Below are 57,671 nucleotides of genomic sequence, written 5' to 3'. Positions count from 1 at the left end.
TGCTAAAACCGCAGTCCCAGGTCGGAGTTTTAATGATATTTTTTCCTTTATAAACTAAGGTTCTAAATATCAGAATAAATATAAGTATGATGAAAAATAAAACTGCTATAAATGATATTCTTCCGGTAATACTCAAAAAGTCATTTATCTGAATATCTTCTGAAACAAGTTGCAGAGATTGCACTCCTTTAAAAGCCATGTTGACGAAAACTTCCGGAAAAACACCTATACCAATACAAATAATTGCCAAAATAACCATTGGAATAAGCATGCTAAAACCATTTTCAAGAGCTTTAGAAGCATTTTGACTCCTCGGTTCACCTAAAAAAACAATTCCCACAACTTTTGTAAAGCAAGCAGAAGCCAATCCACCTATTACAGCAAGAGAAATAATTGCAAGAATGGAAAAAATATAAGATATCCCATTATGACTTATACCTTTAAAACTGCCAATATATATAAGAAATTCACTAATAAACCCATTGAAAGGAGGCAAACCAGATATCGCAAGAGAACCTATCAAAAAGGTTATACCCGTAATTTTCATATTTTTTAAAAGACCACCTAACTGCTCAATAGATTTTGTTTTGGCTTTATGAAGAACAGATCCGGCCCCCATAAAAAGAAGTGACTTAAAAATTGAATGATTTAAAACGTGCAATAAACCTCCGGTAAAACCTAAAATTGACATTGCAGAATTACCAATTGACACACCTATCATACCAATCCCGATACCTGCGAGAATGATGCCAATATTCTCGACACTGTGATAGGCAAGGAGTTTTTTCAAATCGTGTTGACCCAAAGCATAAACAACACCCAGCACACCGGAAGTAACTCCAAATATAAGAACAATATATCCAAAAATAGCGGCACTTGTATCAAGCAATGAATACATCTTAACAATACCGTATATTCCCATTTTTATCATTACGCCTGACATAACAGCAGATATGTGACTTGGCGCCGCGGGATGAGCATATGGAAGCCATGTATGAAGCGGAAATATCCCTGCTTTAGAACCAAAACCTGCAAATGAAAGTAAAAATACTACAACCTTGGCGGTAAATGGAATAGAAGATATGTGTTCAAATCCTAATTCTCCAGTAAATGCATATATCACGCCAAAAGCAGCAAAAATAAGCATTGCCCCAATGTGGGTAAAAATAAGATATGTATATCCAGCTTTTCTCGTTTCTACATTTTGATAATCATAAATCACTAGAAAATATGAAGATAGTGACATAATTTCCCATGAAAACGCAAATGTAATGATGTTGTTTGCATTAACAACCAGAACCATAGAAATAATGAGCAAACTGTAGAAAAAATAATTAACAGCAGTTCTAAATGCCTTTTCCGGCTTGTCCATGTAATGAAAGCTATATATTACAGAAAGTACAGATACCGAATAAATAACTACCATGAAAAAAGCTGAAAGGCTATCTCCTTTAAATGAGATAGGAAAAATATCGAAATATTTATATAATAGAATATATTTGTCACCATGCATTAGCATTATTAAAGCACTAAGCACTCCCATAAAACTTCCAGCACCAATTAGCGCAATGCTCATGAGTTTCATTACGACAAATTTTCTATAAAGAAAAAGGGGCAAAACACCGCCAACAAAAATTATAAAAAGGGGTAGGAAGAAGACATTCATAGATTACCTTCCAAAAATTTTATTCTCAAAATCTCTTATAAAATCCAGCAATTCCTGTCTGGTAAACTGCTTTTTGATACCTGCAACAAAGTCTTCATCCATTGAAAGTCTCCTAAGCTTCATATCAATTATTGCCTGTTCAATTCTATTTGCAGGTAAAACAAGAAAAATAGCTTCAGCTTTAGTACCATCAAGCGCCTTAAAATCTTTAGGCTTTTCCAGGAAAGCAACGATTATCATTGTTTTTTCAAAAAAAATTGGTTTCTCAAAATCAGGCATCATATATGCTATTCCATTTAAAGTAGAAGAAACAATAGATTCCCTATAAAGAATAGATGCTTTCAACTGCTGAATATCAATTTCATATATTGAAGGAAGCATATTCAGAAGTTCGCTCAGGATTTCTTCCCTGTTTTTCCCATGTAGCCTGTAGAAAATACTACCCTGCATTATAGCTTCTATAACACTTATCTGATAATTGATTTTAAAATCAGATCCCTGTTGTTGAGACTCAATCCATTTCTCTATTTTATCAACGTTAAATCTCCACTGCCCACCTATTTTAATAGCAAAGGGAATACGGTTATCATTTACCATCCTATAGACAGTTTTCTCTGATATACCTAATTTATCTGCAAGTTCTTTTACAGTAATAAACGTTTTGTCCATTTGTTATCCTTATTGTCCAATTTTGTCCAAATGACAATAGCTCCAATTGCTTGTCTTGTCAATCTTAAATTTTACCTGACATCACCTTATTTTTACAAAAAACTATTCACAAATTGAAAAATGTATTTCCTCAATTCATAGAAAACTAAATGACTGATAAATATAAAATAGAACTGGCAACCCTAAATTGTGTTATCAACTTTTTGATAATTTACTATTAAAAAATAGGGTTATTGAAATTGATTACCCTGTTTGAAGGGACAACGATTAGGCTGAAGACAACAAGAATGAAGATCCAATTTTACATGAAATTTTGCAGATTTAGACTACAGAAAACACGATCTATCAATTTGGATCAGCATAACAGTTTAACTCATAGAATTTGACATACTTATCCAAATTATAAATTTCGGTAAGTTTACTATTCTAAATGAATTAATGACATTAACTATTTTTCCTGAACAATGTATGTACCATTAATAATCACCGATTTACCATTTTCATCAATAAAATAAAGACTGCTACCTTTTCTTTCTATATTGAATCTCCCTTCCCATCTTTTTATAACCTGGCCATTATCTGCATAAAGTATAATTTCCCTTTCAATTCCAATTGTCTCAGCTTTGAAATCTTTTAGTTTCTTTTTTTGAGTCTGTGTGCAACTAATTGTGAAAACTAATATCAATAACGCCAGTATTAATTTAATTCTATACATTTCAACCTCCTTTTTCTTAATTACATAAAAATTGCATTACCTGATAATCAATGCTCCACAATTTTATCTTTTTTTGTTTTGGCTGCAATAATAAATTATGACTAATCTAATATTTAGATTCATTTAATATTTTTTCGATTTCATTTAAATCAAAAGGTTTTGCAACGGCAAAATCAAAACCATACTCTTGATAATTAGTTAGAATTGGATCATCTGAATATCCACTTATAACGACTGTCTTTAGCTTTCTTGACAATTTATTTATCTCATCAATTACATCTTTCGCACCTTTTCCTCCAGGTATAGTAACATCTAAAAACACAGTGTCATAAAGATTGTTCAATTCTAAAGATTGTCTTAATAATTTTAATGCTTCATCACCATCCCTAACACAATCAACTGTAAAATTATAACATTCTAGTATCAGTTTGAAGGAATCTCTTATACTTTCTTCATCATCCATAATTAAAATCCTCTTACCTGCTCCATCAATATCATCAATATATTCTTCCTTACTTTGCATATTTTCTTTTTCTTCAGCTGCTGGTAAATATATATGAAAAGTTGTCCCTACACCTAATTCTGTCTCAACGCTCATATATCCTTTATGTTTCATAACTATTGAGTGACTTATAGCAAGTCCTAGTCCATTTCCAGTTTCCTTTGTCGTAAAAAAAGGATCAAATATCTTATCTAAAACTTCATTAGGTATGCCAGGGCCGCTGTCTTTAATAGATATTTTAACATATTTACCTTTTTTCACGGGATAAATATCATCATTAATTATAGTATTTTGACATGATATTTCAATTATTCCCCCATCTTTCATAACATCCAATGCATTGACTATGATATTTTGTAAAACCTGACTGATTTGATCTTTATCCATTTTTACGTAATATATACCATCATTGCATATGATTTTTAACTTAACCTTGCTCCCTCTTAAAAGAAATGTGGCTGTTTGCTCAATTAACTCTTTAATAGATTCAACTTTCAAAACAGGTTCTCCTCCTTTTGAAAAAGTTAAAAGCTGTTTTGTTAACCCCTTGGTATTATCCAATACCTTCTTAACACTACTAATTATATTATCAATTTCATTTATCTTTTTGTCTTTCAGATATATTTCCATAAGATGGATATTATTAATAATAGCAGCTAACAAGTTATTAAAATCATGAGCAATTCCAGCTGCCAAATATGACAAACTTTTCAATTTTTCTATTCTTAGCATCTCTTCTTCAATCATTTTCTCTTTTGTAATATCCTTAAAGATCAACATATAACCTGTCACATTACTGTTTTCATCCTGCATTTTTGTAATTACATATTCAATAGTAATCTCTTTCCCTTGTTTGTTCTTTAATCTAGTTTCTGAGTGGTATCTTCCATATTTTTCTACTTTATTAAAAAGCTCATCTAAAACTAACTCTGATTCTACAAATATTAAAAAATCATCAAGTTTCTTCCCTATTGCTTCTTCAGAATTCAAGAACGTAATATTTTCCGCCATCTTATTAAAAAGTATAATTTTTCTCTGTCTGTCTATCGCTATTACACCATCACCAATCGACTCAAGCATAATGTTAAATTTTGATTTTTCTAATATTAAATCATTTAAAAATTTTCTTTCATTAGTAATGTCCAATCCTGAACTCAAAATAGCCTCAATCTCACCTTTATGATTCTTTATCAATGAATTGTGCCATAAAATAAGTTTTTTTTCTCCATATCTATCAATTATGTAATTCTCGTAATACTCCATTAATACCAACTCTCCATTTATAATTTTATCAAAACTATCCCTAACCTTTTCCCTATCTTTGGGCAAAATAAAGTTGTTAAGCCAGTTTTTCCCATAAAGTTCATATATTTCATAACCTAATATCTCGGCACCTTTCTCATTGATAAAAATAATGTTACCATTAACATCCAATGCCAAAACAATTACCTGAACCAAATTTATATATTTTTGAAATCTACTACTCTCTTCTTCAATTTTCCTAAGTAATTTTTTTCGCTCACTAATATCTCTAACTGATGCCAAAATACATGTTTTACCAAAATAAGTCACTTTCGTTAAAAGAACCTCAACATCAAATAATGCATTATCTAACGGTCTCCTTGCTTCCCACTCAAATGGCTCCACATAACCTTTTTCAACAACTTCATTCCATATTTCCCTGGCTTTATTCATATTCATACGACCCGATGAAAAATCCTCTATTGTGCACTTTAAAGCATCTTCTTTATTTACTTTGTACATTCTTAACATACCTTCATTTACATCAAGCACTTTACCATCGGGATCATGTATAAATATAGCATCCTTAATACTGTTTAGAATGGTATTGACGCTATTATAAGCATTACTTAACTCAACAGTTTTATTATAAATTATTCTTTGCAAAATAAGATAAACACCAGAAAATACTGTAATCAATCCAATAATGATAATAATGAAAATCCAATAATTTTTTTCAGAGTTTATCTCATTAAAAAACAATTTATTGTATAATATGTAATATTTTGAAACCTCATCTGATTTACTATTTTTTATCCACTTATCAATAGATTTTAAAAAATCTTCATTTTTTCCTTTTGTAGAAGCAATTTTTATTTGAACAGGATTAAATATGATAGGTGTTGGAACAATATCTCTATCTTTTAGATAATAACCAACCAATTTATTAACAACGCCAGCATAAATTTTATAGTTTTTAATATTATTAATTATTTCATCATATTTATCAAAATACACAAATTTTACATCGGCACTAAAGTTCTTAATAATATCAATAACAGCTTTGCTATGAATATCGTTTTTCTGCACCCCCACTCTTTTACCTTGAAGATCCGATACGGTAAAAATAGCATTTTCTTTTCTTGCAAAAACCATTCCCCAGTTGGTAAAGATGGTTTCTTTATTAAAATCAAAAAACTCTAATCTTTCTCTGCCATATGCTACACATGGTAAAATATCTATTTCACCATTTTTCAACTTATTAAATAATATAGGCCATTTATCATTTATAAATTTCAATTGATAATTATTTTCTCTTGCAACTTCTTTTATTATATCAATAAAAAAACCATCAGGCTCACCCTTTGAATTAACAAATATTAATGGTTTATTAAAATACACTCCAACTTTGATTATGTTTTTTATCTCTGCATTGAGACATTGAATATAAGACCCAATTATTAAAAAAAGAAATATTGCTAATCTCATATAAAATTATACCACATTATAAAATTGTTATTAAATTAAATTTAAAAGATTTTGTTTATGTGTATGAGCACTTCAATTGAATTAATTGATAAAAGAAATAAAAATTTAACATGATCAAGAAAAAAGAATACTTGCAGATTACTCTATCTTGACTATTAGCCTAAATTTAACTCATCAACTTTTTATAAAATAAATGAATAGGTGTTGGATGGACAACTGTATATAAAAAAATCTTTATAAAATTACTCATATAATTATTGTTTTTTATAAATTAGCTTTTAAATACTCTATTGCTTCTTCAAATGTTAAAGGCTTAGAATAATAAAATCCTTGTGCAGTATCACATCCAGACACTTTTAAATAATCAATTTCCTCTTTAATTTCACATCCTTCAACTACAATAGAAAGTCCTAATTTCTCAGCTAATAATTTAGTAGAAAGTACTATGCTTTGATTTTTATTATTCTTATGAATATTTCTTATAAAAACTCTATCAATTTTCAGCTCTGTAAAAGGAATTGCTCTCAATTGAGCTAATGATGAATATCCGGTTCCAAAATCATCAATGGAAAGTTTAAATCCTTTTAACCTGAATCGCGCCAATGAACTTAAAACTTTATCCATATTAGTAGCCAAACCACTCTCTGTGATTTCTAGAACAAAATGACTAGGAGATATACCACTATTGTTCACTCTTTCAATCAGTTCATCATAAAACCTTTCATCTTCCAACAAATTGACAAATATATTCATCGATACATAAATATCTGGATTTATTTTTTGACACAATTTCATAAATTCAATTACTTTATCAAACATGAGCATTGTAAAAGAAAATTGTATTTCCATATCGGACTCTATGATAGGAATAAACTTAAAAGGTGATACAATACCATCCTCTTTATGAATCCATCTAGCTAAAGCTTCAAATCCATCTATTCTTTCATTTAATAAATTTATTTGTGGCTGGAAATAAGGTATAAACTCTTTATTCTTTATACCAAGTAAAATCTCTTCTTTACTATAAGACTTTTCGACTTTCCCATTTAAACAACTATCCGATTTTTGTCTCTTTAATGATCCATTTTTAAAATTTTCCATCAAATCATACCATGCAGAAGAACTAAACGGTTTTGAAACAATACCCAACACCGGTATTTTATAATGCGTTACAAGGTTTTCAACGCTCTCTAATATTGAACTATCCATACCACTTACTACAACAGCATTGTTTGCTAACTCATACTTATTTACTTCTTCTAAAAATTTTATACCATCCATACCAGGCATATTCAAATCAGTAATAATTATATCATATTTAATACCTTTAGATTTATGCTCTTTTAACTTTTTAATAGCATTATTACCGTTATAAGCACCATCAATAAAATTTACACCAGCATTCTCAACCACTTGTTTAATTATATCAAACTGCAAAGTATCATCTTCTAAAATAAATACTCTAATATCTTTATTCATTATTTACCTCGTTGTATCTCACTTTAACATATTCCATATTTAATAAATACTTTTTATCCATCAACAAGTTAATATATGTTTGTGTTAATAAAGTACCATTTTTTAATAGTAATTTGCCATTTCGATTAAAAATATCTTCAGCCAAAGTCATACCTGGTTTTACATCATCAATCACCATTTCTTTCACACCGTCTGATGATTTAACTTCAGATTGTTCTTCTACTATTTCCTCACTCCTAATTTCTAAATCAAATTCAAAATCTTTCTTTTCTCCACTTTTGAATTTTTTGTTTTCTATATCTACATATACATCTAACTCTTCATAGAATGAAGGAGATTGTACTTGCTTATGTTTTCCTATAGCATTTACTACTCTTTCAAATAATATTGTTGGTCGCGGAGGCTTGACAATAAAATCACTAACATCAAAAGCTATTACATTTTTCACTATATCCAAATCCGTAAAGCTTGTTATAACTATTATAGGTATATTTAAAACTACATCAGACTGTTCTGATCTAATTTTTTTTATCAACTCTACACCACTCATGCCTTCCATATTCAAATCAACTAATAATATATCAAATTTAGATGTTTTAAAAAGCTCAATTGCCTGCTCCCCACTTGATACAGTCATAACATTTTGAAAACCATAATTTCTCAACATATCAGCCATTATCTTTTGGCTCAAAACTTGATCATCAACTATTAATATCTTAGCTTTTTTTACTGCATTTGATAACTTCATGATAAAATCCACCTGGAATAATAATCAAAGATATAACATAAATAATTAACTTCAATACTTAGTTAAAAACTTTAAAATAGTATGTATCAACTCATCAGAATTAATTGGTTTTTGTAAAAATCCATTCATCCCTACTTGAAGTGCCCTTTCTCCTCCAAATTCTTTTGTACTAGCAGTTAATGCTAAGATAGGTAAATCTTTAAAACCATCCATTTCCCGAATCTTCATTGTAGTTTCATAACCATCCATTTTAGGCATTTGACAATCCATAATAATAAGATCAATATCTTTAGATAATTTTTTTAAAGCATCAAGACCATCTTCAGCTTCTATCACTTCTACTCCATACATATTCAGAATATCCTTTAAAACAATTCTATTTACAAAATTATCATCAACTATTAATATCTTACATCCATTTAAAATTTTATAGTTTTTTTTCTCAATATGTTCTTTAATACTTTTAATATTCATAACCATTTCTCATACATATATTTTCTGCAATGAAATCAAAGAGTTTCGACATTGTTAGCGGTTGCTTTGACCAATAACAAATGCGAAACTAATAATTTTTATCAATATTCTCATTTAATGTATATTATTACTTCAACTTATCGTATAAAATCTTTGCATAACTGAAAGGCTCACCAAAAGTCAAGTTATTTTTTCAATTGTACAGTGCCAACTTTGAACCGTCTTTTAAAAATCTTCCTATATCATCAGCTTTTCTATCCGATTATTTTTACCTTACGAAACCTAAATAATCTTTTTACTCTTAAAAATACTTTCTTTTTCTCATCGCTAAACCTATAATTTGGTGACCAACCTATCAATTAATTTATTTTATCAATATATGTTAGCTCATAAAATCTATACTCTGTTTCCCAATCTGCATATCCAAATTAATATATTTTTCACAAAAATACCTCACTAAATTTATTTAATCATTAAAGTACCACATTTTACCCTTAAAAACCAGCGCCTTATGCACTCTATAATAAACTTTGCCATGCAAAAATCTCATATATCTAAATTTATTTTAATTAATATTACATTTTAGTGACTAAGTGTTTAAAAAATATTAAATTTCTGCTATTATAAAAAATGGATGATAAAAATTTACCAACTCCCAAAAGTATAAAAAATATAATTTTATCAGTTGCAATAATATCTTTAATAATTGCTTCTTTTGGATTTTTTATACTAAATAAAAGTGATAAAGCCATAGTAAGAGCTCACAATCAAAGTAATTTAAACCGTAAGATATTATATCTATTAGCAAAAATTGAAAATAAATACGAATATTGCGCATTTAAACTCTTTAATAATCATAAAACAGAAACAAATATCTCAGAAAAACAGTTAAAACATTGTGATAAAATATTTAAATCAATTGAAAACAAATTGATTTAATTCATAATAAAATAGAATTAATAAGAAAGGATTATTTGTTAAAAGAAAAATCAATATCAAGTAAAATTAATAAACTACTTTATCATAGGAAACTTATAATAATTACTATAATTATAATTATTTTTATTTACGTAATCATCACTGATATTATTATAATTAAAAGAATTAATTATAATGATCAATTTTTAAAGAAAAAAATAGAAGAAAGCAAAATTGCTCTTGAAACAAAACAACAATTCTTATCTACAATGAGCCATGAAATACGAACTCCTTTAAATGGTATTATCGGAATTACAAATTTATTAAAAAATTTTAATTATCCTCCAGAACAAAAAGAATTAATTAATACACTTGAAAACGCTTCAAAATCACTTTTAATGATAATCAATGATATTCTTGATCTTTCTAAAATTGAAGACAATAAAATAAAAATAACAAAAGAAGAGTTCTGTTTGGAAAGAGAAATCATTGAACTCATTGACATGTTTGTTTTAGAGGCTACTAAAAAAAATATAGAACTTATCTTGAAGTATGACAGTTCAATTCCTAATGTATTAATAGGAGATTACGGTAAGCTTAAGCAAATTTTGTATAATCTGCTTAGTAATGCGATAAAATTTACAGAAAAAGGTCATGTCAAACTTTCAGTAGTTAAAAAAGCCGAAGCTAACAACAACGTAGTTCTAGATTTTTCCGTGGAAGACACTGGAATTGGTATAAAAAAAGAAAATATAGAAGAAATTTTTAATCCATTTTATCAAATTCAACAAACCAGAATCAGAAAATCTGGTGGTACAGGGTTAGGCCTTGCGATAACAAAAAATTTAATTAATATACTTGGCGGAGATATTAAAGTAAATAGTGTAGAAAATAAAGGGACATCTTTTAAATTTACATTAAGTTTTGAGAAAAGTGGTGATATAATTATCAATCAAAAAGATTTTCTAAAAGATTATCATATCTTTTTTATAATTCAAAAACATGAAATGATACCAATCTATGAAGACATTTTTAATTTTTACAATGTTAAAAATTTTACAATTTCTGATGATATGAGTGTTCTATTTAAAGAAGCCGAAAAATCTAGCAAAACCCTAAAGAAAATTATAATTATTGATGAAGATATTTTATTTGATAAAACTAAAAATAACGAAGCTATAAGATTCTTATACCAATATAAGAAATCTACAAATATTTATCTATATGCAAAAAGAATAAATGAACGTTTAATAAAAATTATAAAGCTATACAATCTCTATCTAATACAAAAACCTTTTACTCTATCGAAACTCTTTAATGTTCTTATAGGACATAATTATTTTGAGAAAAATTTGGTTAATTTCAAAATTAACAAAGGTAACAAAATAATAAATAAGCTCAAAAATAAGAAAATTTTAGTTGTAGATGATAATGAGTTAAACAGAGATATAATAAAATCTTTTTTAATACATTATGAAGTAAATGTTGAAACAAGTGATAACGGCTTTGATGCAATAAATAAATGTTTAACCAATGATTTCGATGCAATAATTATGGATTATCATATGCCAGTAATGGATGGGATAGAAGCAACAAAATGAAGTTATGGTTGGTAATGAAAATTTAATATCATTTCCTTTATTGGAAGAAATTTATAAGGATAAATCCAAGCTTATAAATATTCTTCAAAATTATATATCGCAAAATGAAAAAGATTTTATAGAGTTAAAAGATGCTATAGAACAAAGTAACTACACAAAGATAAAAGACACAGCTCATAAGATGAAAGGTTCTGCTAAATATCTAGAACTTCAAAAAATTGTAAATATATTACAAAAAATAGAAAATTATGCTTTAGAAAAGAATATAGATCAAATAAAAGAAAACTTAATAAAGTTATCTGAAGAATTAAAACATACCTACGACAAAATTAATGAATATATTATCAAAACTTAAATTACAATATGTTAAACAAAAACTCATCAAAAAATAACAATAATACATATTTTTTTATTTATTAAGAACAAGTTAGAGATTAAAACTTTTACCAAAAAAAATATTAAAATTAGATAAGATACTGTCAAACAAACATATATTAGAGATTGAGCATTAAAAGTAAAATACAAGCTTACTGAGTTCTGAAAACAACCTTGAAAAACTAGAGGAAAATATAAAATAGATTCTAAGTTATTTTACCCCAATAGCCAGTTAACCTGTTTCTGAACTATTTGAATTAAAAATAATTTTTAATATAAAAGCATTATCAGTCTCTTTAGATTCAATATGTGCATTTAAAAAATCAACTAATGATTCTATTACTGAAACCTTCAAAAAAAGTATTCTATTTTCTACTTTATCAATTTTATAATCAAAACATTCTTTTAAATAACTTATTTTATTAAAATAGAATGAAATTTTTACGTAATCTTTTAATTGCTCGACATGCACCTTCACTATACTACTATTATTAACAGCTAAAGAAAAAACTCTTTTTATCAATTCATTAAAAAATTTTTCATCATTATGTAAAATAATTTCATCTTCATTTTTTATAACTTCAATGTTGTTTGGAAATTCAGAAAAATGAGTATCTTTTACAAATCTCAATTCATCATAGACACAAATCTCGTTTACTTTTTTTTGAATTCTTCCTGATTCTATATTAGATAACAATGATATATCTTCTATTGATAATTGCAATTTTTCTAAAGAATCAAAAACATATCTCAAATATTCATTAGATGTGCTTAAATTATCTTTACTTTCAAGAAGTTGTAGCAAACCACTTATAGAACAAATATAATTTAATAACTCATGGCTAATAATAGAAACTGGTAAAAATTTATTTTTCATATAAGCTCCATATAATTTTGACTAAATTATCCATACATATGAATGTTTGTCAACTGCTTGTTATATTAAAGATGGATTTATATTAAAACATTTAAATCAACACAAGATTAAATATTGCAAATATACTAAACACCAGCAGTTGATAGCATAGTGTCAGCTGTTATGAAATTGTCAACCTCATAATGATAGATGAAGTAAGAATACTAAAAGGAGGTTGATAAGGTTTATAACAACTGACAGGCTCTAATAATTAAAAACCCACAGGTATATCTTTGTATGCTACTTTATTTTTTTCAACGAAAATCTTTTCTTTAGTGTCTTGATAAAAACCTCAATATTAATAGGCTTTGTTAAAAAATCATCAAAACCGAGTTGCTTAAGATTGTCTACTTCATCTTTAAACGCTTTAGCTGTTAGAGCAATAACACACAAATCATTAAAGTTAAAATCATTTTTAATTTTTTCAATAGTCTCATATCCATCCATAACTGGCATTTGAATATCAAGTAAAACCAAATCATACTCTTTGTTCTTTAATTTATTGATAGCTTCCAATCCATTTTCTGCTTCATCAATTTTTACATTATAATCTTTCAAAATTTCTTTTATTAAAAATCTATTAGCAAAATTATCTTCCACCAGCAAAATCTCATAAATATCCTTATCAATAATAGGTTTTGTATCCTCGAATCCACCCAAATTATCATTTAAATCTTTACCTTCTTTTTCGAAAACCTTTTTTTCATCATAATTGTTTAAAAACTTATTTAATAAATCTTTTAAATAATGCCTATTATCTTTACCTTTAATAAAGTATCCTTTAATCAAATTTTTATACCCAATAAATCTACTTTCATCTAAATCCATGGCTGTAACTATAATAACATTTATTTTTAGGTTATTTGTTAACATATAATCTAAAATTTCAAAACCACTCATCTTAGGCATATCCAAATCAAGTAAAATGATATCAGGAACTTCTTTTTCAATGAGATTTTTTGCTTCAAGGCCATCTACAGCAACCAGAATTTCTATATCTAAAGAAACTTCTTCCAATAGCTTCTTAACTTCATTTAAAACAAGCACATCATCATCAGCAACTAACACTTTTGCTTTTTTACTACCACTATCAGAATCCTTATAATAAAACTCCGAAAAAGCTAAGACGTCCTCTTTATTTGAAAAATCTTGAGATCCACCTCTATTAACAGTCTGTTTTTCAGGTAGGTATACAGTAAAAACACTACCCTCTCCTACTTTACTGCTCACTTCTATTTTACCATCCAAAATTTCAACCAGTTTTTTCGTCAGTGCCAAACCTAACCCAGTCCCTTGTATGTAAGCTTTCTTCCTAGCAGTAGTAAATGGTTCAAAAATATTGGCTAAAAATTCCTCTGGTATACCAGGGCCCGTATCTGCTACAGACATTGCAACATATTGATCTTGAGAAAAAACAGAAAATTCTACTTTCCCTTTCTCTGTATATTTCACAGCATTTGACAATAAGTTAATTAATATCTGTATCACCTTATATTTATCCGTTTCAATTAAATCATTTTCTATATTACAACTTACAATAAAATCTAAATTTTTCTCTGCACATAGAGGTTTTATTATCTTTGAAACATAATCTATTATCTCTCTTACATTAAATTCTTCTACATTTATGTCAATTTTTCCTGACTCAATCTTTGACATATCAAGAATATCATTAATTATATTTAATAACTGTTTTCCACTAATGTTTATAATTTCCAGCTTTTCCAACATATCTTCATCAATATTTTCAGTTTTTAAAAGTAACTCACTTAACCCTACAATAGAGTTTAATGGGGTTCTTAACTCATGTGACATATTAGCAATAAATTCTGATTTATATTTTTGGGCATTATCTAACTTTTTACTATATTCTTCCAATTCTTGTTTTTGAACCCTAAGCTCTTCTGTTTGTGCTTCTAGTTCTTCACTTTGAGCTTGTAATTCTTTGTATTGAGCTTCTAAAATTTTATTTTTTTCCTCAAGTTGGTTTCCCATATTTACCAGTGCTTCTGTATACTTCAACTGTTGAATTGCATACCCTACGTGCTTTATTACATCCTTTAAAATAACTACCATATCCTTATCCATTTTCTTAAAAGAAAGACACTCTAATACTGCAACAACCTCATCTTTAGAAAGTATTGGAAAATAGTTTACATAAAATGAATTTACTTTAATAAAGTTTGATATAAAGAGAGTGTTATTTTCAGGATTTTCTAAAAATAATGAATAGTGTTTTTTATTGTAAACACAGTAGCTACCAATAAATTGATCCAAATTAAATTCCATCTCAGGCTCAAATTCTGTTGAGCTACATTTTGCATATTTCAAAACTAACTTATTATCGTTCTTTTCGTATAAATATCCCGAACCACCGAATATAAAATTATTCTCTATTAATATGTTAAAAATCCCGGCAAATACTTCTTCAAATGAGGATGAATTATTGATATTTTCAAGAATTTTTATATTAATTTTACTTAAAAGCTCATACCGAACTAACCGTTTATCAATTTCTAAAGATTTTTTCCACTGCCTATAAACTATAACACTAATAACAATACCTAAAAATATAGCATTTGAGAAAAAAAGTAGTAAAAAAGTATGGGTTTTATTAAAATCTTTTACAAATAAAATAGGTAATAAGTACACTAATGGATATAAAAACAACAAATAAATTAAAAAAATATTCTTGGTTCTTAAAATAACATTTGTTTCTTTAATGCTCATTAATTAACACCTCTCACCTAAATACTTATATATTCTTACACCACTAGATATTTCTTTAAAATATTTACTATACTTTTTATTAATATATTCACTTTTGCCTTGTATAAAATAACCATTTGTGGCCAAAATCTCAGTAATCTTTTTAATCAATTCATTTTGCAGTTCTTTGTCCAAATATATTAATAAATTTCTACAAAATACAAAATCATACTTAAATGCACCAACAATTTTACGTGTTTTACCTTCTAATATATTTTCATCTATAAATGTTATACAATCCTTCGGAATTAATTCTTTATTAAAAATATAACTATCATTTTTTTTGATAAAATATTTTTCAACAAAACTATGAGGCACATTTTTTATTGAACTTTTAGAATATGTAGCTTTATTAGCCTGTATTATAGCATCCTCATCTAAATCAACTCCAACTATTTTGAATTCAAAATTTTTATTCTTCTCTCGATACTCATTAAGTATCATAAAAATTGTATAAACTTCTTCTCCCGTAGAACAGCCAATACTTAATACTTTAATGTAATTCTCACCTTTTTTTAACAACGTATTCACTAAATTATCAAAAATATAAAAATATAATGGGTCTCTAAAAAATTCAGAGGTATTTATCAAAAAAAGATTCACCAAAACATCAATTTCTTTATCCACATTTTTTATCAGATAATTATAATACATCAAAATATTTTTAAAACCTAACATTATTAATCTGTGATTAATCCTTCTAAAAATTGTATTAAATTTGTATTTTGTAAAATCGATATTTTTTTCATTTTGTATAATTTTAAGAATTTTTTCTACAATTTTTTGCTCATCGCTAATCATTTACTATTTCCTCTGCTATCGAAAAAAAATATCCTACCTGGTTTATAATAACTTCTAATGAGCTAAAATCAATTCCAAGATTATCCACAATCTCTGACGAATTTTTAAAAGGAAGTTTTGAAATATGTATGCTTGACCCTAAGATATAGTTTGATACAATAGCGTTAGAAAACGCTATAATAGAAACAAATTTTTTATACTCGTCAGATGCATAATGTGGCGTATGATGAGTATAAACAGCTTCACAAATAATCTTTGGAAAACCCAATCTTTTTAGAAAATCACCTCCCACTTTTGCATGTAAAGTTGTTTTAAAAGAATTTTCTACAAACCTCAAAATCTTTATTCTATGGGAAGTATCGTATTTTAAACTAGTATATTTATCCAAAATAATCTTACCAATATCATGAAAGAGACCTGCTATAAAAACATCTTCCGAATTTAAATCAGTATATTCAGCAATATAATCAGAAAATAGAGCAACAGTAAAAACATGAATTCTATAAGCTTTTAAATCAGTAGAGTAAAATTTTAATTCATCACTTGATAAAGACTTTAATAATTCAGAAGAGACAAATTTATAAAAATTTTTCATCCCTAAATACGATAAAGCGTATCTTACATTCGTAATTTTCACTCTTGGCGAATAATAGGCAGAATTAACATGTTTTAAGAGGCTTAATGTCAGCAAATCATCACTTTTTACTAATTGTTCAAGATAGTCAAAATCAATATTTTTGTTTCTCAACTTTATTAACTTAATCAGTTTATCAACACGTGGATGCACTTCAATTTTGACATTATCAATCTCTTTTAAAAACTCACTAAAGTTCACATCTGATAAATTAGATTTATCATAATATTCATTATCTCCAAGAGTAAAAACATTGAATTTGTAATCAGTTGTATCAAAAACTAAAACTCTTGGTTTCTCACCTAAACAATCTTCATGTATTATTTTAATATCAAATTCATTTAATATCTTTTTTACAGCTATATAATTTTGCATACCTATATCAAAATAATCTGCTCCACCTATACTAGCACCACCAGCCATAATAGCTTCCAAATTAGATTCGACACAACCATATTTTTTCATTAAGTTTATTAAATATTTTATCCCCTTATCAGCATAAGCTGTAACATTTTCATTTTCAAATTTATATTTTTTAGAATTAGGAAGTAAAATATGTATTCCTCCAACTACATTTCTGTTTCTGTCTATCAGTAAAACCCCAACACAGGAGCCTAATACAATCTTCACCCTGCACGGAATACTCTTTACAACTTCACACTTGCCTATTTCAATATAGACTTCGCTTAAATTATTGTTATAGTTAATCATTGTAGTTTCCATATATTTTATCAAACTCTTTATCTATTTTTAGTAATTTAAATGGAGAATTTTCTAAAATTTTATATCCAATTGATGTGTGAATCTTTATTATCTCAAACTCTCCTTCTGTTAATTTACTAGGTTTTTAACAAAATATTATCTAGTATTCCCTTTTTCACTACATCATGATGCATGGTGCTGACTGTGTAGCCTCAAGCCTGTGTCATCATCATTAAAACCAATTTGTTTACATATATATCTTGCATATTAACCTACCTTTTTAATATGAATAAAGGGTAACTTATAAAATCATTAGCACCAACTTCACGCATCTTCACCTTACTACCTCTGTCGTTTAAAGCTGTCAACATTATAATAAGTGTTCCATTTGTTGAAGAATTTTTTTTGGATAATTTTAGTAGCTTAAAAAGCATCTATATTTGGCATCACAATATCCATTAAAATCTAGTCTGGCAAAAAAAACTGATTTTTCTATAGTTTTTTACCATATTGAGCCATTTCACACACATAATCTTTTAATAAAGCTTATAATAACTTTATATTTAATATTTCATCATCAACTATCAGTACCTTTTCCACGTATCTCTCCATTTTCAGGAATTATAAATTTGAAACAACTACCCTCTCCAACTTTACTCTCTACCCATATTTTACCATCATGTAATTCTACTAGTTTTTTGCATAAAAAAAGTCCAATCCCAATACCTTCATATTTTCTCTTATAAGAAGCATCTACTTGAGAGAAAGCTTTGAATAGCTTTTTCTGATCTTCATCAGATATACCTATACCATTATCCCATACTTCAAAAAGAATAAAATCTTCATTATCTTCTTCATATTTTCTTATTTTTATCCCTATATCTTTTTCATTAGGTGTAAACTTTATTGCGTTATCAAGCAAATAAAACAGTATCTGTTTGAGCATTCTTTTATCAGCTCTAATTACTGAAACGTCCTCATCTATTTCTACTTTAATTTTATTTTCTCTTTTCATCTCTTTTTCTTTAAACAAATTAAGAACATTAAAAGTAATCTCCCTAATATCCACATCCTCAAAAAATGGCTTTTGATGCTCAGCATCTATTCTTGATACATCTAAAATATCATTTATAAGAGACAAAAGACGATCACCGCTTTTTTTGATATAATTAACATACTCTTTATAATCTTCTTTTAAATCATCAGCTACTGATAAAATATTTGAAAAGCCGATAATTGAATTTAGAGGTGTCTTGAGCTCATGAGACATCGTTGAAAGAAATTCTGATTTTGCTTTATTTGCTGCTTCAGCTTGCTCCTTTGCATAAACTAACTCTTTAGTCCTTTCCGCTACTAAATAATTTAAGTTTTCTAAAATCAGTTTATTTTCTATTGCTAATGTCACCTGATTTATAATTATTTCCAAATCTTTTATCAATTTTTCATCAAAAAATGAAGATTTACAACTATATAAATTTAATACTGCTACAACATTATTGTTTTCATTTAATAACGGAATCGCCATCAAAGATTTTAAATCGTAAATTTTAGCCTTATTTAACCAGGGATAAAATTCATCAGATAATTCCAGATTGTCTATTTTTACGATACGTTTCTCTTTTATAGACTTCCCAGTGGGGCTGTTTCTATACTCACTTTCATCATACTTTACAATCATATCTTTAATATATTCTTGAGCCTTGCCACTACTTGCAACTATTCTCACTGTTTTATCATTATCATTAGGAAAACCAAGCCATACAAGATCCAAATTGAAGTTTTTGCATAATATTTCACAAATTTTATTATAAAAATCATCACCTTTTATTTTTAATAACTCACTACTTATATCAATTATTTTATTTCTATTCTCTATATTTGCCTTAATTGATTCAGCCATTTCTACAATTGTTTCAGCCAACTCTCCAATTTCATTTTTCACCTTAAAGTCTATATCAACATTATAATTATCATTTTTTATCTTTTCCAACTCTCTAACAAGCTTTCTTATAGGAGTTAACAAATTTTTATTAATGTATATCAAAGACCATATAAAAATTAATAAAATAGTACCTAATACTAAAACACGAATTTTCATAAAATTTCTAATTTTATAATCATAATTTTTCTCTAATTTTGTCACAAACAAGTCAATTTTATTAAATAAAGATTCAACTTTACTGTTTAAATCGTATAATATTTCTTCCATATTTTTAAACGATGAATTATAATTAGATTTTGAGATTTGTATAAACAACGGTTTGAAGTCTTTTTCCCAAATTATGTCAATATTTTTTATATAATTAAATAATTCACTTTCCTCATTTAAATACTTAAATATTACGTTATGAACCAAGTACTCAAAATTTCTTAACTCATCTTGTAACTCTTTTTTAAGGTTTTGATTATTAATTACATCCTTATCTGTTTTTGAATTTTCCATATTTGTTTTAACTATCATATGTGACAACCACATCATTTTATAAAATTTATACCTAAGTTGCCCAGTTTTATTAATTATTGATGCATCATCTTTTATTTTATTGACAAACAAACGACTTTTGTAAGCCGCACCCATTATCAATATAAAAATTAATATAAAAATAAAATAAACTCTAAAAATAATTGAATTAAATTTCATTAATTAACCCCTTGATGTGTCAGTAAAATACATACACTATATTTTAAATATTTTTTATTTTCCTCTTTTAGCCTGTCTATAGGCTTCCTCAATTCTAAAGAGTCAAATACTTTTCTGATTTCCGATGTAGAAGGTAATAAATGAGAAATTTTAACTACCTGAGCCAAATCAGTTGGTAAAAAACAGAAAAAAACAAATAAGCCTAAATTCAAATTGCTTTTCATGCATTATTTTAGCACATTTTTTTTACTGTTCAAATTTCTTTTTTATTGAAACTTTTTCTAAAAAATGTCTTTACAGTAGTTAGCACTTTTTCAGTGCTAACTACATGATTACAAATGACTTATTTTAAGATTAGTCAGTTTCAAAAGTTGTATAATCCTTTGGTAAACTGCACTCCTCTTTTAAATCAAATGGTATTGGATATCTAATGCCCGCTTTATGTGTTGCTTCAAGCCCTTCAATAACTTCATCAATTTTAACATAAGGGATCCCCACTGCAAGCTCAAAATCTTGAGTCATAGCAAAACGTCTATCGCCAAGGCAAGGAATTTCTATCTTTGGTTCTTTGGTATTAAATGCTTCCACAACACATCTTGAACATACGCCTGCATCACCACTACTTTTAATAATAAATTCACCACCCCTATGATAAAGAAAAGCCTGAACAAACCTCATCGCTTGCGCTGTATTTACATAGACAACAATAACATCTGGCTCAATACCTTCCACAGGTCGAGTTAGAGGGTATGTTAAAAATCCCTGAAATCTCTCCTTAACTCTAGGCATTGAAGCCTGCATACTTTTTGCAGCATCCAAGTCTTTTTGATAAATAGAACAGTTTACATGCCCTTCCAACACTCTTTCAGGGGTCTTTATCAATCCACAATTACTTGCACCTAAAACACAGTAGCTGTAATGCCCCTCCACATATGTAGACCATCCATAATATCTTGAATAGGCAATCTGCTGACAAATGGCAATTTTTCTGTTTTTGAGTTTAATCTTTGCATCTGTAAGCAAGCTACCATCTTTTATAAACTTCGTGGCAACAGGAAGGGTAAGGGGTTTAACTGTTTTTTCTAAAGTTTTTAAAAATGTTTCAAACATAATTAACTCCTGTTTTTAATCACATTTATCATTTTCAATAAATGCTTTTAACACATCTCCTAATGAAATTATCCCTACAAGCGTATCATTTTCTATTACCGGTAATCTGTGTATAAATTTAGTTAAAAAAAGTTCTGCAGCTTTTTTCAATGAATCCTCAGGTCCTATTGTAATCGGAGGTTTCCCCATAATTGTCTTTACTGGTGCGTCTGTGAGTTCTTTCACATCAACAAGGGGTATTTGTTCAGCTTCATGTAAAATATCAGGAAGTTGTGAAAGCAAATCAGATTCGCAGAAAACTCCAACAAGTTTACCCTCATCGTTCAAAACAGGAACACCAGAAACATTCCTTTCCCTTAACCTCAAAACCACATCTCTAATTTTTTCATTTTCATTTGCTGTTATTACTTTTTTTGTCATAAAATCTTTAACTTTCATAATCAAACATACCTCCAACAATATTTTAAAGCATTTGTGTTGCTACTTCTTTTAATATATCTCTTTGAACTTCACCATTTGGTGTCTTTGGTATCACAGTGGTTATCTTATAAACATCGGGTAAAATAACTTCCCCTACAGAATCAATTATAAGCTCATTAGTTTCTCTAAAAATATCATCATATAAGCTCTCATCTATATTTTTATTTAACACACAAAAAGCTATTAATGTCTCACCACGCTTTTCATCAATGACATTTACCACAGCAGCATCTTTTATAAACTTATGTTTTTTAATCGCATCTTCAATCATAAACAGATTTATTCTCTTCCCACCCACATGAAGCACATCATCAAGACGACCAAGAAGATTTATATCGTTATTATCAGTATATTCTCCCCCATCACCAGTTCTAAAATACTTTATTTTATTATATTCCTTTATATAAATAGATTGCAGCATTTGTTTATTACCACATATTCCTGCAGTAAGGGAGGGAAATGGTGACGCAAAAACCAGTTCCCCTTTAGTGTGACACTTTTTCACTAGACTTCCTGTCTTACCATCAATAAGCTCAAGATTTATCCCTGGTAAAGACTTACCTACAGAATACAAATCACTTATCTCGCTAAAGCCAGGGATTTGAGCAGCTACAGCTCCCCCTGCCTCAGTAATAGTCAAGATATTAATAATAGGGTTAGATTTATTTAACAATTTTACAAATGCCCATTTCAGACTTTCTTCATCTCTTTTCTCACCACCTGTAGCAATAAGCTTTAGATGATTCTGCCTTCTAAAAACCCCCTTTTTTTCATCGGCTTTCATTAATCGGCTCAAGATTGTTGGAGTTGTATAGAATTTATTAATATTATATTTATCCAAAAACTCATAAAAGTTATGTGCATTATCAATATCAATAGTGTCTTCATAAATAAAAACTGTTTGGCCATTCAGTAATGGCCCATAAATTTTATAGACATGACCTGTAATCCAGGCAATATCAGCCGTATTCCACAACACATCATCATCAGATGGGTCAAACAAAAGAGAGTAAGAAAACTTTGCCCATAACAAAAATCCAGCAACTCTATATCTTAGCGCTTTTGGTTCTTTAAGGTGAGTTGAAGTAACTAATGTAAATAAAGTATCATTTGCATCATAAACAGCCTCTTCTATTGCAAAAGCTCTTGAATAATCCTCATCACTAATTAAATCGTGATACCATAAATCACGTAAAGGTTTCATATGAACACGCTGTCCTAATCTTTTAACAACTATACATAATTTAGGTTTATGTCTTGCGAGATTTATGGCTTCATCAACCTTTTTTTTCAAGTTAACTGTATTTTTAGAATAATATCCATCAGCAGTTATTATAACCTTATATTTACAATCATCAAATCTACTAGCTAAATTCTCAGGCGAGTAACTGGGATGATATACAGTATGTACTACACCGATTTTAACACATGCAAGTATAGCAATAATTAGCTCTGGAATATTTGGCATATAAATCAAAACATAATCATTTTTCTTTAAGTTTAATTTCTTTAAAGCCGATGCAAATTTGGAAACATCTGAATACAAAGACTGATAGGTAAGAATCCTTTCTGAATAATCAGCTCCTCGCCATATAATGGCAGATTTATTTCTTCTACCATTTTTTAAATGAACTTTTAATACATTTTTTATTGGGCTTATTTTACCATTTAAAAACCAGTTTGTTTCAAAGTTATTTTCATCATAACAGCAAGTAAAAAATTTCTCTTCCCATTCTAATAATTCATTGGCTAATTCTTCATAAAAATGCTTTAGGTTTTTGGATTTTTCGTAAAACCGTTTTATATCATCCGAAGAATAAATTTTACGTTTATATTCAATACATAACCTATTTAACTCATCAACCATCTTCTAGACCTTTAGAATTTATACACTATAAATAAAACATAATTTCATAAAAATCAACTAATTTGAATCAATAATCGCCCTTTTATACTTTTCTGCATAAATATGAGCATGCCTTGTAGGCTCAGGCAATCTATATTTATTTACAAATTGCATAACAATTCTCATGCTACTTTCGATATCTGTTAAATGCCCCGGTGATACATAAATTGGTTTTACCTTTGTTCTACTCCTTAAAACAACGCCTAATTTCTCATTTTTATAATACAGATAACTGAAACTCCCCTTTTCTAATTCCGGCTCAACATAATCACCCACAAGTTTTGATTTAGCACACCCAATCGAGGGTACTCCAAAAACAACTCCAAAATGAGTAGCTAGTCCAAATTTTCTAGGATGAGCTATCCCTTGAGAATCCAAAATAAAAATATCAGGCTTCACCCTTAATTTTTTATATGTATCATAAATAACCGGTAATTCCCTAAATGAAAGTAATCCTGGGATATAAGGCATATTTATTTTTTTATGAGAATTTTGCACCTCAACAATATTAAAATCCTTATCAACCACTACTATTGAACAAAATGCCAAATTATCCTTTTTAGAAAAAGAAACATCAATACCGGCAGCAAGATTAATATTTTTATCAAATTCTTTGATAACAGTTTTTTTAAATAACTTTTCTTGCAAAATTCTTAAGTGTTTATACATATAAAGGCTGTTAACTACTAATAAATTTTAAATAAACTTTTCTTCTACGAGGTCCATCAAACTCGCAGAAAAATACCCCTTGCCAAGTACCAAGCACCAATCTACCATTTTCAACAATTACATTTTCACTGCATCCAATAATTGACGATTTTAAATGCGCATCCGAATTCCCTTCCAAATGTTTAAAAGGGAAACTAGACGGTACCAGTTTTGATAAAAAATCTATTATATCTTCTTTTACGGTATAATCTGCATTTTCATTTATAGTAATAGCAGCAGTGGTATGAGGGGTGTAAATGTGTAATATTCCACTATTCCACCCCTTTTTTCCCACAATTTTTTCAATTTCAGATGTAATGTCTATCAACTCTTCTCGTCTTTTACTGCTAATAGATAATTCTATCATATCTCAACCACATTAGCCTCTATCATACCATCAATTTTCTTAATTTCATCAAGAACTTCTTCTGTTATCTTATTGTCAACTGATACAAAAGCAATAGCTTCACCACCATTTTGCCTAGCCAGCTCAAAACCTGCTATGTTTATATTGTTTGAACCAAGAATAGTTCCTACTTTCCCGATTACTCCAGGCCTGTCGAAATTTCTAAAATAGATAAAGGTTCCTTTAGGGATAATATCAAGTCTGAAATCATCAAACATCACAATACGTCCTTCATTATCATTGAAAACAGTTCCTGCAATAACTCTTTTCTCTTTATCCGTGATAACTTCAAAAACAAGAAGATCATTATATTTATCATAAATGTCTCTTTTAGACTCAATTACATTAATATTCCTATCTTTGGCAAAATATGGTGCATTTATGTAAGATACGGTTTCCTGCATACTTACTTCTAAAAATCCTTTTATAGCAGCAATGGTAAATGGTTGATAACTAAAAGGAGTATCAAAAGTCCTTTCACAAATATCTTCTTCAAACTTTTTACCTACCAAAGTAACTTTAATTTCATCAGGTCTTCCTTTAATAGTTTGAGCTGCTAACTTACCAATATTTTCAATTAACTCGAAATAAACCTGCAAATCTAAAGGCAATTGGGATTTCATAAAAGGTATATTGACAGCATTCATATATGATTTGCCGTGTAAAGCATTTACTATCTGCTCAGCAATAATAACAGCTACCCCTTTTTGCCCTTCTTCTGTATTTGCACCTATATGAGGAGTCACAAAAAGATTATCAAGCTCAAGTAGCTTATTATCTTTGGGAGGTTCTTTTTCAAAGACATCTATGGCAGCGGTAAATACCTTACCTGATTTCAGTGCATCGTATAAATCATTCTCATTTATAATTCCACCTCTTGCACAGTTTACAAGGATAACTCTATCCTTCATCATCTCAATTTCTTTTTTAGTAATCATATTCTTAGTTTCTTTTGTAAGAGGAGTATGGAATGTTATTATGTCTGAAATCTTCAGTAAATCTTCCAATTTCTCAAGCAAAGTTACACCCAAAGAATCTGCTTTACTTTTTTTAATATATGGATCATAAGCAACAACCTTCATTCCAAAACTTTTAGCTCTAATAGCCACATTACTACCGATTCTACCAAGTCCCACAATACCAAGTGTTTTATTGAAAAGCTGAATCCCCATAAACTTTTTTCTATTCCACTCACCATTCTTTAAAGAATTATTGGCAGCAGGAATTTTTCTTGCAGCTGCAAGCATCATACCCATTGTCAATTCAGTTGCTGCAAGGGTGTTTCCAGTAGGAGCATTCATTACAATTATCCCTTTTTTACTCGCTGCCTCTATATCCACATTGTCAAGCCCTACTCCAGCACGACCAATAATCTTTAGTTTCCCTGGATTTTCTAATAAATCAGCAGTCACAGTAGTCCCACTTCTTGTAATTATTGCATCATAATTGCCGATAATTTTTTTAAGCTCATCGTGGGAAATCCCAGGTTTTTCTTCTACTTCTATATCTCCACTATCAAGGAGGATTTTTACCCCTTCTTCTGCAATATGATCAGTAATTAAAACTTTAAACTTTTCCACAGATGACCTCCATAATTTTTATTTTTGGCTGATATTAACAAAACCTATAATATTTATCAAGAATAATTAAAAAATGTTTGAAAAAGATAAAATTTTTGATAAACTTTTCATATGAACAAAATAAAGTATTTACCACATTCTACTAAATGTTTTGTTTGTGGCAGAAAAAACCCTGTAAGCCTGAAACACCTTTTTTATGTTGAAGATGATTTTGTATGCTCTGACATTTTTATCCCTGATGGATATAACGGATTTAAAGGGATTGTTCATGGAGGAATAGCAACAGCACTATTAGATGAAACCATGGGATGGTGTGCCTATGTGTTCGGTAATGGCAAAAATCTTTATTTTACAAGAAAGTTACAGATAAAATTTAAAAAGTCACTTTATATTGAACATTCTTACAAAGTGGTGACTAATTTTACTGATGAAAAAAAAGGTATTGTTACAGTAAAAGGGAAAATAATCGATAAAAATGAAAATATTCTTGTTGAAGGTGAAGGATACTTTGTAGAAATACCTGATAATAAGATGAAAGAAACTATCCAGTACCTTCTCTTTGATAAAGATAAAATTTATCTAGAAAAAATTGTCAATCGTATTAAAGAACTGCAGGTAGAAGATTCACAACAAAGAAAGTAATTATCACAAAAAAGGTCGATAATACATAATTTATCCTATTGATTTTACTAAATGCAAATACAGATAAACTCAAATACCAGGCAATATGACACGCATAAAAATATTTCAAATAATTAGCTGGCAAAGCTATTGTAATTAGCGCCAATATATCGATTACTTCAAAAGCCAAAAAAATCCTGAAAAATGCTCCTATAGGTAACTTTTTGTTTGGTGATAATAGATACAAAAATAGTATAAAAAAAAGTGTAAGTAAAATAGCCTCAATTATATTGCCGATATGATAGTTTATTTTACCATCAATACCTTTCACAGGTAAAGAAAGCACCAGAATAAATAGAGAAATCAAATTTAAACTATGTTTCTTGTTTAAAATCAATTTTATTAACGCTTTTTCATTAAAAAATACTGTTTCCAGAGCAACCTTAAAAGTTTCCAGAATAGAAGGGAAATCATCCTTTACAATACTTTTACTAACTTTCATTGCAAGCTTCCCTCAGTAAAATAAACAGCCAATTGCTCCATTATACTGAGCGTTATCAACTATTTCAATCCTATTATCTAGTAATCTTTCAAGAAAAAATATTACTCCGTAAAGAGAAGCAACCCCGCCCGATGCAAAATATCTTTGATTTTTAAATCTTTTCAGCATAGGAAAAATACGCTTTGCAATTGATTCATTTATTCCAGCAGCTATATCAGATATTCTATACCCCTCTGCTATTTTTCCTATAATCTCAGATTCACTGAAAATTGCACATGTACTGTTTAGCTTAACAGGATTTCTCACTTCAGATGAAAGCTCTTCGAGGGTTATACCAAGGATATTTGCTGCATTTTCAAGAAATCTACCTGTGCTTGCTGCACACTTATCATTCATCACAAAATCTTCGATATACCCATTTTTTACATAAATAACCTTAGAATCCTGCCCACCTATATCAATTAATGTAAAATTCTCCTCTTTCATCTGATTCAAAGTTCCCTTAAAGTGAGCTTTTATCTCTGAAATAATTTTTGCATTTTTAAATGACATTACATTCCTACCATAACCGGTAGCCACAATATCTTTAAACTGAAAATCATCCACAAAATTTTCTAAATTTACTACCATTTCGCCATTATTTTGACCAACACAATTTTTATAAAATTGTATTGTATCAATACGCTTTAAAATAAGGTCATTCTTATGGTAATAAGCAATTTTTACAAATCTGCTGCCAATATCTATTCCAAGTTTATCCATTTGCAACCGCACACCCACTAGCATCACACCAATTTTTGCAAATAATCCTAATCAAAAAGTAAATGAGGAAGATGGGAGGATGGGGAGATATAAAAAAATCAATATTCCAACGTTTCAACGTTCTAACGTTCCAACGTTTTAACATCTTAACATTTATCATCTTCCTATTCCTCTCAACCTTTAACCCGTGTAATAAATATATATAAACATAATGTAGCTTTTGATATCTTTTATATTATTAGACTCACATGAGTTGGTCAATAGCTATATTACACGGGTTAAACCTTGAACTTTGAACATTGAACTTTGAACACACACTACACGCCTCTTTTTCCAATCAACATCTCGATAAAAGATTCCAATCTTATCTTTGTCCTTGCATCAATAGACTCAGGATCATTACCTTCTATGGTTATCACTGGCACATCAAGCTCTTTTTTGAAAATTACATCCTGAATTTGCCTGTAACAAAAAGATTGGACATAGTGAATAATGCCATCTATCTCTCTTTTTACAATCTCTTTTTTAATATCTGCAAGACGATAAGTTATATCATACGGATAAGTGTATCTTACAAACCGCTCTACGTAATCATATTCAAGGTATGGAATGGAAAACTGTCTCTGCACCTCGTTAAAAACCACAGCACAATCTCTCTCTTCCACAAATTGATATATATCCGAAAATATGGTTGGAACCCCAATAAATCCGAGTCGTACCTTTGCATCTTTTCTTTTTCTACTCTTCGCTTCATCAAGAAACTGTTCTAAATCTTTTTCAAATCTAATATAATTTGAATTGAAGTCGGTAGAAGACACAAGCCATAAATGATTTTCAAAACCGTTCACATAACCTTCCACCGTCAAATTATCAAGCATTATCAGTTTTTCACGAATCTTATCAATTCTGGAAACTGTTTTTTCCAGTATTTTCCAATCTAGACCAAAATGTAACATTAATTTTTCAATCTGTTTTTTTAATAAAGCATACTTTTCTTTCTCACCATATGGGTATGCAAAGGACAAAACAGGTATTCCATTGTCCCTAAAAATTTCCATTAAAGCATGGGTATTTGAGCAGTCCCCTTCCACTACCCCAATTACTTCATCAACACTTTTATTCATCACGGCAGTATATATCCCTTTAATCCAACTACAAGTATTTCTAGGCAGCCCATCCTCTTCCGCTTTTTCGATATAAGTATACGGTTTTTCTGAAGTTATAAAAACATTATTCAAATCCACCGGCAAACAATCACCGGCAATAATAACTTCTACAGGAATTGTGGTAGTAAAACCGATTTTTTTCACGAAAGTGAAAACTCTATGTATCTTTTTATTTCTTTATGAAGCCCTTTTCTGTTTTGAAAAAGGATATTGTTATTTTCAAAAAATGAATCCATCTCATGAAAATCCACCACCGCAAATTCAAGCCCATCATCAGTTTCTATCTTTAATACCTTTGTAAAACTATTCTCTTTAACAATCTTACCAGTATGTATCTCTCTTCTTTTGAGAAATGTAATTTCAATATTACCATCATTCAATTTATTAAAGGAAACCTCTTCAAATCTCATATTATCAAAAACAGCCATCCACCTTTCCATTCATTTACCCTTTTATTACACATAATGGTCTTAACTTTAATACCTTTTTAGCAATATCTAAATAATCCACCACATCCACCACGTCTGACACATCTTTATAAGCTTCAGGCATCTCTTCTTTTAATGTCCTTTTACCTCTACTTATAACAAAAATCCCTTTTAACTTCAATTCTTCAGCTATGTTCCTGTCTTGAGCCATTTTGATTGCTTTATGTCTACTAAGTTTTCTACCTGCACCATGACAGGCGGAATTAAAACTTAACTCCTCAGCCTTTTTGCCACCAACAAGTAGATATGAATATCTTCCCATATCACCAGGAATTATTACGGGCTGACCAGTATCTTTATACATATCTGGTAATTCTTCATGATTAGGAGGTAACGCCCTAGTGGCTCCTTTTCTATGAACGGCAAGAAGCCTCTCTTTACCATCTATCTCATAACGCTCAAATTTTACAATATTATGAGCAACATCATATACCAAACGAGGATTCAGCAATTTTCTAGATATATTTAACACTTCCATAATTGTCTCAATAGAAAGATGCATTAATATCTGTCTGTTTGCCCATGCAAAATTTGCTGCGCAGGATAGAGCTGCAAGATATTTGTTTCCTTCAGGAGATTTCACAGGAGCACAGGCAAGCTGTTTATCTGGAACGCTTATCCCATATTTTAAAAGCGATTTTTCAAAAATCCCCAGAAAATCTGTGCATACTTGATGTCCCAGCCCTCTTGAGCCTGTATGTATGAGTAAAGTCAGTTGTTTTTCAAATAACCCCCATTTTTCAGCTACATCTTTATTTAAAATAGTTTCTACACATCCAATCTCAACAAAGTGGTTTCCACTTCCAAGAGTTCCAAGCTGATCATAGCCTCGCTCATAAGCTTTATTTGACACTGCTTCAGGATCTGCACTGGCAAGGAAGCCATATGATTCTGTAGCCTCTAAATCCCTTTCATTACCAAATCCGTTCTCTACAGCCCATCTCGCCCCCTTTTTCAAAACCTGCTTTAACTCTTGCTTCTTAACTTTAATTTTTCCACCTTCACCAACACCGCAAGGAATATTTCTGTAAAGCTTTTTAGCTAATGACTCCAAATCCACATTCAGATCATCAATACTGATATCAAAGGTAATGAGTCTCACACCACAATTGATGTCAAACCCCACTCCTCCAGGAGTAATAACCCCCTCATCCACATCTGTAGCCACAACACCACCTATGGGTAAACCGTAACCATAGTGAATATCCGGCATAGCAATTGATGCCTTTTGAATACCAGGTAGTGTAGCAGCATTTGCAACCTGTTGAAGCACTCCTTCTGTCTCAATAGATTCTATCATATCCTCAGATGCAAAGACAAGTCCAGGGACTCTCATCCCTAACTCTTTATCAATAGGTATCTCATAAATGAACTTTTCTTTTCTGACCAATTTCATAGTATTATTAATCTAGACATTTCAATAAAATTTTCAATCAAAATATTTTATAAAATATTTTAGTTCGATGTTCAATGTTCAATGTTCAAGGTTCAAGGTTTGAGGTTCAATGTTCAAGGTTTGAGGTTCAATGTTGAAATTTTTACATGTTAAAACGTTTCCTCTGAAAAAATCATTTAATAGATTGCCTGGCAACTCAGATAAATAAAATAAAAATTAAAGTAAGGAAATAGATAAATGGGGAGGAATAAAAGTTCCAACGTTTAAACGTTCTAACATCTTAATATTTATATCATTTTCCTATCCACTAAACCTCGACCTAAGCCTGAACCTATTTAAAACTAGAACTAGGAATTTGTGTGATCTTTTTTACAATTTACCAAGGAGTTTCATAACTTTTTGAAGGTCTTCCCAAGCTAGCTTTTTCATCTTAGGATTTCTTAAAAGATAAGCAGGATGAAAAGTGGGCATTACTTTTATCCCTCTAAAATCTCTAAACTCTCCGCGAATTTTACTGATTGCTTTAGTCGTATTTAAAAGGGAACTTGCAGCTATACTTCCAAGACATACAATCACTTTTGGTGAAATAATTTCAATCTGCTTATGCAAATAAGGAATACATATATTTATTTCATCCTGAAAAGGAGCTCTATTATTAGGAGGTCTGCATTTTACAATATTTGCAATATATACTTCACTCCTCTTAAACTTCATAGCTTCTATCATCTTTGTCAAAAGCTGGCCTGCTCTCCCTACAAAAGGTCTGCCCTGCTTGTCCTCTTCTGCACCGGGGCCTTCCCCCACAAACATTAATTCAGCTTTGGGATTCCCTTCTCCAAATACTATGTTTGTACGACCTTTTGCAAGCCTACATTTTTCACAACTTTTTACACTTTCCTCATAAAGTTGATAAAGGCTATCTTCACAATTATAATCATCTTTTAAAAGAATTTCCTCGATACCATAAACTTCTGATAAATAACTATTATCTCTCATTTTTATCTCTGTAAATATCAACAGCTTTATCTACAATAATCTTTGCAATCTCACTTTTTGTTTTTTTCTCAACAAATATCTTTTCACCACTTTTTAGAAATATATTTATTTCGTTATAGTCTGACTCAAAACCTATATCACTCCTTGAAACATCATTAACCACAATCATATCAAGCTTTTTATTTTCAAGCTTTGTTATTGCATTTTTTTCAATATCATGAGTTTCTGCAGCAAAACCAACAACTACCTGATCATCTCTCTTAATCTTTGAAACTTCTAAAAGAATATCCTTGTTTTTTATCAACTCAATTTGAAAAGACTCTAAATCTTTTTTTATTTTCTGCCCCGCAATATCCTTTACCCTGTAATCAGCCACAGCAGCTGCCTTTAGCAAAATATCACAATCGTTAAAGTGAGATAATACAGCTTTTAACATGTCCTCAGCACTTTTAACATGAATCACATTATATCCACTTAAATCAAGGCACGTATCACCTGCAATAATTAATACTTCTCCGCCTTGTTCCCTGATATATTTGGCAATCTGATACCCCATTTTGCCGCTTGATCTGTTAGTTATAAATCTTACAGGGTCAATATCTTCCTTGGTGGGACCAAGAGTTACAATAAACTTTAAACCTTTAAACTTTTCTTCTGCGACAATTCTATAAATTTCTTCTGGCTCAATAAGTCTTCCTTTCCCCTCAGTTTGACAGGCAAGATCCCCTTCTGCCGGTTCAAAAACATAATAACCTACTTTTTTAAGCTTTTTAATATTTTCCTGAACAAAATAGTTATCATACATATTACTATTCATTGAGGGGAAAATATAAACAGGCTTATCTTTCACCACAAGCATAGCAGATGTAACAAGGTTATCAGCAATACCATTTGCAATTTTTGATAAGGTATTTGCACTACAGGGGGCAATAACAATCTTATCTGCCCAATTTACTAGATCAATATGATCAATTGAGCTAGGTTCAACATCCGTCAGGAAATCATCAATGTATACCCTGTTTTTAGTTAAGCTTTCAAAGGTTAATGGAGTTATAAACTTTGCAGCATTTTCGGTCATAGCTACTTTTACATTATGACCGTTTTTAATTAATATCCTGCAAAGTATAGGTATCTTATAGGCAGCAATACCACCAGTTACACAAATCAGAAAATTACTCATTATCCTCTTCTTCAAAGTCTATTTTATTTTCTACAAGCTCAGCTAACGCAATTGTGATATTTTTATAATATCCTTCTACCTGAGGAGGAAGAGTGTCCTCTTTTTTTTCATAAAGCTCTCTTGCCCTCTGACTACCAATAATTGACAATTTAAATCTACTTGCCACATCATCTCTTTTTATAGCTTTCTCGATATTTAAAAGTGCCATGTTAGACCTCCAAATCTACAATTTTTTCTATATCATCTATGTCTTTCGTTTTAAGATGCTCAGCCCTATAAATTGCATCAAGCTCTTCAAAAGCAACATTCAAAAATCTATTTATAATCAAATAATCATACATTTTAAAAAATTTAATCTCTTCAAGGGCATTTTTCAATCTTAAATTAATCTTCTCCATACTTTCAGTTCTTCTATTTATCAACCTGTTTTTCAACTCTTTTATACTTGGAGCCACAATAAAAATAAATACGGCATCAAGAAACTTATTTTTTATCTGTCTGGCTCCCTGAGGGTCAATATCTAAAATTACATCATAACCATCATTTAAATGTTTTTCTATAACTTGTTTTGACGTGCCATAGTAATTTCCATGCACCACAGCCCACTCTAAAAACTCTTCATTATCAATCATTTCCTTAAATTTTCTTTCACTAATAAAGAAATAATCTTCTCCATCTACCTCCCCGACCCTTGGCTCCCTTGTAGTAAACGATATGGAATATCGCAATCTTTCTGGATACTTTGCAAGCAACTTATTACATAAAGATGTTTTGCCGGCTCCACTTGGAGCACTTATAACAAAAAGCTTTCCTCTAGACAAGGTTCTGCACCTGCTCTCTTATTTTATCAATTTCCACTTTGCCTTTTATAACATTATTCTTTATCTCTGACAACAATGCTTTTGAACCAATAGTATTAAATTCCCTGTGCAGTTCCTGAGCTAAAAAATCAAGCTTTTTACCAACCTCTTCTTCGCTATCTAATACACTTTTAATCTGATTTAAATGAGAATAAATCCTCACAATTTCTTCATTAATATCGGATCGCTCGGCCATTACTGCAACTTCTTGCATTAATCTGTCTTCATCCACATTCATCTCTAATTCTTTTAACCTTTCAACAAGTCTTTTATACTGAATATCAAAATTTTCATTCGCCTTCTTTTCAATATTACTCACAATACTTTTAATTTCATCTGCCTTATCAAGTATATCCTTTTTAAGAGATTCCCCTTCAACAGCTCTCATCTCATTGACTTTAGCAAGGCACTCTTCTACCCCTTTGACTATTAAATTTCCTATTTCACTATATAATTCCTCATTATCTTCATAACTTATAACATCCTGAAATTTTAAAATATGATCTATTCTAATATCATCTATAATTTCACTCTCCATTTGCAGCTGTCTTAAAATTGCCATATAAGAAGAAAGCAAGTTTCTATTCAAAACAGGAACATTGACCACTTTTTTTGGACTTATTTCAATAAAAATATCCACTTTTCCCCTTTTTAAAGAATCTTTGATTAAATTTCTTAAAGTTATTTCAAGAAACATGTATTGACGTGGAAGTCGCATGTTTATATCACAAAACTTACTATTTAAAGTTTTAATCTCTACTTTCACATCACACAAATCATCAGAAACTAAAACTTTACCATATCCAGTCATACTTTTTACCATTGTTTACTCCTAAACTGAAAAAACCCTTTTTATTTATAATCATTTTTTATATATTAAAGTTGAGTATATAATGGATAAATGTCCGGAGGTCAATATGTTTAACTTAATTACGATTATATTTATATTGATTATATTATTAATTGCAAACACAATCAAAATTTTAAAAGAGTATGAAAGAGGCGTTATTTTTAGATTGGGTCGATTTGTAGGTGTAAGGGGTCCTGGTTTAATCATACTTATCCCTGTTATTGAAAAAATGGTAAAAGTGAATCTTAGAACTTTTGTAATGGATGTGCCTCCTCAAGATGTTATTACAAAAGATAACGTATCAGTAAAGGTAAACGCTGTGGTTTATTTCAGGGTTTTACATCCTGAAAAAGCTGTTTTAGAAGTGGAAGATTTTTACTATGCTACAAGCCAAATTTCACAAACTACCCTCAGAAGTATTTTAGGACAGTTTGAACTCGATGATTTGTTATCTAATAGAGAAAAAATTAATATGGAGCTTCAATCAGTAATCGATAAACATACTGACCCCTGGGGAGTAAAGGTCAGTGCTGTGGAAATAAAACATATAGATTTACCTCAGGAAATGCAAAGAGCAATGGCAAGACAGGCAGAAGCTGAAAGGGAAAGAAGGGCAAAAATCATTCATGCTGACGGTGAACTTCAATCTGCTGAAAGACTGACTCAGGCAAGTGAAATAATGTCCAGAAGCCCTATTACATTACAGCTCAGATATCTACAAACACTGAATGAAATAGCATCAGAAAAAAATTCCACTATACTTTTCCCTATTCCAATGGAAATAATAAAACCTTTCCTAAAAAAAGAGGATAAAGATGAATAATATGAAGCTCTTGCTACATCAATGCTGTGCTCCTTGTTCACTGTATCCATTGAAAATTTTAAAAAATGAACCCTTTGAAATATACGGATTCTTTTACAATCCGAATATTCACCCTGTGGAAGAATTTTACAAAAGACTGGAGAATGTTTGGTTTTTAAACAACTTAGAAGGTATTAAAACTATCATAGATGAAACCTATGGTTTAAAAGAGTTTGTACAAAATGTAGTATATAGAGAGTCAAAAAGATGTAACTACTGTTATTATATGAGAATTGAAAAAACTGTAAAAATCGCAAAAAATGGTAAGTTTGATGCTTTTACCACCACACTTTTATACAGTAAATATCAAAATCACCAAATGATTAAAGATATTTGTGAAGATTTATCACATAAATACAAAATTGAATTTTATTATTATGATTTTAGAGAAGGGTGGAAAGAAGGGATTGAAAAATCAAAAGAATTAAATCTTTATAGGCAACAGTATTGTGGATGTATATACAGTGAAGAGGATAGATACAGAAAACAACTTTCAAGAAAGTTTAATAAATTAAAAGAAATACAACTGTGTGAGGTGAACAATGAACCCACTAAGTGAGCTTGGTAAAAGCTTGCTAATTTTTGGTATAATTTTTATAGTCATTGGCATTATTCTTATTTTTTCTAACAAAATACCAAATATTTTCAATCTTGGAAGATTACCCGGCGATATTTATTACAAGAAAGGGAATTTTACATTTTATTTCCCAATAGTCTCTTCAATAATCATCAGCATAATTTTAACATTGATCTTAAACATATTTTTCAGAAAATAGGCACAAAAAAACCCGGCATCACAAAAGTGAGCCGGGTGTAATTTTCAACCTACCCTATGTTGCTTATATTTTTACAACATTGGAGGCCTGTGGACCTTTAGGCCCTTCAACGATGTCAAACTGAACTTGATCACCTTCTTTAAGGCTCTTAAAACCGTCCATTTTAATAGCTGTGAAATGGACAAACACATCGTTACCTTCGGAGCTGGTAATAAAACCATACCCCTTAGAATCGTTGAACCACTTAACTGTTCCTGTCTTACTCATAAACTCACCTCAAAAATTTGTTACAGGGCATCAAACCCCTAAATGAAGATTAGCAGTTTAAGGCTAGTAAGTCAAACATTATTTTACAAAATCTACAATTTCTATTTTTAATGGAAGAACAAATCTGAGGCATGTTTTTCAATAAACTTTTGTAACTTCTCTTCAGCAATCCTTGCAAGTTTACACCTTTTTAAACTTCTCACTAATTTTTCACAATCAGAAATATTAACTCGCCTAATTATCATCTTTGCCTTCAGTATAGAAGCTGGAGACATACTTAAGTTTCTATATCCAAGACCTAAAAGCACAGGTATATATTTCGGATCCCCAGCCATTTCACCACAAACTGTAGCCTCAATCCCTCCTTTATTTGCATCTTTTAATATCTTTTTAAGTAAATGTAGCACAGCTGGATGTGTAGGTCTGTAAAGATAAGCGACGTATTCATTATTCCTATCAATACCAACTGTATATTGAATAAGGTCATTTGTTCCTACGCTAAAAAAGTCCACTTCCTTATTAACAAGATGAGTGATGAGGGCAAGAGCTGGTAATTCCACCATAACACCGATTGGAACATCTTTTCTAAATTCTTTCCCCTCAGCTTCAAGCTCTTTAATTGCATCCTTAACAACTGATTTTGCAAGCCTTATCTCTTCCACCCCTGATATCATTGGAAACATAATCCTTACATCCCCATAAACTGCAGCTCTGAGTATAGCCTTAATTTGTGAAATGAAAAAATCTTGAAATCTTAAAGAATATCTTATTGCCCTTAATCCCATTACTGGATTTTGTTCCTCAGGGTGTGGTAACAAGCTTGAAAGTTTTTCACCTCCAAGATCAAATGTCCTTATTACTATGGGCTTATCCCCATTCTTCATCACAGCATCTTTTAAAATTTCAAACTGGTCATCCTCAGACACATTCCCATTTTCAAGATATATAAACTCTGTTCTGTAAAGACCTATCCCTTTAGAGTTATAATTGTTGGATACTTCAATCTCATCATTTATCTCAACATTAGAAAATATATTAATCTCAACCCCGTCGCTTGTTTTAACTTCAACATCTATAAGTTTCTGTAATTCTTCTACATATTTTATATATTTTTTCTCTTTTTCCTCATACTCTCTTAAAACATCTTCATTGGGATCTATTATGACAACACCATTAAAACCATCCACGATAATTGTCTCATCACTTGAGACAACATTATCAGTGATCTTTTCCAATCCTACAACAGCAGGAATTCCCATAGCTCTTGCAATTATGGATGTATGAGAAGTTTTGCTACCTAAATCAGTAGCAAAAGCAATTATATTTTGCCTTAATAAAGACGCTGTTTCAGAAGGAGATAAATCATGTGCAATAGCAATTCTCTTCTCTCCAGTTGTCTCATTAAAGACAAAACCATCATTGGTCATAAATCTCATTAATTTGTCTACAATATGCTTAATATCATTTTTTCTCTCTCTAATATATGGATCTTCTGTTCTTTCAAAAATATCCATCAAGTTTTTTGATACCTTTTTTAACGCATACTCTGCATTTATTTTCTCATTTCTAATAACTCTCTCAGTCTCTCCAATTAACATATCATCCTTCAACAAAAGCAAATAAACATCAAATATAAACGTATGCTCTTCACCAATATCGCTTACACTAATCTCTTTTATATGTTTGATATACTCTTCACATTTTTTTACGGCATCTTTAAATTTTTTTAATTCAATAGCTATTCTATCATCAGATATTTTATATTTTTTAATTTTAACTATTCTTCTATCTATGAAAAAAGCCTTTCCAATTGCAATACCATCACTTACTCCAATCCCCTTTAAAATAATCACTTATCCTCTCCAAATCTATTTTTAATCAAATTGCTGAGTGCTTCCAATGCTTCATCAGCATCATCACCATTAGCTTTAATCAATATCTTTGAACCTTTAGGGGCTACAAGCATTAAAACACCCATAATACTCTTACCGTTAACCTCTAAACCATCCTTTTCAACGAAAATTTCAGAATTAAACTTTGATGCTTCCTGAACAAATGATGCTGCAGCTCTTGCATGCATACCTAATTCATTAATAATTTCAACTTCAATCTGCTTTTTCTCTTTCATAACTAAATGCCCACCGAAATTTTTAATACAAAAGTCACAATCATAACTACCATTAAACTAAATACCACATCAACTTTTTTAGCTAGAGCAGTCCCTGTCAAAAAATAACCTAAACATATTATATAAAAATTAACATTATTTTCAAATCCACTCTTATGCAACATAACAATCAAAAACAATCCCATAAAAAAAGATGTCATAATATCAAAATAGTTTGACCATTTATTGAAAAGAATCTTATTGAACCAGCTTATAGTCTCCTTACCATAAGTAAAGCCAATATCAAACCCTCTATACAAAAAGAAAAAATGAAAAAAATTAAAAAATAATAGATAAAATATCAATGCAATTACAGGATTATAAAATGCAATTATTGCTGCAAATACAAAGGACGCTGGTCTTAAAGCATGCCAAAAAAAACTGTCGCCCAAAGCACCAAATGCTGAAGAATAAATTCTTTTATACTGTTCAGGATCACCATTATTTAAAAACTCTCTAAACCATACTCCAACCACAAACATAAACAAAAAAGGATGCGTATTAAAATAGCTAAGTTCCTTTTTTATTATTCTATCGGGCACATTGAATTCTTTTTCTTTATTTATCTCATCCAGTAAATAAACAAACCCTGTCCCCTGCATATTTTCGTAATTCCAATTCGCCTGGTAAAATAAACTTTTAATAAACCTTTTCAATTTACTCATATAATCAACCACCCAAAAATGATACCTGTAACAAAAATTATATATTTCACTAAACTCTTAAAACTCAAAAATCTAATCAAATATCCAGACAGAAAACATATTAACAATATTAAATAATTTAAAACATTTCTATCAAACATATAGTTTAAGTTGATAGTAACAATCTGATTATACACAAAATATATAACAAAGAACAACAAATTATATATTATCACGCCTCTTAAAAACGAAATTAATACTCCCCAGAGTAAAACCCTTGTAATAGGAAAATTGTACCATTTGATTTTATTTTTTAGAAAAATGCTTTGGTTTAAACGACGAGTGAGGGTATCAGTAAAGGTAACAGGATAAGATGCCGCAATTAATAGTAATAACAATATAAATAACTTGAAAATATTGTCAATATTACCAAAATTTACCATAAAACATCCAACATAACACATGAAAGAATCATCACGCGGAACATGTGTGCCTACAGGCAAATCAATTAAACCTATAAGCTCAAATATTGTACCAAGTAATAAGCACATAGTTAAATTACCCAAAATTAAGCCCACTATAAGAGCAATTAATATTGGGCGTGAAACCATAATATTAAGAGCACTGTTTCTATCAACTGAAATCAATCCTGATAAAAAAAACAAAAATAGATACTTCATTTTACCAAATAGTGAAAGTTTTTAATATCTACACTTGTTTCCCATGGCAATTTTTTTGTATAAACCATATATTTCTCTCTAAGATTGCACAATGCTAAAATTTCTTCTTTTGTTAAATAAACTGTATCCGAGACTTCAATTTTATGCTTTCTGTTAGCAACACAACCAATATTTATATATATTTCATCTGATAAAATATCTGAAACCTTCATAAATGTATCCACATCTTCAAAAAGAACCAACAAATCATTTTTCACTTTTTTAATATTAAAATTTTTCTTAAAATCTGCTAATGAAAAAAAACTTAAGCTTACGTTATCAGGTATTATGCTTTTATAAATAGTTTTTTTAAGCTCATCTTTAACGATATTATCACTCACGATAATTACATCCTTAATTTTATAATATTTAATCCACCCTTCAATAACTTGTCCATGTATCAATCTATCATCGACACGAAAAATTATGCGTTTACCCATTTAATAAATCACCAGGCCTTTTTATACTATCCTTACCTCTCTCTACAACCTTTCTTGCTATCTCCTGCACATCATTAGTTTCTTCACGTAAAGTTAATGCTTTGATCAACATAGGCAAATTAACGCCTGTCACAACGTCCACTTTTTCTTCACCTATATACGCCATAGCAATATTGGATGGGCTCCCACCAAACATATCTGTAAGTATTAATAACCCATCCTTTCTATATTTAATAATACATTCCTCCAAAACTCCTGCAATGTCATTTAACGAAGAACCACTTTGCACAGGTAAAATTTCTACTTTATCCTTTTTCCCTAAAATCATTTCTGCAGTTTTCAACAATGCAAGCCCTAAAGAACCATGAGTCAAAATAACTATACCAATCATAACCTCACCTTTCCATATCTCTATGCTTAATATTAACATTTAAATTTGTTTTTTCTAGCATATATTTATAAATGAAATCTGCAATCGCCACAGATCTATGTTTTCCACCTGTACAACCTATTGAAATCGTAAGATACTTTTTTCCTTCTTTCATATAATTTGGTATTAAAAAATCTAACAAACTTTTTAATTTACGTAAAAATACCTTACTCCTCTTATCAGAAAAGATATAATCTTTCACTTCATCATCCAATCCAGTCAATGGTCTATACTTTTCAACATAATGAGGATTTTTTAAAAATCTCACATCTAAAACCATATCCGACTCAGGAGGAATACCATATTTAAAACCAAATGATTGAACAGTTACTACTAAATTTGTTTGAAGTCTTTTAGAAAATAACTCACTTATTTTTGCTGACAATTCATTTACATTCAAATTAGAAGTATCTATAATAAAATCTGACAAATCTCTTATTTTACTTAAAAGTGAGATCTCTTTCTCTATAGCTCTTAAAAGATCATCCCCTAAAGGATGTTTTCTTCTAGTTTCTTTATATCTATTTAGTAAAACATTTTGAGTAGCCTCAAGAAACAAAATATCAGCATCATAATTATTTTTTATTTCTTTTATAAAGTTATATGCTTTATCAAACTCTTTGTTCCTAACATCAATTACAAACGCAATTTTTGGAATTTCCACGTTAAAATCATAAGCAAATTGAAAAAACTTTTCTGCTAAAAAAAGAGGGATATTATCTACTGTATAATATCCCTGATCTTCCAATGACTTAGCAGCTGTAGATTTTCCAGCACCTGAAAGTCCAGTGACAATAACAATAGATAAATCCTTTTTCATTCGATCCCTTTTTTAAACATAACATTCTTTATAACTTTTTCTTCATTCCTCTTAATAATCTTATTTAATCTCTCGCTAAACTCATGTGCTGCATCAAACCCCATAAGTTTTAAAAGATGATTTCTAGCTGCAGCTTCAATTATAATTGCTATATTTCTACCAGGTGAAACAGGTATATTAAGGAGGGGTAATTCTACCCCCAAAATATCCACAGAATTTTTATTCAAACCTGTTCTATCATAATTATCTTCTTTATCCCAATCCAACAAATTTACTACCATTTCTACTTTTTTTCTAAGCCTTATAGAACCAATACCATACATTTCCTTAATATTTAAAATCCCCAATCCACGCACTTCTATATGATTTCTTAAAATATCATCACTGTTACCCACCAAATAACCCTGTTTCCTTTTTATAATAACAACATCATCTGCTACAAGTCTATGTCCTCTTTTAACAAGCTCCAACGCACACTCACTTTTACCAATTCCGCTTCGTCCCATAATTAATACACCAACTCCATGTACATCAACCAAAACACCATGCAAATTCGCTATCGGTGCAAGTTTTTCTTCTAAATATGCGGATATCTCACTAATAGCTACAGAACTAACCAATTCTGTCCTAAAAATTGGAACCTGATTTTCTTTGCAAGCTTGAATTACAACTTTAGGAATATGCAAATTTTTGGTAACAACAAAACAGGAAATATTTTTTTGACATAACTTTGATATAGATTTGTATTTTTCAGTAAATGGCAATGTATTTAAATAAGAGATTTCAGTATTACCTAAAATCTGAACTCTTCCTTCGTGGATATGTTCAGTATAACCAGCAAGCCCTAATCCTGGTTTTTGAATTCTATGATTATTAATAAACTTTTTATCGAGTAACTTTCTTCCATAAATTAACTTTAATTTAAGACTTGCAGCTTCTGGAGCTAAAAGCTCCGAAACTGGTATTTCTTTCATTACAATTTGCTTTCCTCTTCTTTCAAAATATCTATTACTTCTTTAAAATTATTTGCTGCTAAAACTCTACTTTTAAAATTAGTCATTTTCATCAATCTCGAAATTCTTGCAAGCGTCTTGAGATGCAATTGCATTTGATTAGCTGGCGCAATAACAATGAAAAACAGTTTTACAGGTAATTTGTCTATTGCATCAAAATCTTGCCCTTCCTTTGAAATAGCTATCAGTATCTTAATTCGATCTATCTCAGTAATTTTAGCGTGGGGAATAGCCACTTCTTCCCCCACTGCAGTTGAACTTAACTTTTCTCTTTCCAAAAGAGCCAGGTAAACAACATCCTCATTCTCAATTAAGCCAACTTCTTTAAACTTTTTTGCAAAAATTTTTAACAATTCATCTTTACTATATTTACCATCTAAGAAAAGGATATGATTTTCATCAATATAATCAGCAATTCTCATCATGTTTCCCTTAAGGCTCTATCAATCCAAGATTTCCATCATCTCTCTGATAAACAACATTTATCTCGCCTGTGTCAGCATTTCTAAATACAAAAAAGTTCTTATTTAACAACTCCATTTGCATTACTGCTTCTTCAATTGTCATAGGCTTTGCAGGTATTTGTTTAGAAATAATAGTTTTAGGTTTTTCAGTTTCAAAAATAGATTCAATATCAATAACATTGAGCCTTAAAGAAGCACCAGGAACATTTTCCATAATTTTCTTACTCTTAAGCTTTTCCTTATACTTAACAAGCTGTTTTTCAATTTTATCAACAGCTAAATCAATTGATGCATATAGGTCTTCAGATTTTTCTAATCCCTTTAAAAATACACCTTTAGCATCCACTAAAATCTCAGCAATATGCACATTCTTTTGCACTTCTAAAAGAACGTGCACATCTATAATCTGGTCAAAATATTTCTTTATTTTGGATACTTTTTTTTCTACATAACTTCTTATTGGGTCCGTTAAGTCAATATTTCTGGCAGTGATTTGAATATTCATAAAACCTCCTATCTTTGTTTTCTTTTACTTGTAGATGGTATTCCTAATTCATCTCTATATTTTGCAACAGTCCTCCTTGCAATTTTTATACCTTTTTTTGATAAAATTTCCACAATTTTTTCATCACTATAAGGCTTCTTTTTATCTTCATTATCTATTATTTCTTTAATTAGATCTTTAATAGCTTCAACACTCATTGTACCATCAGTAGTTTCAATCCCTTTTACAAAAAAACTTTTAATCTCATACACACCGTATTCACATGCTAAATATTTATTTGATGTAACTCTGCTAATTGTAGACTCATGAAGATTAGTCTCGGCTGATACATCTTTTAATTTAAGAGGCTTTAATTTCCTATCACCATATAGGAAAAAATGTCTTTGATGTTTTACAATGGTTTCCACCACTCTTAAAATTGCCTTTTTTCTCTGATTTAGACTCTTCAATATCCATAAAGCATTTTTTACTTTTTCTTCAACATATTCTTTCGTCTTCTCATCAAGTCCTTCACTTTTAATTAATTTAATATAGTAACTATTTAACTTAATTGAAGGGATATATTCTTCGTTCAATTTAACTTCCAGAACATCATCTTTTTTAAAAACATATACATCAGGAATTACATAAACCGTCTCATAATTGAACTTTAATCCAGGCTTTGGATCAACTTTTTTAATTAACCCCATCAAATAATCAAAATAATCTTTATCAATACCCAAACCTTTATATATACGTTCATAATCCCCATTTATCAGCTCAGCTTCATACTTATCGAGAATAACATTAATATAACTCAAATCTTCATCGCTTACTTCAAAATCTTTCAACTGAATATTTAAACATTCCTTTAAGTTTCTACTAGCAATACCAGAAGGATCAAACCCCTGAATCTTTTTCAAAACTTGTAAGAAGTGTTCTTTTGAAACCCCCAATTCTTTGGCTGATGTATCAATATCCAATCTAAAATAACCATTCTCTGTTAAATTCCCTATTATATATTCCCCTATTCTGTAATCATCACCTTTTAAACCAGAAATGTTTAATTGGAAAAGTAGATGCTCATATAGATTAGGTTTTTTACTCACAAATTTTTCAAAATTAACATCTTCATCTTCTTTAATATAATATTTAAACTCATCATCTTCATCAAAATATGATTCCCAATCCACTTTCTTTAATTCTTCAATATAAGAGTCAACGTTAACATCATCCTCTGCCAAATCTTCCTTTTTTTCAATTTCATCTAAAACTGGATTTTCTTCCAAAATACTATTAATCTCTTGTGATAACTCAAACATCGGAAGCTGAAGAATATTTAAAGACTGCTTCATTTGTGGAGTAATAAGGAGTTTTTGAGACAGTTTGTTCTTTAATGTAACACTTAATTTACTCATTTTATAATCTGTACCCTTCTCCGAGATATGTCTCTCTCACCTTTTCATCTTTAATTATCTCTTCAGGTGTACCATGAGTCAATATTTTCCCATTGTGCATAATATATGCCCTATCAGTAATCTGTAACGTTTCCCTTACATTGTGATCTGTTATTAAAATCCCTATATTCATCTTCTTCAGCCTTTCAATCATACGCTGTATTTCTTGAACAGATATTGGATCAATCCCAGCAAATGGTTCATCAAGTAGAATCACCTCAGGTTCAATGGAAAGACATCTAGCAATTTCAGCTCTTCTTTTTTCTCCACCACTAAGCGAATATCCTATTGTATTTTTTACTTTCTCTAACCCAAAATCTTTCAACAACTGCTCTATTCTTTCTTCTATAAATCCTCTATCTTTATATTTAAGCTCCATTGCAGCATATAAATTTTCATATACAGTAAGTTTTCTAAAAATAGATATTTCTTGAGGAAGATACCCTATCCCTTTTGCCGCTCTTTTATAGATAGGCAATCCCGTAATATCTTCACCTTTATAAAAAATCTTTCCATCATCAGGTTTTATTATTCCCACTAGCATGTAAAAGGTTGTAGTTTTACCAGCACCATTCGGACCAAGAAGTCCAACTACCTCCCCTTTATTTAAGACTACTTCTACCCCATCAACAACATTTCTGTTTTTATATCTTTTTTTTAACCCTTTAGCTTCCAAAACCATTTATTTTACCTTTTCATCTGGATAAAAAATAATTTTTACTTTTTTATCTTTAATATTTCTCACTTCTACTCTCTTTTCTTTATTATAAATATATACTTCATCCCCTTCCAAGTAATTCTTATCCTGCCAAATTTTTACATTCCCTTTTAAAATCGCTATGTCTTTTTTAATATCCATCTCAGCACTTTCAGACAAAGATACTATATTATCCCTTACAATTTTAACATTTCCTGTGCAAATAATTTTTATAGGCTTATTATTTTCATCTGTATAAACAACCATCTTATCACTATTAATTGTAGTGTTATCATAAATTGCTTCCACACTACCTTCAAAGACCGATTCCTTTTTCTGACCGTTGTAAACTAACTTATCAGATGTTATTTTTATAGCATTTGCAGCATATACAGAAAAAGTAAATATTAACAGTATTAACAAACTAATCAGCCATTTCATAATTTACCTCAACATTTCCTATAAATACAATTCTATTAGCTTTGCTAAAAAACATCGCTTTATCTGCTCTAATATAGTTTGATTTTTGATGAAAAACAACCCTACCATCAATATTACCGCTTCCATTATCAAAACTATATTCACAGCTAGCCTCATTTACTGTTTTAAACTCAATATCATTGTAATAACCAAAAATATTCCCTGAAAGTATCACTTTTTTATCAACTAAATACTCACAAATATCAGCATTCAACTCCAACTCGTTTTTTCCTTTTTTATACACAATATTACAACCATCCATTTTTACTTTATTAAGATCCTTACTGTATTCAGCTTTAGAAGATTTAATTTTATAGTATTCATCTTCAGAGACCCTCTTGGACATATCAAAATCACTTACAGTAACGCTGTTTTTTTTAATCTCAACGCTTTTAAACTTTACTTTACTCTTAAAATAAAAAGAAAGAATAAGTAATATAAATAAAAAAGAAATCAATAAAAACTTAAAACCTTTTCCCACTGCCCATTTCTCTTTATAATTTCCTCAATAAAAACTCTCACAGCTCCTTTACCACCATCCACAGGCACGATAAAATCGACTACATCCTTAACATAATCAGGAGCATCGTTGACGGTAGCTGAAAATCCAACTTTTTTTAGCAAAGAAATATCATTTATATCATCACCAATATAAGCAGCTTCATTATCGCTGAAATTATATTTTCTTTTAATCTCTTCGTATATTTTTACTTTATTATCAAGTCCTTGAAACACATTTGTAATCCCAAGTTCCTTACATCTTTGTTTAGTAACATTAGAATTTCTACCAGTTAACACAAATATTTCATATCCAAGTCTTATTGCAAGTTTAATACCTAATCCATCTCTCACATTAAAATTCTTTATTTCACCACAATGTTCACCATATATTATAGCTCCATCAGTTAAAACACCATCAACATCCAAAAAAATATATTTTATCATACAACCCCAGCCTTTAATATATCATGTAAATGGATAATACCATAAGGCCTTTCTTTTTCATCCACAACCAGCAAACTAGTAATAGAATATTTTTCCATCACCTGCAGTGCCTTTGCAGCTAAAGCATCCTCTTCTATAGTTTTCGGATTTTTAGAAGCTATGTCCATTATATTTCTTGTAAAAAGGTCATTATATTTTTCAAGTCCTCTCCTTAAATCACCATCTGTCACAATACCTATCAATTTACCATTATCATCCACAATAGCTGTGCAACCAAACCCTTTAGAGCTCATCTCGAGAATAGCGTCAGTTACAGTAACGTTTTTATTAACAATAGGAACTCTATCACCTGTATGGTATATATCACTAACTTTTAATAACAGCTTTTTGCCAAGACTTCCTGAAGGGTGAAACATTGCAAAATCTTCTTCTTTAAATCCTCTCTTTTCTAAAAGAGCTACTGCCAAAGCATCACCAATAGCAAGAGCAGCAGTAGTACTTGCAGTAGGAGCTAAGTTTAATGGACAAGCCTCCTTTTCCACAGAAGCATCCAAAACACAATCACTCTTTTTTGCAAGGGTTGAATCTAATTTACCAACTATAGAAATTAAGAGGATATCAAGTCTTTTAATAATAGGCAATATAGATACAATTTCATCCGTTTCTCCACTATTTGATATCGCTAATACAACATCACCTTTGACAAGCATTCCAAGGTCACCATGCACACCTTCAGCAGGATGCATGAAAAGTGAAGGTGTACCCGTTGAAGCAAAGGTAGAAGCTATCTTCTTACCTATCAAACCAGACTTGCCCATACCTGTAACAACTAATCTACCCTTACAATTAAATATAATATCCACAGCCTTTACAAAATTATCGTCAATTTTATCAATCAACTTATAAATTGCATCAGCCTCTATCTTTAATGCTCTTTTAGCTATCTCCTTTACATCCATAAAGCATCCCTAATTCTTTTAATCTCATCAAAAAGTTTTTCTGCCATATCAAAATTTAACATATTAGCTCCATCGCAAAGAGCGATGTCAGGATTAGGATGAATTTCCATAAACAAACCATCCACACCACAGGCCACTGCACTTCTTGCCAAATATGGTGCAAATCTCCTTTCTCCACCCGAAGCATCCCCTCTACCACCGGGCAACTGTACAGAATGGGTAACATCAAATATTACAGTATCACAAAATTCTTTCATAATTGGAAAACTTCTAAAATCCACCACTAAATTATTATATCCAAAACTGTAACCCCGCTCTGTCAACATAATATCTTTAGCACCAAAAAACTTCAATTTCTCTACAACATTTTTCATATCCCATGGTGCCATAAACTGCCCTTTTTTCACATTAACTACTTTCCCGGTTTTTGCTGCTGCTTTTAGAATATCAGTTTGTCTACAAAGAAAGGCTGGTACCTGTAGTATATCCACATAATCTTTTATAATTTCAGCTTCTCTTTCAGAATGAAAATCGGTTAAAATCTTAACACCGTACTCTTTTTTTAGCCTTTCAAAAAACCTTATACCTTCTTCAATACCTGGTCCCCTGTATGAATGCACAGAACTCCTGTTTGCTTTGTCATAAGATGTTTTATAGAAATAATCAAAACCATACTTATCACATAAATTCATCAAAAAATCACAAGTCTTAAAAGCAACATCCTCATTTTCATAAACGCATGGGCCTGCAATTATAATCATTTTCAACTCTCAGCATCTCCTTTTTTTTCAAGCTTATATTTATACGCTGCTTTTACAAAATCTCTAAACAGTGGATGCGGCTCTAAAGGTCTTGACTTAAATTCTGGATGAAACTGACATCCAAGAAACCACCTATGGGCTTTCAGTTCAATTATCTCCACCAAATCTCTATCAGGATTTATTCCAGAAATATGTAAACCAGCTTTAATAAAAGCTTCTTTATATTTGTTGTTAAATTCAAGTCTATGTCTGTGCCTTTCACTAATCTCCTGCATTTTGTAAGCATCATAGGCAATAGAGTCTTCTTTGAGTTTGCACTTATATGCACCCAGTCTCATGGTTCCACCTAATTGCTTTATCTTCTTCTGCTCTTCCATATAATCAATTACCGGATGTGGTGTTTTTTCATCAAACTCAACGCTATGTGCACCTTCCAGTTTCATCACGTTCCTAGCAAACTCAATTACTGCACACTGCATCCCCAAACATATCCCAAAAAAAGGTATATCCTTATTTCTTGCAAAATTTACAGCATTAATTTTCCCTTCAATTCCTCTGTCACCAAAGCCACCCGGAACCAAAATCCCATCAAGATCTTCGAGATATTTGCCTACATTCCCTTCTTCAAGATCTTCAGCATCTATCCATTTTATATCCACCTTCAATTTATTAGCAATACCACCATGAATCAACGCTTCATTTAAACTTATATAAGCATCTTTTAAATTCACATATTTACCAACAACACCGATTGTTACAGTATCATCAGGGTTTTTCAATCTATACACCACATCTTCCCACTTTGATAGGTCTATATCACTTTCTTCTAAATTAAGTTTTTCGAGAATTATTCTATCTATACCTTCTTTATGTAAAAGCAATGGTACTTGATAAATTGTAGAAGCATCAATGGCATTAATTACAGCATTTTTAGAAACATTGCAAAATAGTGCAATTTTTTTACGAATACTATCATCCAATGGGTACTCAGATCTGCAAACAAGGACATCAGGTTGTATACCAATCGCTCTCAACTCTTTCACTGAGTGCTGAGTGGGTTTTGTCTTTAACTCCCCAGCACTTTTAATATAAGGAACAAGAGTTACATGAACATAAATAACATCTTTTTCATCCATATCATATTTCATCTGTCTAATTGCTTCAAGAAATGGTAAACTTTCAATATCTCCAACTGTTCCACCAATTTCTGTGATCACAATATCGTAATCTTCAGATAATTTTAAAATACTTTCTTTTATTTCATCAGTAACATGAGGTATTACCTGGACAGTTGCCCCTAAATAATCACCTCTTCTCTCTTTACTTATCACATTATAATAAATTTTACCTGTTGTAATGTTGCACTCTCTACTTGTTCTTGTTGTTAAGAATCTTTCATAATGACCTAAGTCAAGATCTGTTTCAGCACCATCATCTGTCACATACACTTCACCGTGCTGAAACGGGCTCATTGTACCTGGATCAACATTTAAATATGGGTCAAACTTTTTAATAATTACCCTATATCCACGGTTCTCAAGTAAAGTACCTAAAGATGCAGCAGTTATCCCTTTACCTAAAGAAGAAAGTACTCCACCTGTTACAAAAATAAATTTAGCCATTTTCCATCTCCTTAATAATTTCTTCTACTTTTTGTAAATCATCTTTAGTATCAACTGATAATGACTTGTATGTTGTATATATTACTTTTATTTTATAACCGTTTTCAATAACTCTTAACTGTTCAAGTTTTTCAAGATTTTCAAGCTCACTTTCAGGCAACTCTGTAAATTTCATCAAAAAATCTTTCTTAAATCCATATATTCCAATATGTTTTTTATATTTTATATCTTTACTATCCCTTACAAAGGGTATTAATGACCTTGAAAAATATATTGCATAACCATTTTTGTCTACCACAACTTTCACATTGTTTGGATTCAAAGCTTCTTCTTTATCCAGATCACAATAAGCTGTTATCATATCCGCATAATCATCTTTTTTCAATTCATCAATCAAACTATTTATCAATTCAGGATCAATTAATGGTTCGTCACCTTGAACATTTACTATTATCTCTTCATCTAAATACTTTGCCACTTTTGCTACTCTGTCAGTTCCAGATTTGATATTCTTATCACTCATTACACACTCAAGTCCTTCTATCTTGCTACACTCATCAAGAATCCTTTCATCATCTGTCACCACAATTACCCTATCAGCCTTTGATTTTAAACATCTAGTTGCTACCCTGTTTATCATGGTAATTCCATTTATCTTTACTAATGGCTTACCGGGCAATCTTGAGGATTCATATCGAGCAGGAATTACAACAGCAGACATACATGCTCCTTTTATTCTTTTAATAAACTTATAGCCATAGCATAATTTTTTGTATGTGAAATTGACAACTCCAGATTGTCTAAAACTTTATCCCTTACTTTAACAACAGGTTTTCCTGTATCACTTCTTAATATCTCTATATCTCTAAACGACACTATCTGCTTATTGAGTGATTTAATAACTGATTCTTTTGCAGCAAATCTACCTGCAAGAAACTCAATTTTTCTATTTTTATTAAATTGATTAAAAAGTTTTATCTCATTATCAGTTAAAATTTTTTTTACAACCTTCTCACCAAACTTTTCGTAAAGCTTCCTTACCCTATCAATCTCTACTAAATCACACCCAAGCATAAACTAACATTCCACAGAATGCTTGCAAATAATCTCTTTCATTTCTCTAACAGCCTCTTCCATACCCACATAAATTGATCTTGCTACAATGGAATGTCCTATATTTACCTCATATATATGAGGTATTTTAATTACGTCTATTATATTCATATAATCCAAACCATGGCCAGCATTAACCACAAAACCGAGATTATTAGCAACTTTTGCAGCCAATTTCAATCTTTTTAATTCCTTTATCCTATCATCTCCTTTAGCATCAGCATATCTACCTGTATGCAGCTCCACATATTTGGCACCAGTGTATATAGCCTTTTCCAACTGAGATTCATCAGGATCTATAAAAATAGATACCTCAATTCCTGCCTCATTTAATTTTTCCACACATTCTTTTACCACATCAAAATGAGAAATTACATCCAGCCCACCCTCGGTGGTTAACTCCTCTCTTTTTTCTGGAACAAGAGTACACATATCCGGTTTTACATCAAGGGCAATCTTGAGAATTTCTTCATTGCAAGCCATTTCAAGATTTAGTCTTGTCTTTACAATCTCTCTTAACAGTCTCAAATCTCTTTCCTGTATATGACGTCTATCTTCTCTTAAATGAACAGTAATACCGTCAGCACCACCAAGTTCTGCCAGAACAGCTGCTCTAACAGGGTCTGGTTCATTTGACAATCTTGCTTGTCTAACGGTAGCAACATGGTCAACATTTACACCAAGCTTAATCATAAATTACCTCTCTTGTTTCTTATTTCTTCAATTGCTTTTTCTGAAATCATTTCAATATATTTATCTATAACTGCTTCATCTGTAGCTTCTACCATTATTCTAAGTTTATTTTCTGTTCCAGAATATCTCACAAGGATACGCCCATCCTCTTTTAGCTCTTCTTCAAGTTCATTAATTAATGCAGTTAGACCGTCAAGTTTCTCCAGAGGAATTTTTTCATCTACAGGTACATTTTTAAGTTTTTGAGGGTATACTTCAATAAATTTCTTAATTTCACTTAACGGCTTATTCCTTCTTACCATAACCTTGAGTAATTGAAGAGCACTGATTAAACCATCACCTGTTGTGTTGAAATCGCTAAATATAATATGTCCGGACTGCTCACCACCAAGGTTATATTTACCTTTTAACATTTCTTCAAGAACATATCTATCACCCACCTGACTTCGCACTAATGATATCCCTCTACTTTTCAATGAATTTTCAAAACCTAAATTACTCATTACCGTAGCAACTACAGTGGAGTAATTTAATAATCCCAATTCATTCATATAATCAGCACAAATACCCATTATAAAATCACCATCCACAATTTCACCTTTTTCATCCACAAAAATAACCCTGTCACCATCCCCATCAAAACTTATCCCAACATCAGCGTTATTTTTTATAACCTCACCAGAAAGTGTTTCAGGATTAACGGCACCACATCCATCATTTATATTAAAACCATTAGGATTATCATTAATTACAATCACCTCTGCCCCAAGCTCTGATATTGCCATAGGCGCCACTTTGTAAGTAGCTCCGTTTGCACAATCAAGCACTATTTTTAATCCTTTCAAATCAATATCCTTATCGAAAGTAGCTTTTGCATACTCCACATATCTTCCAATGGCAGTCTCAATCCTGTATGCTTTACCAATATTTGTTGGTGAGATATCAAATTCATCTTCCTCTATTAACCTTTCAATCTCCTCTTCCACTTCATCACTCAATTTAAAACCATTTGGATCAAAAAATTTTATTCCATTATCATAATAAGGGTTGTGAGAAGCAGATATTACAACTCCGGCATCTGCTCTTAAGCTCTTTGTAATAAAAGCAATTGCAGGAGTTGGTAAAACACCAAGAAGTATCGCATCAACACCTACTGAACAAATGCCTGATACAATGGCATTTTCAAACATATAACCAGATATTCTTGTATCCTTACCTATTACTATTTTATGCCTTTTTCTACCATTTTTATAAATAGTGGCTATAGCTTTACCTAATTTTAATGCAAAATCTGAGACCATAGGAAATACATTTGCTCTACCTCTTATTCCATCGGTGCCAAAATATTTCCTCACTTCATCACCTCTATTCTTACTTTATCAGGAGTAATCTTTAATACCTCAATTTTCTTTCCATCATTGTATTGAACTTCTTTTAAGTATCTACCAGGTTCTAATATTTCAGACACATCAACAAAAATTTTAACTGCATCTTGAATTTTTTCATCAGTAATAATATCTTTACGTCCCTTCAACTTAACCTTAACCTTTTCATTCAAAAGTTTTACTTTGTAATTTCTTTTATTTATTACCATAATTGGCAACTCTACAGTTCTAGTAACAATATCCTCGGTAAACTCTATATACACCTCAACATAAGAAGGTGTTATCTTCATCATTCCAGCTTCTTTCTTCACCGATATATTGTAAGTTAAATCTCTATACTTGTTTGTAATATCAATCGGTAATGTCTCAATTGTTTGAATATCATTAATACTTTTCTTAGCCCCTTTTACCACAACTATTTCAGGGGTCATTTTTACCTTTTTTATCTTAAAACCTACCTTTGGCGAACCAATGAAAACAGGAACAACTTTTACCTTTTTTTCAATCATCTTATCTATAGTGATTGTAATAAATTTCGGTTCAATTTTTACAACCTCAACACCTTTAGGGGTGTAAACATCATTAAAAGAAATAGCATATCTGTTCTTTCCATAACTTAAAACAGTAGCATCTATTTTAATTTTAACATCATTAAAAGAAATGGTTTTTAAAAGATAATTTGGTCCTTTTAAAGTAACTCTGATGATGTTGGTGTCATAAACAGCTATCAAACCCTTATTCAGATTATCCAATACAATAGGCACATCAAAAGTGGATTCCTGATAATCGGAGGTAACTACAATAAACCACAAAAATAATGCAAGCAAAACACTAATGATTTTTAGTTCTATATTTTTAAGAAACATTTTTACTTTCCATTCCAAGCAATGTCTTTAAAGTATTTTTCAGCATCTCTGCATCAAGCTCTGTGGAAATGCGTCCGTTTGCAGCTACAGCAATTGTCCCTCTTTCTTCACTTACCACAACACTTACAGCATCTGTTTCTTCAGTTATTCCAATTGCTGCTCTATGTCTTGTTCCAAAAGATTTATCTAAATCTTCTCTTTTTGATAATGGTAAAATTGCCCCTGCATACATCATTCTATCTTCTTTGATAATCACTGCACCATCATGCAAAGGTGAATAAGGAATAAAAATACTTAACAAAAGCTCTTTTGATACAATGGAGTCTATTTTTTGTAACGTTTGTACATAATGTGTCAAATCTGTTTTTCGTTCAATAACAATTAATGCACCGATCTGCCTGTTAGCTAGTATCGTACATGCTTTTACAATTTCATCGATTACTGCTGCTCTTCTCTCAACAAAATTTCCAAAAACACCCGTCTCACCTATAGCTGCAAGTGCTCTCCTTATTTCAGGCTGAAAAAGTATAATGATAGTCAAAAATAAATAACCAGAAAAATTGCTGAGCATCCAACTTGTAGTCTTTAATCCAAAATACCTTGCAACAAATGAGAATACTACAAGAAATACAATCCCAAAAAACATATAAAAGGCTCTAGTCCCTTTGATTAATAAAAGAAGGCGATAAATTACAAAACTGATAATCGTAATATCAATCAAATCAATAAAAGAGAAATCTTTAATTATTTCAAGCATTTAATTCTACCTTATTGTAAAAATCACAAAGCTTTATAACATCATTTAGCTCAGCCACATCGTGAGTCCTGATAATATCAGCACCATTAATAGCTGCAATGGTCTCAATTACCTTAGTACCAACCAATCTCTCATCAACACCTTTATCCAAAACATTTCCAATCATTGATTTTCTTGAAACACCAACCAATAAGGGATAACCTAAATCTTTAAACTCTTTTAAATATTTTAAAATTATATAGTTATCCACCAGAGTCTTACCAAAGCCAAACCCAGGATCTATAATTATACTTTCATCTTCAATCCCAGCGTTCAATGCCAACTCAATGGACTCTTCCAGATAACACTTTATTTCTTCAAGAATATTTTCATAAGTAGGATTTTTCTGCATATCTTTAGGCGTACCTTTTATGTGCATAAGGCAAACCGCAGATTTATAATCAGCACAAACCCTTGGCATATCTGGATCAAACCTAAATCCACTTATATCATTAATGAGATGTGCACCCATCTCAAGGCATTTTTGCGCCACAAGGGATTTATATGTATCAATAGATACAATAAACCCCATATTTAATGCTTCTTTAACTGCAAACTCAATTCTTTTAAATTCTTCTTCAGCATCCACCGGATCAGAACCAGGTCTTGTAGATTCACCGCCAATATCAACAATAGGTACATTATGCTTATTAAAATAATTTAGGCGTTCTATAATTTCTTTTTCTCTCACATACTTGCCGCCATCACTGAAAGAATCAGGCGTTACATTTAATATCCCCATAACAACCGGTTTATCGAGTTTTAAATCTCTGTCTCTAAGTTTCAAAAAATCTTTGTCTTTTCTTACAATTTCTTCTCGAAGACATCCGGCAAGGTCTTTTAGCGCAAGAGGCTGTTTTTTTAACTTACTTATTAACTTTTTCAAACTGTTCTTGTTGGATAATATTAAAACATCGGTTTTATCCACTTTACAACTTACAGTGCCTTTGCAAACTGCAGCATCAGCCCCTACTGATAAAGCATCCTGCTTTATAATATTTGCCTGACCAGGAGATAGATCTTTTATTTTAATACAAAAATCTATCCCCTTCTCATACATGTACAGTGCATAATTATCTACACCAATTTTTGATAATTCAAACAACAACCTATTTTTATCGTTTTCAATTCTATACAGTTTGAACTTCTTCTTCACTTTCACCCTTTACTCTTTTTATTATCTCATCAATTTCTTTACCTTCTATGGTCTCCTTCTCTAATAACAAGTTTGCAGTTTCATGAAGAACCTCAATATTATCCTTTAAAATCTGCAATGCTCTTTTATAATTATTCATAACAATAGATTTTATCTCTTCATCAATCATAATAGCCGTTTTTTCACTAAAATCCCTATGAGTGGCAATCTCTTTTCCAAGGAAGATAGCCTCATCCTTTTTTCCCAAAGCTAAAGGACCTAATTTCTCACTCATTCCCCAAATACAAACCATTTTTCTTGCAAT

At 30.3% G+C, this 57,671-nt stretch carries 64 protein-coding genes (2 of these 64 only partly in view); 7 read left to right on the top strand and 57 right to left on the bottom strand.

The annotated features are described in order from the left end of the window. The 7 genes from FHQ18_RS07565 to FHQ18_RS07535 form a co-directional block, all read right to left on the bottom strand. Window positions 1-1,666 carry the 5' portion of a proton-conducting transporter transmembrane domain-containing protein gene (locus FHQ18_RS07565; RefSeq protein WP_149266560.1) on the bottom strand. The gene continues 293 nt to the left of window position 1, outside the view, so only the first 1,666 of its 1,959 coding nucleotides appear in the window; it begins with the start codon at window positions 1,664-1,666; its stop codon lies beyond the left edge, outside the window. Between the two features lie 3 nt (window positions 1,667-1,669). Continuing rightward, window positions 1,670-2,335 (bottom strand): helix-turn-helix domain-containing protein, encoded by a 666-nt coding sequence (locus FHQ18_RS07560; protein WP_149266559.1) that lies wholly within the window; start codon window positions 2,333-2,335, stop codon window positions 1,670-1,672. A 448-nt stretch (window positions 2,336-2,783) separates the two neighbouring features. Further along, window positions 2,784-3,050: a hypothetical protein gene (locus FHQ18_RS07555; protein ID WP_149266558.1), complete on the bottom strand. Its 267-nt coding sequence runs from the start codon at window positions 3,048-3,050 to the stop codon at window positions 2,784-2,786. Between the two features lie 106 nt (window positions 3,051-3,156). Then, on the bottom strand, window positions 3,157-6,282 hold the full coding sequence (locus FHQ18_RS07550; RefSeq protein WP_149266557.1) for a PAS domain S-box protein: 3,126 nt from the start codon (window positions 6,280-6,282) through the stop codon (window positions 3,157-3,159). 264 nt (window positions 6,283-6,546) lie between these two features. Beyond that, a complete protein-coding gene (locus tag FHQ18_RS07545) occupies window positions 6,547-7,761 on the bottom strand; it encodes an EAL domain-containing response regulator (RefSeq protein WP_149266556.1) in 1,215 nt (404 codons plus the stop codon). After that, entirely contained in the window at window positions 7,754-8,509 is a 756-nt protein-coding gene (locus FHQ18_RS07540) for a response regulator (protein ID WP_149266555.1), read from the bottom strand. The genes FHQ18_RS07545 and FHQ18_RS07540 overlap by 8 nt, the downstream gene beginning before the upstream one ends. Before the next feature lie 51 nt (window positions 8,510-8,560). Further along, a complete protein-coding gene (locus FHQ18_RS07535) occupies window positions 8,561-8,983 on the bottom strand; it encodes a response regulator (protein ID WP_188020371.1) in 423 nt (140 codons plus the stop codon). A 630-nt stretch (window positions 8,984-9,613) separates the two neighbouring features. On the opposite strand from FHQ18_RS07535, the gene FHQ18_RS07530 reads away from it, so the two are divergent. From FHQ18_RS07530 to FHQ18_RS07520, 3 genes are read left to right on the top strand one after another with little or no spacing between them, the layout of a single operon-like run. Continuing rightward, window positions 9,614-9,922 (top strand): hypothetical protein, encoded by a 309-nt coding sequence (locus tag FHQ18_RS07530; RefSeq protein WP_149266553.1) that lies wholly within the window; start codon window positions 9,614-9,616, stop codon window positions 9,920-9,922. Between the two features lie 35 nt (window positions 9,923-9,957). Next, the gene (locus tag FHQ18_RS07525; protein WP_149266552.1) at window positions 9,958-11,502 is read left to right on the top strand and encodes an ATP-binding response regulator; all 1,545 of its coding nucleotides are present in this window, start codon (window positions 9,958-9,960) and stop codon (window positions 11,500-11,502) included. Window positions 11,503-11,506: 4 nt separating this feature from the next. Beyond that, the gene (locus FHQ18_RS07520; protein WP_149266551.1) at window positions 11,507-11,857 is read left to right on the top strand and encodes an Hpt domain-containing protein; all 351 of its coding nucleotides are present in this window, start codon (window positions 11,507-11,509) and stop codon (window positions 11,855-11,857) included. 252 nt (window positions 11,858-12,109) lie between these two features. On the opposite strand, the gene FHQ18_RS07515 is transcribed toward FHQ18_RS07520, so the two are convergent. The 13 genes from FHQ18_RS07515 to serA form a co-directional block, all read right to left on the bottom strand. Continuing rightward, on the bottom strand, window positions 12,110-12,754 hold the full coding sequence (locus tag FHQ18_RS07515) for a histidine kinase dimerization/phospho-acceptor domain-containing protein (protein ID WP_149266550.1): 645 nt from the start codon (window positions 12,752-12,754) through the stop codon (window positions 12,110-12,112). A gap of 279 nt (window positions 12,755-13,033) precedes the next feature. Continuing rightward, on the bottom strand, window positions 13,034-15,523 hold the full coding sequence (locus tag FHQ18_RS07510) for a hybrid sensor histidine kinase/response regulator (protein ID WP_149266549.1): 2,490 nt from the start codon (window positions 15,521-15,523) through the stop codon (window positions 13,034-13,036). A 3-nt stretch (window positions 15,524-15,526) separates the two neighbouring features. Then, a complete protein-coding gene (locus tag FHQ18_RS07505; RefSeq protein WP_149266548.1) occupies window positions 15,527-16,363 on the bottom strand; it encodes a CheR family methyltransferase in 837 nt (278 codons plus the stop codon). Then, window positions 16,356-17,708 carry an HDOD domain-containing protein gene (locus FHQ18_RS07500; protein ID WP_188020370.1) on the bottom strand — a complete coding sequence of 451 codons (1,353 nt, stop codon included), beginning with the start codon at window positions 17,706-17,708 and terminating at the stop codon, window positions 16,356-16,358. Before FHQ18_RS07500 ends, FHQ18_RS07505 begins: the two co-directional genes overlap by 8 nt. 263 nt (window positions 17,709-17,971) lie before the next feature. Then, complete coding sequence (locus FHQ18_RS12635; RefSeq protein ID WP_188020369.1) at window positions 17,972-18,133, bottom strand: response regulator; 162 nt, start codon at window positions 18,131-18,133, stop codon at window positions 17,972-17,974. Between the two features lie 143 nt (window positions 18,134-18,276). After that, the gene (locus FHQ18_RS07495) at window positions 18,277-20,340 is read right to left on the bottom strand and encodes an ATP-binding protein (protein WP_149266546.1); all 2,064 of its coding nucleotides are present in this window, start codon (window positions 20,338-20,340) and stop codon (window positions 18,277-18,279) included. Beyond that, window positions 20,340-20,564 carry a hypothetical protein gene (locus FHQ18_RS07490; RefSeq protein WP_149266545.1) on the bottom strand — a complete coding sequence of 75 codons (225 nt, stop codon included), beginning with the start codon at window positions 20,562-20,564 and terminating at the stop codon, window positions 20,340-20,342. Before FHQ18_RS07490 ends, FHQ18_RS07495 begins: the two co-directional genes overlap by 1 nt. Before the next feature lie 130 nt (window positions 20,565-20,694). Then, entirely contained in the window at window positions 20,695-21,450 is a 756-nt protein-coding gene (locus tag FHQ18_RS07485; protein ID WP_149266544.1) for a DUF169 domain-containing protein, read from the bottom strand. Window positions 21,451-21,465: 15 nt separating this feature from the next. Beyond that, on the bottom strand, window positions 21,466-21,888 hold the full coding sequence (locus FHQ18_RS07480) for a CBS domain-containing protein (RefSeq protein ID WP_149266543.1): 423 nt from the start codon (window positions 21,886-21,888) through the stop codon (window positions 21,466-21,468). Between the two features lie 25 nt (window positions 21,889-21,913). After that, window positions 21,914-23,797, bottom strand: a complete 1,884-nt coding sequence (locus FHQ18_RS07475) for an AMP-binding protein (protein ID WP_149266542.1) — start codon at window positions 23,795-23,797, stop codon at window positions 21,914-21,916. Between the two features lie 57 nt (window positions 23,798-23,854). Beyond that, window positions 23,855-24,505, bottom strand: coding sequence for a deoxyribonuclease V (gene nfi / locus FHQ18_RS07470; protein WP_149266541.1), 651 nt, complete (start codon window positions 24,503-24,505; stop codon window positions 23,855-23,857). Between the two features lie 10 nt (window positions 24,506-24,515). Then, window positions 24,516-24,911, bottom strand: coding sequence for a secondary thiamine-phosphate synthase enzyme YjbQ (locus FHQ18_RS07465; protein WP_149266540.1), 396 nt, complete (start codon window positions 24,909-24,911; stop codon window positions 24,516-24,518). Further along, window positions 24,908-26,530: a phosphoglycerate dehydrogenase gene (serA, locus tag FHQ18_RS07460; protein WP_149266539.1), complete on the bottom strand. Its 1,623-nt coding sequence runs from the start codon at window positions 26,528-26,530 to the stop codon at window positions 24,908-24,910. The genes FHQ18_RS07465 and serA overlap by 4 nt, the downstream gene beginning before the upstream one ends. Before the next feature lie 111 nt (window positions 26,531-26,641). Between serA and FHQ18_RS07455 the strand changes: the two genes are divergently transcribed. Beyond that, window positions 26,642-27,172, top strand: a complete 531-nt coding sequence (locus tag FHQ18_RS07455) for a hotdog fold domain-containing protein (protein ID WP_149266538.1) — start codon at window positions 26,642-26,644, stop codon at window positions 27,170-27,172. On the opposite strand, the gene FHQ18_RS07450 is transcribed toward FHQ18_RS07455, so the two are convergent. The 10 genes from FHQ18_RS07450 to FHQ18_RS07405 form a co-directional block, all read right to left on the bottom strand. Continuing rightward, on the bottom strand, window positions 27,132-27,653 hold the full coding sequence (locus tag FHQ18_RS07450) for a hypothetical protein (protein WP_149266537.1): 522 nt from the start codon (window positions 27,651-27,653) through the stop codon (window positions 27,132-27,134). The genes FHQ18_RS07455 and FHQ18_RS07450 overlap by 41 nt on opposite strands. A 12-nt stretch (window positions 27,654-27,665) precedes the next feature. Next, window positions 27,666-28,415, bottom strand: a complete 750-nt coding sequence (locus FHQ18_RS07445) for an acyl-CoA dehydratase activase (protein WP_149266536.1) — start codon at window positions 28,413-28,415, stop codon at window positions 27,666-27,668. A gap of 317 nt (window positions 28,416-28,732) precedes the next feature. After that, window positions 28,733-29,725, bottom strand: a complete 993-nt coding sequence (locus tag FHQ18_RS07440; protein WP_149266535.1) for a 2-hydroxyacyl-CoA dehydratase family protein — start codon at window positions 29,723-29,725, stop codon at window positions 28,733-28,735. Beyond that, window positions 29,722-30,021, bottom strand: a complete 300-nt coding sequence (locus FHQ18_RS07435) for a hypothetical protein (RefSeq protein WP_149266534.1) — start codon at window positions 30,019-30,021, stop codon at window positions 29,722-29,724. Before FHQ18_RS07435 ends, FHQ18_RS07440 begins: the two co-directional genes overlap by 4 nt. Before the next feature lie 4 nt (window positions 30,022-30,025). Next, the gene (locus tag FHQ18_RS07430) at window positions 30,026-31,465 is read right to left on the bottom strand and encodes an RtcB family protein (protein WP_149266533.1); all 1,440 of its coding nucleotides are present in this window, start codon (window positions 31,463-31,465) and stop codon (window positions 30,026-30,028) included. A gap of 369 nt (window positions 31,466-31,834) precedes the next feature. Continuing rightward, window positions 31,835-32,461 (bottom strand): uracil-DNA glycosylase, encoded by a 627-nt coding sequence (locus FHQ18_RS07425; RefSeq protein ID WP_149266532.1) that lies wholly within the window; start codon window positions 32,459-32,461, stop codon window positions 31,835-31,837. Further along, a complete protein-coding gene (gene coaBC / locus FHQ18_RS07420) occupies window positions 32,451-33,641 on the bottom strand; it encodes a bifunctional phosphopantothenoylcysteine decarboxylase/phosphopantothenate--cysteine ligase CoaBC (RefSeq protein WP_149266531.1) in 1,191 nt (396 codons plus the stop codon). Before coaBC ends, FHQ18_RS07425 begins: the two co-directional genes overlap by 11 nt. After that, a complete protein-coding gene (locus FHQ18_RS07415) occupies window positions 33,634-33,849 on the bottom strand; it encodes a DNA-directed RNA polymerase subunit omega (RefSeq protein ID WP_149266530.1) in 216 nt (71 codons plus the stop codon). The genes coaBC and FHQ18_RS07415 overlap by 8 nt, the downstream gene beginning before the upstream one ends. A gap of 1 nt (window position 33,850) precedes the next feature. Beyond that, window positions 33,851-34,462 (bottom strand): guanylate kinase, encoded by a 612-nt coding sequence (gene gmk / locus FHQ18_RS07410; RefSeq protein ID WP_149266529.1) that lies wholly within the window; start codon window positions 34,460-34,462, stop codon window positions 33,851-33,853. Then, on the bottom strand, window positions 34,455-35,324 hold the full coding sequence (locus tag FHQ18_RS07405) for a YicC/YloC family endoribonuclease (protein ID WP_149266528.1): 870 nt from the start codon (window positions 35,322-35,324) through the stop codon (window positions 34,455-34,457). Before FHQ18_RS07405 ends, gmk begins: the two co-directional genes overlap by 8 nt. A 94-nt stretch (window positions 35,325-35,418) precedes the next feature. Between FHQ18_RS07405 and FHQ18_RS07400 the strand changes: the two genes are divergently transcribed. Genes FHQ18_RS07400 through FHQ18_RS07390 form a run of 3 tightly spaced genes read left to right on the top strand, consistent with a single transcriptional unit; the run spans window position 35,419 to window position 36,989 of the window. Continuing rightward, window positions 35,419-36,174, top strand: coding sequence for a slipin family protein (locus tag FHQ18_RS07400; protein WP_149266527.1), 756 nt, complete (start codon window positions 35,419-35,421; stop codon window positions 36,172-36,174). A 1-nt stretch (window position 36,175) separates the two neighbouring features. After that, window positions 36,176-36,772, top strand: coding sequence for an epoxyqueuosine reductase QueH (locus tag FHQ18_RS07395; RefSeq protein ID WP_149266588.1), 597 nt, complete (start codon window positions 36,176-36,178; stop codon window positions 36,770-36,772). Next, window positions 36,756-36,989 carry a DUF2905 domain-containing protein gene (locus FHQ18_RS07390; RefSeq protein WP_149266526.1) on the top strand — a complete coding sequence of 78 codons (234 nt, stop codon included), beginning with the start codon at window positions 36,756-36,758 and terminating at the stop codon, window positions 36,987-36,989. The genes FHQ18_RS07395 and FHQ18_RS07390 overlap by 17 nt, the downstream gene beginning before the upstream one ends. 63 nt (window positions 36,990-37,052) lie before the next feature. Here FHQ18_RS07390 and FHQ18_RS07385 read toward each other — a convergent pair whose 3' ends face one another. The 27 genes from FHQ18_RS07385 to ftsH all read right to left on the bottom strand — a co-directional run. Then, window positions 37,053-37,256 (bottom strand): cold shock domain-containing protein, encoded by a 204-nt coding sequence (locus tag FHQ18_RS07385; RefSeq protein ID WP_149266525.1) that lies wholly within the window; start codon window positions 37,254-37,256, stop codon window positions 37,053-37,055. 107 nt (window positions 37,257-37,363) lie between these two features. After that, window positions 37,364-39,109 (bottom strand): phosphoenolpyruvate--protein phosphotransferase, encoded by a 1,746-nt coding sequence (gene ptsP / locus FHQ18_RS07380; RefSeq protein ID WP_246798696.1) that lies wholly within the window; start codon window positions 39,107-39,109, stop codon window positions 37,364-37,366. Next, window positions 39,106-39,384, bottom strand: a complete 279-nt coding sequence (locus tag FHQ18_RS07375; protein ID WP_149266524.1) for an HPr family phosphocarrier protein — start codon at window positions 39,382-39,384, stop codon at window positions 39,106-39,108. Before FHQ18_RS07375 ends, ptsP begins: the two co-directional genes overlap by 4 nt. A gap of 2 nt (window positions 39,385-39,386) precedes the next feature. Then, window positions 39,387-40,088 (bottom strand): PTS system mannose/fructose/sorbose family transporter subunit IID, encoded by a 702-nt coding sequence (locus tag FHQ18_RS07370; protein WP_246798694.1) that lies wholly within the window; start codon window positions 40,086-40,088, stop codon window positions 39,387-39,389. Beyond that, window positions 40,085-40,747, bottom strand: a complete 663-nt coding sequence (locus FHQ18_RS07365; RefSeq protein ID WP_149266522.1) for a PTS sugar transporter subunit IIC — start codon at window positions 40,745-40,747, stop codon at window positions 40,085-40,087. The genes FHQ18_RS07370 and FHQ18_RS07365 overlap by 4 nt, the downstream gene beginning before the upstream one ends. Continuing rightward, window positions 40,744-41,226, bottom strand: coding sequence for a PTS sugar transporter subunit IIB (locus FHQ18_RS07360; RefSeq protein ID WP_149266521.1), 483 nt, complete (start codon window positions 41,224-41,226; stop codon window positions 40,744-40,746). The genes FHQ18_RS07365 and FHQ18_RS07360 overlap by 4 nt, the downstream gene beginning before the upstream one ends. Next, window positions 41,219-41,656 carry a PTS sugar transporter subunit IIA gene (locus tag FHQ18_RS07355; protein WP_246798692.1) on the bottom strand — a complete coding sequence of 146 codons (438 nt, stop codon included), beginning with the start codon at window positions 41,654-41,656 and terminating at the stop codon, window positions 41,219-41,221. The genes FHQ18_RS07360 and FHQ18_RS07355 overlap by 8 nt, the downstream gene beginning before the upstream one ends. Then, window positions 41,622-42,476, bottom strand: a complete 855-nt coding sequence (gene rapZ, locus FHQ18_RS07350; RefSeq protein WP_149266520.1) for an RNase adapter RapZ — start codon at window positions 42,474-42,476, stop codon at window positions 41,622-41,624. The genes FHQ18_RS07355 and rapZ overlap by 35 nt, the downstream gene beginning before the upstream one ends. After that, window positions 42,473-43,450 (bottom strand): HPr(Ser) kinase/phosphatase, encoded by a 978-nt coding sequence (gene hprK / locus FHQ18_RS07345; protein WP_149266519.1) that lies wholly within the window; start codon window positions 43,448-43,450, stop codon window positions 42,473-42,475. The genes rapZ and hprK overlap by 4 nt, the downstream gene beginning before the upstream one ends. After that, entirely contained in the window at window positions 43,450-43,911 is a 462-nt protein-coding gene (locus FHQ18_RS07340) for a PTS sugar transporter subunit IIA (RefSeq protein WP_149266518.1), read from the bottom strand. The genes hprK and FHQ18_RS07340 overlap by 1 nt, the downstream gene beginning before the upstream one ends. Window positions 43,912-43,921: 10 nt before the next feature. Beyond that, window positions 43,922-44,458, bottom strand: a complete 537-nt coding sequence (gene hpf, locus FHQ18_RS07335; RefSeq protein WP_149266517.1) for a ribosome hibernation-promoting factor, HPF/YfiA family — start codon at window positions 44,456-44,458, stop codon at window positions 43,922-43,924. Between the two features lie 8 nt (window positions 44,459-44,466). Continuing rightward, window positions 44,467-45,855: an RNA polymerase factor sigma-54 gene (gene rpoN / locus FHQ18_RS07330; RefSeq protein ID WP_149266516.1), complete on the bottom strand. Its 1,389-nt coding sequence runs from the start codon at window positions 45,853-45,855 to the stop codon at window positions 44,467-44,469. A gap of 1 nt (window position 45,856) precedes the next feature. Next, a complete protein-coding gene (lptB, locus tag FHQ18_RS07325; protein WP_149266515.1) occupies window positions 45,857-46,576 on the bottom strand; it encodes an LPS export ABC transporter ATP-binding protein in 720 nt (239 codons plus the stop codon). Next, window positions 46,577-47,032: an LptA/OstA family protein gene (locus FHQ18_RS07320; RefSeq protein ID WP_149266514.1), complete on the bottom strand. Its 456-nt coding sequence runs from the start codon at window positions 47,030-47,032 to the stop codon at window positions 46,577-46,579. After that, window positions 47,016-47,552 (bottom strand): LPS export ABC transporter periplasmic protein LptC, encoded by a 537-nt coding sequence (locus FHQ18_RS07315; RefSeq protein ID WP_149266513.1) that lies wholly within the window; start codon window positions 47,550-47,552, stop codon window positions 47,016-47,018. The genes FHQ18_RS07320 and FHQ18_RS07315 overlap by 17 nt, the downstream gene beginning before the upstream one ends. After that, the gene (locus FHQ18_RS07310) at window positions 47,525-48,016 is read right to left on the bottom strand and encodes a KdsC family phosphatase (RefSeq protein WP_149266512.1); all 492 of its coding nucleotides are present in this window, start codon (window positions 48,014-48,016) and stop codon (window positions 47,525-47,527) included. Before FHQ18_RS07310 ends, FHQ18_RS07315 begins: the two co-directional genes overlap by 28 nt. Then, the gene (locus tag FHQ18_RS07305; RefSeq protein ID WP_149266511.1) at window positions 48,013-48,975 is read right to left on the bottom strand and encodes a KpsF/GutQ family sugar-phosphate isomerase; all 963 of its coding nucleotides are present in this window, start codon (window positions 48,973-48,975) and stop codon (window positions 48,013-48,015) included. Before FHQ18_RS07305 ends, FHQ18_RS07310 begins: the two co-directional genes overlap by 4 nt. Then, the gene (gene kdsA / locus FHQ18_RS07300; protein WP_149266510.1) at window positions 48,966-49,736 is read right to left on the bottom strand and encodes a 3-deoxy-8-phosphooctulonate synthase; all 771 of its coding nucleotides are present in this window, start codon (window positions 49,734-49,736) and stop codon (window positions 48,966-48,968) included. Before kdsA ends, FHQ18_RS07305 begins: the two co-directional genes overlap by 10 nt. 2 nt (window positions 49,737-49,738) lie before the next feature. Continuing rightward, window positions 49,739-51,358 (bottom strand): CTP synthase, encoded by a 1,620-nt coding sequence (locus tag FHQ18_RS07295; protein ID WP_149266509.1) that lies wholly within the window; start codon window positions 51,356-51,358, stop codon window positions 49,739-49,741. Next, the gene (kdsB, locus tag FHQ18_RS07290) at window positions 51,351-52,079 is read right to left on the bottom strand and encodes a 3-deoxy-manno-octulosonate cytidylyltransferase (RefSeq protein ID WP_149266508.1); all 729 of its coding nucleotides are present in this window, start codon (window positions 52,077-52,079) and stop codon (window positions 51,351-51,353) included. Before kdsB ends, FHQ18_RS07295 begins: the two co-directional genes overlap by 8 nt. A gap of 11 nt (window positions 52,080-52,090) precedes the next feature. Continuing rightward, window positions 52,091-52,432, bottom strand: a complete 342-nt coding sequence (acpS, locus tag FHQ18_RS07285) for a holo-ACP synthase (protein ID WP_149266507.1) — start codon at window positions 52,430-52,432, stop codon at window positions 52,091-52,093. 3 nt (window positions 52,433-52,435) lie between these two features. Further along, window positions 52,436-53,164 (bottom strand): pyridoxine 5'-phosphate synthase, encoded by a 729-nt coding sequence (locus FHQ18_RS07280; RefSeq protein WP_149266506.1) that lies wholly within the window; start codon window positions 53,162-53,164, stop codon window positions 52,436-52,438. Continuing rightward, window positions 53,161-54,519, bottom strand: coding sequence for a phosphoglucosamine mutase (glmM, locus tag FHQ18_RS07275; RefSeq protein WP_149266505.1), 1,359 nt, complete (start codon window positions 54,517-54,519; stop codon window positions 53,161-53,163). The genes FHQ18_RS07280 and glmM overlap by 4 nt, the downstream gene beginning before the upstream one ends. After that, window positions 54,516-55,415: a CdaR family protein gene (locus FHQ18_RS07270; RefSeq protein ID WP_149266504.1), complete on the bottom strand. Its 900-nt coding sequence runs from the start codon at window positions 55,413-55,415 to the stop codon at window positions 54,516-54,518. Before FHQ18_RS07270 ends, glmM begins: the two co-directional genes overlap by 4 nt. Further along, on the bottom strand, window positions 55,405-56,172 hold the full coding sequence (gene cdaA, locus FHQ18_RS07265; protein ID WP_149266503.1) for a diadenylate cyclase CdaA: 768 nt from the start codon (window positions 56,170-56,172) through the stop codon (window positions 55,405-55,407). Before cdaA ends, FHQ18_RS07270 begins: the two co-directional genes overlap by 11 nt. After that, window positions 56,165-57,367 (bottom strand): dihydropteroate synthase, encoded by a 1,203-nt coding sequence (folP, locus tag FHQ18_RS07260; RefSeq protein ID WP_246798690.1) that lies wholly within the window; start codon window positions 57,365-57,367, stop codon window positions 56,165-56,167. The genes cdaA and folP overlap by 8 nt, the downstream gene beginning before the upstream one ends. After that, window positions 57,342-57,671: the end of an ATP-dependent zinc metalloprotease FtsH gene (gene ftsH / locus FHQ18_RS07255; protein WP_149266502.1), read on the bottom strand. The gene runs 1,494 nt beyond the window's last position; the window shows 330 of its 1,824 coding nt (coding positions 1,495-1,824); its start codon lies beyond the right edge, outside the window; the stop codon is at window positions 57,342-57,344. The genes folP and ftsH overlap by 26 nt, the downstream gene beginning before the upstream one ends.

The organism is Deferribacter autotrophicus (assembly GCF_008362905.1).
Lineage (GTDB): Bacteria > Chrysiogenota > Deferribacteres > Deferribacterales > Deferribacteraceae > Deferribacter > Deferribacter autotrophicus.
This window is presented reverse-complemented; position numbering and strand designations above follow the sequence as displayed.

What these genes read in the sequence shown, in the direction of transcription:
- FHQ18_RS07560 (WP_149266559.1), bottom strand. Translation starts at nt 2,335, where the DNA reads ATGGACAAAACGTTTATTACTGTAAAAGAACTTGCAGATAAATTAGGT.
- FHQ18_RS07555 (WP_149266558.1), bottom strand. Translation starts at nt 3,050, where the DNA reads ATGTATAGAATTAAATTAATACTGGCGTTATTGATATTAGTTTTCACA.
- FHQ18_RS07550 (WP_149266557.1), bottom strand. Translation starts at nt 6,282, where the DNA reads ATGAGATTAGCAATATTTCTTTTTTTAATAATTGGGTCTTATATTCAA.
- FHQ18_RS07545 (WP_149266556.1), bottom strand. Translation starts at nt 7,761, where the DNA reads ATGAATAAAGATATTAGAGTATTTATTTTAGAAGATGATACTTTGCAG.
- FHQ18_RS07540 (WP_149266555.1), bottom strand. Translation starts at nt 8,509, where the DNA reads ATGAAGTTATCAAATGCAGTAAAAAAAGCTAAGATATTAATAGTTGAT.
- FHQ18_RS07535 (WP_188020371.1), bottom strand. Translation starts at nt 8,983, where the DNA reads ATGAATATTAAAAGTATTAAAGAACATATTGAGAAAAAAAACTATAAA.
- FHQ18_RS07530 (WP_149266553.1), top strand. Translation starts at nt 9,614, where the DNA reads ATGGATGATAAAAATTTACCAACTCCCAAAAGTATAAAAAATATAATT.
- FHQ18_RS07520 (WP_149266551.1), top strand. Translation starts at nt 11,507, where the DNA reads ATGGTTGGTAATGAAAATTTAATATCATTTCCTTTATTGGAAGAAATT.
- FHQ18_RS07515 (WP_149266550.1), bottom strand. Translation starts at nt 12,754, where the DNA reads ATGAAAAATAAATTTTTACCAGTTTCTATTATTAGCCATGAGTTATTA.
- FHQ18_RS07510 (WP_149266549.1), bottom strand. Translation starts at nt 15,523, where the DNA reads ATGAGCATTAAAGAAACAAATGTTATTTTAAGAACCAAGAATATTTTT.
- FHQ18_RS07505 (WP_149266548.1), bottom strand. Translation starts at nt 16,363, where the DNA reads ATGATTAGCGATGAGCAAAAAATTGTAGAAAAAATTCTTAAAATTATA.
- FHQ18_RS07500 (WP_188020370.1), bottom strand. Translation starts at nt 17,708, where the DNA reads ATGATTAACTATAACAATAATTTAAGCGAAGTCTATATTGAAATAGGC.
- FHQ18_RS12635 (WP_188020369.1), bottom strand. Translation starts at nt 18,133, where the DNA reads ATGCTTTTTAAGCTACTAAAATTATCCAAAAAAAATTCTTCAACAAAT.
- FHQ18_RS07495 (WP_149266546.1), bottom strand. Translation starts at nt 20,340, where the DNA reads ATGAAATTTAATTCAATTATTTTTAGAGTTTATTTTATTTTTATATTA.
- FHQ18_RS07490 (WP_149266545.1), bottom strand. Translation starts at nt 20,564, where the DNA reads ATGAAAAGCAATTTGAATTTAGGCTTATTTGTTTTTTTCTGTTTTTTA.
- FHQ18_RS07485 (WP_149266544.1), bottom strand. Translation starts at nt 21,450, where the DNA reads ATGTTTGAAACATTTTTAAAAACTTTAGAAAAAACAGTTAAACCCCTT.
- FHQ18_RS07480 (WP_149266543.1), bottom strand. Translation starts at nt 21,888, where the DNA reads ATGAAAGTTAAAGATTTTATGACAAAAAAAGTAATAACAGCAAATGAA.
- FHQ18_RS07475 (WP_149266542.1), bottom strand. Translation starts at nt 23,797, where the DNA reads ATGGTTGATGAGTTAAATAGGTTATGTATTGAATATAAACGTAAAATT.
- nfi (WP_149266541.1), bottom strand. Translation starts at nt 24,505, where the DNA reads ATGTATAAACACTTAAGAATTTTGCAAGAAAAGTTATTTAAAAAAACT.
- FHQ18_RS07465 (WP_149266540.1), bottom strand. Translation starts at nt 24,911, where the DNA reads ATGATAGAATTATCTATTAGCAGTAAAAGACGAGAAGAGTTGATAGAC.
- FHQ18_RS07455 (WP_149266538.1), top strand. Translation starts at nt 26,642, where the DNA reads ATGAACAAAATAAAGTATTTACCACATTCTACTAAATGTTTTGTTTGT.
- FHQ18_RS07450 (WP_149266537.1), bottom strand. Translation starts at nt 27,653, where the DNA reads ATGAAAGTTAGTAAAAGTATTGTAAAGGATGATTTCCCTTCTATTCTG.
- FHQ18_RS07445 (WP_149266536.1), bottom strand. Translation starts at nt 28,415, where the DNA reads ATGGATAAACTTGGAATAGATATTGGCAGCAGATTTGTAAAAATTGCT.
- FHQ18_RS07435 (WP_149266534.1), bottom strand. Translation starts at nt 30,021, where the DNA reads ATGGAAAGGTGGATGGCTGTTTTTGATAATATGAGATTTGAAGAGGTT.
- FHQ18_RS07430 (WP_149266533.1), bottom strand. Translation starts at nt 31,465, where the DNA reads ATGAAATTGGTCAGAAAAGAAAAGTTCATTTATGAGATACCTATTGAT.
- FHQ18_RS07425 (WP_149266532.1), bottom strand. Translation starts at nt 32,461, where the DNA reads ATGAGAGATAATAGTTATTTATCAGAAGTTTATGGTATCGAGGAAATT.
- coaBC (WP_149266531.1), bottom strand. Translation starts at nt 33,641, where the DNA reads ATGAGTAATTTTCTGATTTGTGTAACTGGTGGTATTGCTGCCTATAAG.
- FHQ18_RS07415 (WP_149266530.1), bottom strand. Translation starts at nt 33,849, where the DNA reads ATGGCACTTTTAAATATCGAGAAAGCTATAAAAAGAGATGATGTGGCA.
- FHQ18_RS07405 (WP_149266528.1), bottom strand. Translation starts at nt 35,324, where the DNA reads ATGGTAAAAAGTATGACTGGATATGGTAAAGTTTTAGTTTCTGATGAT.
- FHQ18_RS07400 (WP_149266527.1), top strand. Translation starts at nt 35,419, where the DNA reads ATGTTTAACTTAATTACGATTATATTTATATTGATTATATTATTAATT.
- FHQ18_RS07395 (WP_149266588.1), top strand. Translation starts at nt 36,176, where the DNA reads ATGAAGCTCTTGCTACATCAATGCTGTGCTCCTTGTTCACTGTATCCA.
- FHQ18_RS07390 (WP_149266526.1), top strand. Translation starts at nt 36,756, where the DNA reads ATGAACCCACTAAGTGAGCTTGGTAAAAGCTTGCTAATTTTTGGTATA.
- FHQ18_RS07385 (WP_149266525.1), bottom strand. Translation starts at nt 37,256, where the DNA reads ATGAGTAAGACAGGAACAGTTAAGTGGTTCAACGATTCTAAGGGGTAT.
- FHQ18_RS07375 (WP_149266524.1), bottom strand. Translation starts at nt 39,384, where the DNA reads ATGAAAGAGAAAAAGCAGATTGAAGTTGAAATTATTAATGAATTAGGT.
- FHQ18_RS07370 (WP_246798694.1), bottom strand. Translation starts at nt 40,088, where the DNA reads ATGAGTAAATTGAAAAGGTTTATTAAAAGTTTATTTTACCAGGCGAAT.
- FHQ18_RS07365 (WP_149266522.1), bottom strand. Translation starts at nt 40,747, where the DNA reads ATGAAGTATCTATTTTTGTTTTTTTTATCAGGATTGATTTCAGTTGAT.
- FHQ18_RS07360 (WP_149266521.1), bottom strand. Translation starts at nt 41,226, where the DNA reads ATGGGTAAACGCATAATTTTTCGTGTCGATGATAGATTGATACATGGA.
- FHQ18_RS07355 (WP_246798692.1), bottom strand. Translation starts at nt 41,656, where the DNA reads ATGTTAATATTAAGCATAGAGATATGGAAAGGTGAGGTTATGATTGGT.
- rapZ (WP_149266520.1), bottom strand. Translation starts at nt 42,476, where the DNA reads ATGAAAAAGGATTTATCTATTGTTATTGTCACTGGACTTTCAGGTGCT.
- hprK (WP_149266519.1), bottom strand. Translation starts at nt 43,450, where the DNA reads ATGAAAGAAATACCAGTTTCGGAGCTTTTAGCTCCAGAAGCTGCAAGT.
- FHQ18_RS07340 (WP_149266518.1), bottom strand. Translation starts at nt 43,911, where the DNA reads ATGAGAATTGCTGATTATATTGATGAAAATCATATCCTTTTCTTAGAT.
- hpf (WP_149266517.1), bottom strand. Translation starts at nt 44,458, where the DNA reads ATGAATATTCAAATCACTGCCAGAAATATTGACTTAACGGACCCAATA.
- rpoN (WP_149266516.1), bottom strand. Translation starts at nt 45,855, where the DNA reads ATGAGTAAATTAAGTGTTACATTAAAGAACAAACTGTCTCAAAAACTC.
- lptB (WP_149266515.1), bottom strand. Translation starts at nt 46,576, where the DNA reads ATGGTTTTGGAAGCTAAAGGGTTAAAAAAAAGATATAAAAACAGAAAT.
- FHQ18_RS07320 (WP_149266514.1), bottom strand. Translation starts at nt 47,032, where the DNA reads ATGAAATGGCTGATTAGTTTGTTAATACTGTTAATATTTACTTTTTCT.
- FHQ18_RS07310 (WP_149266512.1), bottom strand. Translation starts at nt 48,016, where the DNA reads ATGATAAAATATATTTTTTTGGATGTTGATGGTGTTTTAACTGATGGA.
- FHQ18_RS07305 (WP_149266511.1), bottom strand. Translation starts at nt 48,975, where the DNA reads ATGGATGTAAAGGAGATAGCTAAAAGAGCATTAAAGATAGAGGCTGAT.
- kdsA (WP_149266510.1), bottom strand. Translation starts at nt 49,736, where the DNA reads ATGATTATAATTGCAGGCCCATGCGTTTATGAAAATGAGGATGTTGCT.
- FHQ18_RS07295 (WP_149266509.1), bottom strand. Translation starts at nt 51,358, where the DNA reads ATGGCTAAATTTATTTTTGTAACAGGTGGAGTACTTTCTTCTTTAGGT.
- kdsB (WP_149266508.1), bottom strand. Translation starts at nt 52,079, where the DNA reads ATGTCTGCTGTTGTAATTCCTGCTCGATATGAATCCTCAAGATTGCCC.
- acpS (WP_149266507.1), bottom strand. Translation starts at nt 52,432, where the DNA reads ATGCTTGGGTGTGATTTAGTAGAGATTGATAGGGTAAGGAAGCTTTAC.
- FHQ18_RS07280 (WP_149266506.1), bottom strand. Translation starts at nt 53,164, where the DNA reads ATGATTAAGCTTGGTGTAAATGTTGACCATGTTGCTACCGTTAGACAA.
- FHQ18_RS07270 (WP_149266504.1), bottom strand. Translation starts at nt 55,415, where the DNA reads ATGTTTCTTAAAAATATAGAACTAAAAATCATTAGTGTTTTGCTTGCA.
- cdaA (WP_149266503.1), bottom strand. Translation starts at nt 56,172, where the DNA reads ATGCTTGAAATAATTAAAGATTTCTCTTTTATTGATTTGATTGATATT.